This is a genomic window from Flavobacterium defluvii, from assembly GCF_900129555.1.
Lineage (GTDB): Bacteria > Bacteroidota > Bacteroidia > Flavobacteriales > Flavobacteriaceae > Flavobacterium > Flavobacterium defluvii.
In genome coordinates this window covers 288,357-346,027 of record NZ_FQWC01000005.1, presented here as the reverse complement: position 1 = coordinate 346,027, position 57,671 = coordinate 288,357, and the positions used below count along the sequence as shown (strand labels likewise).

General features: G+C 33.3%; 49 protein-coding genes and 1 other RNA gene (2 of these 50 cut by a window edge). 21 read left to right on the top strand and 29 right to left on the bottom strand.

The features are described 5' to 3' along the window. Together BUC29_RS13550 and BUC29_RS13545 are read left to right on the top strand one after the other, a co-directional pair. Nucleotides 1-2,379 carry the 3' portion of a PAS domain-containing sensor histidine kinase gene (locus BUC29_RS13550; RefSeq protein ID WP_073416700.1) on the top strand. Its footprint begins 312 nt before the window's first position, so 2,379 of the gene's 2,691 nt are visible here — the last part of the coding sequence; its start codon lies beyond the left edge, outside the window; the stop codon is at nt 2,377-2,379. Nucleotides 2,380-2,385: 6 nt separating this feature from the next. Next, complete coding sequence (locus tag BUC29_RS13545; protein WP_073416699.1) at nt 2,386-2,844, top strand: response regulator; 459 nt, start codon at nt 2,386-2,388, stop codon at nt 2,842-2,844. 93 nt (nt 2,845-2,937) lie between these two features. Here the strand turns inward: BUC29_RS13545 and pgl are convergent, their stop codons facing one another. The 3 genes from pgl to gndA are packed head-to-tail and all read right to left on the bottom strand — an operon-like array spanning nt 2,938 to nt 6,603. Next, on the bottom strand, nt 2,938-3,654 hold the full coding sequence (gene pgl / locus BUC29_RS13540) for a 6-phosphogluconolactonase (RefSeq protein WP_073416698.1): 717 nt from the start codon (nt 3,652-3,654) through the stop codon (nt 2,938-2,940). Beyond that, the gene (zwf, locus tag BUC29_RS13535) at nt 3,635-5,167 is read right to left on the bottom strand and encodes a glucose-6-phosphate dehydrogenase (RefSeq protein WP_073416697.1); all 1,533 of its coding nucleotides are present in this window, start codon (nt 5,165-5,167) and stop codon (nt 3,635-3,637) included. Before zwf ends, pgl begins: the two co-directional genes overlap by 20 nt. Before the next feature lie 26 nt (nt 5,168-5,193). Next, nucleotides 5,194-6,603 carry an NADP-dependent phosphogluconate dehydrogenase gene (gndA, locus tag BUC29_RS13530; protein WP_073416734.1) on the bottom strand — a complete coding sequence of 470 codons (1,410 nt, stop codon included), beginning with the start codon at nt 6,601-6,603 and terminating at the stop codon, nt 5,194-5,196. Nucleotides 6,604-6,923: 320 nt separating this feature from the next. On the opposite strand from gndA, the gene BUC29_RS13525 reads away from it, so the two are divergent. Further along, on the top strand, nt 6,924-7,370 hold the full coding sequence (locus BUC29_RS13525) for a YybH family protein (RefSeq protein ID WP_244160828.1): 447 nt from the start codon (nt 6,924-6,926) through the stop codon (nt 7,368-7,370). Here the strand turns inward: BUC29_RS13525 and BUC29_RS13520 are convergent, their stop codons facing one another. From BUC29_RS13520 to BUC29_RS13510, 3 genes are all read right to left on the bottom strand, one after another. Continuing rightward, nucleotides 7,371-8,186: a helix-turn-helix domain-containing protein gene (locus BUC29_RS13520; protein WP_073416696.1), complete on the bottom strand. Its 816-nt coding sequence runs from the start codon at nt 8,184-8,186 to the stop codon at nt 7,371-7,373. A 174-nt stretch (nt 8,187-8,360) separates the two neighbouring features. Continuing rightward, nucleotides 8,361-8,758: a transfer-messenger RNA gene (gene ssrA, locus BUC29_RS13515) on the bottom strand. 266 nt (nt 8,759-9,024) lie between these two features. Then, a complete protein-coding gene (locus BUC29_RS13510) occupies nt 9,025-10,227 on the bottom strand; it encodes a serine hydrolase domain-containing protein (RefSeq protein ID WP_073416695.1) in 1,203 nt (400 codons plus the stop codon). Nucleotides 10,228-10,468: 241 nt separating this feature from the next. Here BUC29_RS13510 and BUC29_RS13505 point away from each other — a divergent pair, with 241 nt between their 5' ends. Beyond that, nucleotides 10,469-11,671, top strand: a complete 1,203-nt coding sequence (locus tag BUC29_RS13505; RefSeq protein WP_073416694.1) for an NAD(P)-dependent oxidoreductase — start codon at nt 10,469-10,471, stop codon at nt 11,669-11,671. A 111-nt stretch (nt 11,672-11,782) separates the two neighbouring features. Here BUC29_RS13505 and fumC read toward each other — a convergent pair whose 3' ends face one another. The 3 genes from fumC to arsC all read right to left on the bottom strand — a co-directional run bounded on the left by fumC (nt 11,783) and on the right by arsC (nt 16,789). Continuing rightward, nucleotides 11,783-13,168, bottom strand: a complete 1,386-nt coding sequence (gene fumC, locus BUC29_RS13500; RefSeq protein WP_073416693.1) for a class II fumarate hydratase — start codon at nt 13,166-13,168, stop codon at nt 11,783-11,785. Nucleotides 13,169-13,884: 716 nt separating this feature from the next. After that, on the bottom strand, nt 13,885-16,353 hold the full coding sequence (locus BUC29_RS13490) for a TonB-dependent receptor (RefSeq protein WP_073416691.1): 2,469 nt from the start codon (nt 16,351-16,353) through the stop codon (nt 13,885-13,887). 91 nt (nt 16,354-16,444) lie between these two features. Further along, complete coding sequence (gene arsC, locus BUC29_RS13485) at nt 16,445-16,789, bottom strand: arsenate reductase (glutaredoxin) (protein ID WP_073416690.1); 345 nt, start codon at nt 16,787-16,789, stop codon at nt 16,445-16,447. A gap of 115 nt (nt 16,790-16,904) precedes the next feature. Between arsC and BUC29_RS13480 the strand changes: the two genes are divergently transcribed. Together BUC29_RS13480 and BUC29_RS13475 are read left to right on the top strand one after the other, a co-directional pair. Next, the gene (locus BUC29_RS13480) at nt 16,905-17,864 is read left to right on the top strand and encodes a CPBP family intramembrane glutamic endopeptidase (RefSeq protein ID WP_073416689.1); all 960 of its coding nucleotides are present in this window, start codon (nt 16,905-16,907) and stop codon (nt 17,862-17,864) included. An 8-nt stretch (nt 17,865-17,872) separates the two neighbouring features. After that, nucleotides 17,873-18,913 carry an AMP-binding protein gene (locus BUC29_RS13475; RefSeq protein WP_073416688.1) on the top strand — a complete coding sequence of 347 codons (1,041 nt, stop codon included), beginning with the start codon at nt 17,873-17,875 and terminating at the stop codon, nt 18,911-18,913. 353 nt (nt 18,914-19,266) lie between these two features. On the opposite strand, the gene BUC29_RS13470 is transcribed toward BUC29_RS13475, so the two are convergent. The 3 genes from BUC29_RS13470 to BUC29_RS13460 all read right to left on the bottom strand — a co-directional run bounded on the left by BUC29_RS13470 (nt 19,267) and on the right by BUC29_RS13460 (nt 24,060). Continuing rightward, entirely contained in the window at nt 19,267-20,487 is a 1,221-nt protein-coding gene (locus BUC29_RS13470; protein WP_073416687.1) for an RsmB/NOP family class I SAM-dependent RNA methyltransferase, read from the bottom strand. Between the two features lie 147 nt (nt 20,488-20,634). After that, nucleotides 20,635-22,611: a KUP/HAK/KT family potassium transporter gene (locus BUC29_RS13465; protein ID WP_073416686.1), complete on the bottom strand. Its 1,977-nt coding sequence runs from the start codon at nt 22,609-22,611 to the stop codon at nt 20,635-20,637. Nucleotides 22,612-22,743: 132 nt separating this feature from the next. Continuing rightward, nucleotides 22,744-24,060 (bottom strand): hypothetical protein, encoded by a 1,317-nt coding sequence (locus BUC29_RS13460; protein ID WP_073416685.1) that lies wholly within the window; start codon nt 24,058-24,060, stop codon nt 22,744-22,746. A gap of 237 nt (nt 24,061-24,297) precedes the next feature. Here BUC29_RS13460 and BUC29_RS13455 point away from each other — a divergent pair, with 237 nt between their 5' ends. Next, a complete protein-coding gene (locus BUC29_RS13455; protein ID WP_073416684.1) occupies nt 24,298-25,362 on the top strand; it encodes a WD40/YVTN/BNR-like repeat-containing protein in 1,065 nt (354 codons plus the stop codon). 72 nt (nt 25,363-25,434) lie between these two features. Here BUC29_RS13455 and BUC29_RS13450 read toward each other — a convergent pair whose 3' ends face one another. From BUC29_RS13450 to BUC29_RS13435, 4 genes are all read right to left on the bottom strand, one after another. Further along, entirely contained in the window at nt 25,435-25,890 is a 456-nt protein-coding gene (locus BUC29_RS13450) for a sensor of ECF-type sigma factor (protein ID WP_073416683.1), read from the bottom strand. Between the two features lie 18 nt (nt 25,891-25,908). Next, nucleotides 25,909-26,325, bottom strand: a complete 417-nt coding sequence (locus tag BUC29_RS13445) for a hypothetical protein (protein ID WP_073416682.1) — start codon at nt 26,323-26,325, stop codon at nt 25,909-25,911. Nucleotides 26,326-26,358: 33 nt separating this feature from the next. Next, nucleotides 26,359-26,901: an RNA polymerase sigma factor gene (locus tag BUC29_RS13440; protein ID WP_073416681.1), complete on the bottom strand. Its 543-nt coding sequence runs from the start codon at nt 26,899-26,901 to the stop codon at nt 26,359-26,361. A 72-nt stretch (nt 26,902-26,973) separates the two neighbouring features. Next, nucleotides 26,974-28,200 carry an SRPBCC family protein gene (locus tag BUC29_RS13435; RefSeq protein ID WP_073416680.1) on the bottom strand — a complete coding sequence of 409 codons (1,227 nt, stop codon included), beginning with the start codon at nt 28,198-28,200 and terminating at the stop codon, nt 26,974-26,976. Between the two features lie 342 nt (nt 28,201-28,542). Here BUC29_RS13435 and BUC29_RS13425 point away from each other — a divergent pair, with 342 nt between their 5' ends. After that, nucleotides 28,543-28,923 carry a pyrophosphohydrolase domain-containing protein gene (locus tag BUC29_RS13425; protein ID WP_012026738.1) on the top strand — a complete coding sequence of 127 codons (381 nt, stop codon included), beginning with the start codon at nt 28,543-28,545 and terminating at the stop codon, nt 28,921-28,923. 233 nt (nt 28,924-29,156) lie between these two features. On the opposite strand, the gene BUC29_RS13420 is transcribed toward BUC29_RS13425, so the two are convergent. Further along, a complete protein-coding gene (locus tag BUC29_RS13420; protein ID WP_073416678.1) occupies nt 29,157-30,227 on the bottom strand; it encodes a branched-chain amino acid aminotransferase in 1,071 nt (356 codons plus the stop codon). A gap of 310 nt (nt 30,228-30,537) precedes the next feature. On the opposite strand from BUC29_RS13420, the gene mnmD reads away from it, so the two are divergent. Both mnmD and BUC29_RS13410 read left to right on the top strand, forming a co-directional pair. Continuing rightward, nucleotides 30,538-31,203 carry a tRNA (5-methylaminomethyl-2-thiouridine)(34)-methyltransferase MnmC2 gene (gene mnmD / locus BUC29_RS13415; RefSeq protein ID WP_073416677.1) on the top strand — a complete coding sequence of 222 codons (666 nt, stop codon included), beginning with the start codon at nt 30,538-30,540 and terminating at the stop codon, nt 31,201-31,203. Between the two features lie 164 nt (nt 31,204-31,367). After that, nucleotides 31,368-31,565, top strand: coding sequence for a hypothetical protein (locus BUC29_RS13410; RefSeq protein WP_073416676.1), 198 nt, complete (start codon nt 31,368-31,370; stop codon nt 31,563-31,565). A gap of 29 nt (nt 31,566-31,594) precedes the next feature. Here BUC29_RS13410 and BUC29_RS13405 read toward each other — a convergent pair whose 3' ends face one another. Further along, on the bottom strand, nt 31,595-32,542 hold the full coding sequence (locus BUC29_RS13405) for a LysR substrate-binding domain-containing protein (protein WP_073416675.1): 948 nt from the start codon (nt 32,540-32,542) through the stop codon (nt 31,595-31,597). A gap of 110 nt (nt 32,543-32,652) precedes the next feature. Here BUC29_RS13405 and BUC29_RS13400 point away from each other — a divergent pair, with 110 nt between their 5' ends. The 4 genes from BUC29_RS13400 to can all read left to right on the top strand — a co-directional run bounded on the left by BUC29_RS13400 (nt 32,653) and on the right by can (nt 36,033). After that, the gene (locus tag BUC29_RS13400) at nt 32,653-33,132 is read left to right on the top strand and encodes a Dps family protein (protein WP_073416674.1); all 480 of its coding nucleotides are present in this window, start codon (nt 32,653-32,655) and stop codon (nt 33,130-33,132) included. A gap of 133 nt (nt 33,133-33,265) precedes the next feature. Beyond that, nucleotides 33,266-33,544, top strand: coding sequence for a hypothetical protein (locus BUC29_RS13395; protein ID WP_073416673.1), 279 nt, complete (start codon nt 33,266-33,268; stop codon nt 33,542-33,544). Between the two features lie 82 nt (nt 33,545-33,626). Further along, nucleotides 33,627-35,276 carry a SulP family inorganic anion transporter gene (locus BUC29_RS13390; RefSeq protein WP_073416672.1) on the top strand — a complete coding sequence of 550 codons (1,650 nt, stop codon included), beginning with the start codon at nt 33,627-33,629 and terminating at the stop codon, nt 35,274-35,276. A gap of 121 nt (nt 35,277-35,397) precedes the next feature. Further along, complete coding sequence (gene can, locus BUC29_RS13385) at nt 35,398-36,033, top strand: carbonate dehydratase (RefSeq protein WP_008468497.1); 636 nt, start codon at nt 35,398-35,400, stop codon at nt 36,031-36,033. 44 nt (nt 36,034-36,077) lie between these two features. Here the strand turns inward: can and BUC29_RS13380 are convergent, their stop codons facing one another. Together BUC29_RS13380 and BUC29_RS13375 are read right to left on the bottom strand one after the other, a co-directional pair. Continuing rightward, nucleotides 36,078-37,280 (bottom strand): LETM1-related biofilm-associated protein, encoded by a 1,203-nt coding sequence (locus BUC29_RS13380; protein ID WP_073416671.1) that lies wholly within the window; start codon nt 37,278-37,280, stop codon nt 36,078-36,080. 108 nt (nt 37,281-37,388) lie between these two features. Then, complete coding sequence (locus BUC29_RS13375; RefSeq protein WP_073416670.1) at nt 37,389-37,916, bottom strand: superoxide dismutase family protein; 528 nt, start codon at nt 37,914-37,916, stop codon at nt 37,389-37,391. 214 nt (nt 37,917-38,130) lie between these two features. On the opposite strand from BUC29_RS13375, the gene BUC29_RS13370 reads away from it, so the two are divergent. The 3 genes from BUC29_RS13370 to BUC29_RS13360 all read left to right on the top strand — a co-directional run bounded on the left by BUC29_RS13370 (nt 38,131) and on the right by BUC29_RS13360 (nt 39,671). After that, entirely contained in the window at nt 38,131-38,556 is a 426-nt protein-coding gene (locus BUC29_RS13370; RefSeq protein ID WP_084538649.1) for an META domain-containing protein, read from the top strand. Nucleotides 38,557-38,586: 30 nt separating this feature from the next. Then, the gene (locus BUC29_RS13365; protein WP_073416668.1) at nt 38,587-39,108 is read left to right on the top strand and encodes a DUF4251 domain-containing protein; all 522 of its coding nucleotides are present in this window, start codon (nt 38,587-38,589) and stop codon (nt 39,106-39,108) included. A gap of 80 nt (nt 39,109-39,188) precedes the next feature. Then, nucleotides 39,189-39,671 carry a hypothetical protein gene (locus tag BUC29_RS13360; protein WP_073416667.1) on the top strand — a complete coding sequence of 161 codons (483 nt, stop codon included), beginning with the start codon at nt 39,189-39,191 and terminating at the stop codon, nt 39,669-39,671. Nucleotides 39,672-39,746: 75 nt separating this feature from the next. Here BUC29_RS13360 and BUC29_RS13355 read toward each other — a convergent pair whose 3' ends face one another. The 8 genes from BUC29_RS13355 to BUC29_RS13320 form a co-directional block, all read right to left on the bottom strand. Continuing rightward, complete coding sequence (locus BUC29_RS13355; RefSeq protein ID WP_073416666.1) at nt 39,747-40,841, bottom strand: glycoside hydrolase family 18 protein; 1,095 nt, start codon at nt 40,839-40,841, stop codon at nt 39,747-39,749. A gap of 332 nt (nt 40,842-41,173) precedes the next feature. Next, complete coding sequence (locus BUC29_RS13350) at nt 41,174-42,979, bottom strand: acyl-CoA dehydrogenase family protein (RefSeq protein ID WP_073416732.1); 1,806 nt, start codon at nt 42,977-42,979, stop codon at nt 41,174-41,176. Nucleotides 42,980-43,161: 182 nt separating this feature from the next. Continuing rightward, nucleotides 43,162-44,343 (bottom strand): thiolase family protein, encoded by a 1,182-nt coding sequence (locus BUC29_RS13345; protein ID WP_073416665.1) that lies wholly within the window; start codon nt 44,341-44,343, stop codon nt 43,162-43,164. A 58-nt stretch (nt 44,344-44,401) separates the two neighbouring features. Beyond that, a complete protein-coding gene (locus BUC29_RS13340) occupies nt 44,402-44,755 on the bottom strand; it encodes a four helix bundle protein (protein WP_073416664.1) in 354 nt (117 codons plus the stop codon). Nucleotides 44,756-44,804: 49 nt separating this feature from the next. Continuing rightward, the gene (locus tag BUC29_RS13335) at nt 44,805-47,195 is read right to left on the bottom strand and encodes a 3-hydroxyacyl-CoA dehydrogenase/enoyl-CoA hydratase family protein (RefSeq protein ID WP_073416663.1); all 2,391 of its coding nucleotides are present in this window, start codon (nt 47,193-47,195) and stop codon (nt 44,805-44,807) included. Between the two features lie 119 nt (nt 47,196-47,314). After that, a complete protein-coding gene (locus tag BUC29_RS13330) occupies nt 47,315-47,773 on the bottom strand; it encodes a MarR family winged helix-turn-helix transcriptional regulator (protein WP_073416662.1) in 459 nt (152 codons plus the stop codon). Nucleotides 47,774-47,994: 221 nt separating this feature from the next. Continuing rightward, nucleotides 47,995-49,032 (bottom strand): helix-turn-helix transcriptional regulator, encoded by a 1,038-nt coding sequence (locus BUC29_RS13325; RefSeq protein WP_073416661.1) that lies wholly within the window; start codon nt 49,030-49,032, stop codon nt 47,995-47,997. A 110-nt stretch (nt 49,033-49,142) separates the two neighbouring features. Then, nucleotides 49,143-49,757, bottom strand: a complete 615-nt coding sequence (locus tag BUC29_RS13320; RefSeq protein ID WP_073416660.1) for an HD domain-containing protein — start codon at nt 49,755-49,757, stop codon at nt 49,143-49,145. Nucleotides 49,758-49,879: 122 nt separating this feature from the next. Here BUC29_RS13320 and BUC29_RS13315 point away from each other — a divergent pair, with 122 nt between their 5' ends. The 4 genes from BUC29_RS13315 (at nt 49,880) to BUC29_RS13295 (ending at nt 57,541) form a co-directional block, all read left to right on the top strand. Beyond that, nucleotides 49,880-51,397, top strand: a complete 1,518-nt coding sequence (locus tag BUC29_RS13315) for a TROVE domain-containing protein (protein ID WP_073416659.1) — start codon at nt 49,880-49,882, stop codon at nt 51,395-51,397. Between the two features lie 865 nt (nt 51,398-52,262). Then, nucleotides 52,263-53,684: an RtcB family protein gene (locus BUC29_RS13305; protein WP_073416731.1), complete on the top strand. Its 1,422-nt coding sequence runs from the start codon at nt 52,263-52,265 to the stop codon at nt 53,682-53,684. A gap of 252 nt (nt 53,685-53,936) precedes the next feature. Continuing rightward, nucleotides 53,937-54,737: a TatD family hydrolase gene (locus tag BUC29_RS13300; RefSeq protein ID WP_073416657.1), complete on the top strand. Its 801-nt coding sequence runs from the start codon at nt 53,937-53,939 to the stop codon at nt 54,735-54,737. Between the two features lie 314 nt (nt 54,738-55,051). Beyond that, nucleotides 55,052-57,541 carry a S8 family peptidase gene (locus tag BUC29_RS13295; RefSeq protein ID WP_073416656.1) on the top strand — a complete coding sequence of 830 codons (2,490 nt, stop codon included), beginning with the start codon at nt 55,052-55,054 and terminating at the stop codon, nt 57,539-57,541. On the opposite strand, the gene BUC29_RS13290 is transcribed toward BUC29_RS13295, so the two are convergent. After that, a protein-coding gene (locus BUC29_RS13290; RefSeq protein ID WP_073416655.1) for an AAA family ATPase crosses the window boundary here: on the bottom strand, nt 57,538-57,671 show its 3' portion. The gene runs 892 nt beyond the window's last position; 134 of the gene's 1,026 nt are visible here — the last part of the coding sequence; its start codon lies beyond the right edge, outside the window; its stop codon occupies nt 57,538-57,540. The genes BUC29_RS13295 and BUC29_RS13290 overlap by 4 nt on opposite strands.

Here is a 57,671-nt window from a genome sequence, read left to right as displayed (position 1 = left end):
GCCGTAAAACAAGACGAACTCCTTGTTGTAACCACAGAAGATATTACAGAAAGAAAAAAAACAGAAATTACGCTGAATAATGCCTTAATCGCGGCAGAAAAACAAAAAAGGCTTTACGACTCTATTACTGGTACAACACCAGATTTGGTATATGTTTTTGATTTATCTTATAAATTTACTTATGCTAATAAAGCCCTTCTTACCATGTGGGGAAAATCTGCCGAAGATGCTATCGGAAAACAATTAAGAGAAAATGGTTATGAAGACTGGCATGCAGAAATGCATGAAAGAGAAATTGATGAAGTAGTTGCTACAAAGAAACCTATAAGAGGGACAGTTTCTTTTCCGCATGCAGAATTAGGAAGGAGAATTTACGATTACATTTTTGCTCCGGTTTTAAATGAAGAAGGCGAAGTAGAAGCCATAGCAGGTACAACTCGTGATATTACCGAAATTAAACAAGCCGAAGAACAACAGTTTTTATCCAGAAAAAAAATTGAAGAAAGCGAAGCCAGATTAAAATCAATGATCGATCAAACACCATCGCCAACTTTGGTATTAATGGGCGACAATTTGGTAATAGAGCAGATTAATAAACACATGCTCGCTATGATTGGCCGCGGCGAAGAAATCATAGGTAGGCCATTGATCGAAGTTTTGCCTGAATTAAAAGGACAATATGTCTGGACGCAGGTTCAAAAAGTTTACAACGAAGGAATTCCTTTTGACCAAAGTGAAGTACTTGTTCCGCATAGTCGTACCGGAGTAATGCGAAACTATTATTATAATCTTGCCTATCGACCTTTGGTAGAAGAAGGAAAAATAACCGGAATGATTCAGGTAGCAGTTGATGTGACCCAGCAAGTAGAAGCAAGAAAAAGAATGGAAGAGAGCGAGAATCGATTCCGTGCTTTGGTTAATGCTTCTTCGGATGTTGTTTACCGAATGAATTCTGACTGGACCATAATGCGTAATCTCGAAGGAGCAGAAGTTTCCTCAGACACAAATGAACCACTGCTCAATTGGATAGATACTTATATTCATCCAGATGATCGAAAAAATGCAGTTAGTTTTATAGAAGAAGCCATAGCAAATAAAAAGATATTTGAGCTTGAACATAAAGTTTTAAAAGAAGACGGTACAGTTGGATGGGCATTTTCGAGAGTAATACCCATACTCGACGATCGAAACAATATAATTGAATGGTTTGGTGCTTCGAGTGATATTACCTCACAAAAAGAAGTACAGCAGATTGTTAAAGAAAGTGAAGAAAAATTCAGGCAGCTTGCCGATCTTGTGCCCCAAATAATCTGGACTGGCCAGCCAAACGGATTTATTGATTATTATAATAAACGCTGGTATGAATATACCGGTTTTCAGGAAAATCAGTTTGGTGATTCAAGCTGGGCTCCAACGATTCATCCTGATGAAGTATCAAAAGTAGTAGAAATCTGGTATCAATGTGTACAAAATGGACTTCCGTACCAGCTTGAGATTCGATTAAAAAACGCAAAAACAAACCAATACAGATGGTTTTTGAGTAAAGCAGTACCAGTTAAAGATGCGAGAGGAGTTATCATCAAATGGTTTGGTACCTGTACCGATATTCACGAACAAAAAACAATTACTGAAAAATTAGAAATTCTAGTCGCAGACCGCACTAAAGAATTAAAACGTTCGAATGAAGATTTGCAGCAATTTGCTCATGTTGCTTCTCATGATTTAAAAGAACCGGTGCGGAAAATTAAAACATTTACAAGCAGGCTGGAAGATCATCTTGATGGAAAAATTGACCAGTCTGCAGCTAAATTTATTGATAGAATCCATGTTGCAGCCGATCGTATGTACAACATGATTGATGGCGTTTTGGCATATTCTAAAATCAATGCAGATCTTCAAAAACCAACTTTGGTTGACCTTAATGAAGTTATAAAGAATATTGAAATTGATCTGGAAATCGCTTTACAAAAAACGAGAGGAAATATTCTTTATCATAATCTTCCAAAATTAGAAGGAGCTTCAGTACTTCTTTATCAGCTTTTTTATAACCTTATCAATAATTCTATCAAATTTGCTAAAAATGATACACCGCCTCAAATAAAAATATCTTCCAAAATAATTTCCGAAGAAGGCCAAAATTTTGCAGTAATTTTGTTAGAAGATAATGGAATTGGTTTTGAGCCTGAACAAGCTGAGAGAATCTTCGAAACCTTTACCCGTCTTAATTCTAAAGATAGTTACGAAGGAACAGGTTTAGGACTCTCGCTTTGTAAAAAAATTGCAGAACGGCACGGAGGAAATATTGTTGCAGAAAGCAATGCCGAAGGAGCCGTTTTCATGATAACACTTCCTTTAAAGCAAAATGAAAATGATATTTAAAAAAATATGGAAAAGAAAGTAATTTTATTGGCTGATGACGACATTGATGATACTGAAATGTTTTGTGAAGCATTAGAAGAAATAAATGAAGATATTATTTGTCATTGTGCAAGTAATGGCAAAGAAGTGTTTGAAATACTAAACTCAATCAATGAAAAACCGGAACTCATTTTCCTCGATCTTAATATGCCGATTATGAATGGATGGGACTGCCTGAAATTATTAAAAAAAGATGAAAAATATGAGGATATTCCCGTAATTATGATCTCAACGTCTTCACATAGAAAAGATATGGAAGCCGCTTCAGGTTTAGGATCTGTTTGTTATTTTGTTAAACCAAACAATTTTAATGATTTAAAAGAAGTTCTGCGAATAATTACTTCCAATTTAGGACCGGATTTAAAAGAAGCTATTTTAAATTTACTCAACAGTTCTAAACATATATTTACTTGCAGCGATGAGTAAATACTAATTTTGGTATTTGTTTCTTTTACATATTTTAGAAAAAAACGTTTATGCTTTTTAGCATAAACGTTTGTAATTTGTATAAATAGTTTTTTAATTCTCTCCCGCGGCAATTTTATCTACAAGAAACAACAACTCTCCAGAAATTGGTTTAATCAACTGCATCGGATAAAGTGTCGGATTATATTCTCCTGCAGTAACTTCTTTTAAAGCATGCGTTTTTTTCTCTCCAAACGCTACTACTACAATTTTTTCTGCTTTATTAATTAACGGCGCAGTAAGTGTAATACGATACATTTTTTGAGGAGCTAAATAATAAGCATCAACCCATTTGGTTTGTTCTTCTAAAACTGCTTCACCAGGGAAAAGAGAAGCCGTATGTCCGTCGTCTCCCATTCCTAAGAGAATAAGATCGAACTTTCCTTCCTCGCCTAAAACTTTTCTGATTGACTGTTCGTATGTAACCGCATATTCTTCTGGCGTAACGCCATCTTTATACATTTCAAAAATGTTTTCTGACGGAATAGGGACGTGGCTTAATAAAGTTGAATAAGACATTTTTGCATTGCTCAAATCATCGGTAAGCGGAACCCAGCGTTCGTCTCCCCAGAAAATGAACACTTTACTCCAGTCTATTTTGTTTTTATAATCATCAGAAGCTAATAATTTGTAAATCCCTGCCGGAGAAGAACCTCCTGTAAGAACGGCTGTAAATTTTCCTTTTTCAGCAATTGCTTTTTGAGCTGATGCCGTAAATAGATCTGCAGCTGTTTTATTAATTTCTTCTGTATTATTGTGTATCTGTATCATCTAAAAGTTCTTCTTTTGTTTGTGTGTTCGGAATCCATTTATGTCCCTGACGCGCCAATAATTCATCGGCTTCTTCTGGCCCCCAGCTTCCTGCTTTGTAATTAGGGAAATTGTTTGGGGCAGTTGTTTTCCAAACTTGCTGAATCGTATCAATTGCATCCCATGCTTCTTCCACCTGATCCCAGCGCATAAACAGAGTAGGATCTCCTAACAATGCATCTGCAATTAACGTTTCATAAGCTTCTGGTGACATTGTAGAGCAGGCAAAATAATCAAAAACCATTTCGGCAGGTCTTAAAGACATTGATAAACCTGGTTTTTTGGTCATAAACTGCAGTTTAATGTCCATTGAAGGCTGAATGTTGATAATCAATCGGTTTGGTGTCATACCTTCTTTTCCATAAGAAAATGAAGAATGCGGAACAGGTTTAAACTGAATGATAATAGAAGATTGTTTTTCTTCCATTCTTTTTCCGGAACGCAGGTAAAACGGAATTCCCTGCCATCTCCAGTTGTCCAGATAAATTTTCATTGCTACATACGTTTCTGTATTAGAATCTGGAGCAATTCCTTTATCCTGACGATATCCCGGAACCGGAGTTCCTTTTATTTCACCTGCAGCATATTGACCTCTTACAATATAATGATCTACTTCTTCCGGTTTAATACGACGTATTGATTTCAAAACATCAGCTTTACGATTACGAATGTCATCAGCATTTAATGAAGCAGGCGCTTCCATAGCTGTCATACATAAAATCTGAAGTAAATGGTTCTGAATCATATCTTTTAAAGCCCCGACACCTTCGTAAAATCCGCCACGTTCTTCAACGCCCACTTCTTCAGCAACGGTAATCTGAACAAAATCAATAAAATTTCGGCTCCATAAAGGTTCGAACATTGAGTTTCCAAAACGGAAAGCCAAAATATTCTGAACCGTTTCTTTTCCTAAATAGTGATCAATTCTGTAAATCTGCTCTTCTTTGAAAGTCTCAGAAAGCATTTCGTTCAATTCGATTGCAGAGGCTTTATCGTAACCAAAAGGTTTTTCAATAATAATACGATCTTGTTTCGGATTAGCCGCAAGTCCGATTTTCTTAATATTGCTTGAAATCGTTGAAATGAAAGAAGGCGTGATTGAAAGATAGAAAAGACGATTAGCGCGTTCGCCAAAAGCCTTGTCAAAATTGTTGATTTTTTCGTTTAATCCAATATACGATTCTTCTTTGTCAATATCAAGACTATGATAGGTTATATGCGAAAGAAATTTTTCTGTTTCAGGATCTGAAATTCCTTTTTTTCTTGAAAAAAGATTCAGGTTTTCTAAAACATAGCTGCGAAAATCTTCATTGGTTTTTTCTGCTCTTCCAAGAGCAATAATCTGAAATTTTTCAGACATACGTCCGTCAAGGTACAGATTTTGAAAAGCGGGAAAGAGCTTTCTCTTTGCCAAATCTCCGGTTCCTCCAAAAATAACAATGATTGTTGGATTCTTAAGTTTATTTTTAGTCATTGTGTGTAGTTGTGTTGCTTTAAGTTTTATTCAGACCATTGTGTGTGAAAAACACCTTCTTTGTCAATACGTTCGTATGTATGTGCCCCGAAGAAATCACGCTGTGCCTGAATTAAATTTGTTGGCAGATTTGCAGATCTGTAAGCATCAAAATACGCTAAGGAATTCATCAATCCTGCAACAGGTAATCCTTTTTCAACTGCAAACTGAATTACGGTTCTCATTCCCGCTTGGTTTTCTGTTAATTTTGAAGCAATTCCAGCATCTAAAAGTATATTTGGTAAATCTGATTTAGTAACAAATGCTTTTCTGAAATCTTCTAAAATTGTCGCACGAATAATACATCCTCCGCGCCAGATTTTAGCAACAGTTTCTAAGTTTAATCCGTAGTTATATTCTTTAGAAGCTGTGTGAAGCTGCGCTAATCCCTGTGCGTAAGTCACAACAATAGAAAGGTATAATGCAGATTTTAAGGCAGCAATTGCTTCACTTTGAGAAACATTTGTTTCGCCGGCATTCCAGACTAATTTTTTAGCAGCTTCAATTCTTTCAGGCTTAGTTTTCGACATATCACGCATGTTAACCGCTGCATCGATAGTTGGAACCGGAACCTGCAAATCCATCGCGTTTTGCGAAGTCCATTTTCCTGTACCTTTAGATCTTGCCCAATCTGAAATTTTATTGATTAAAAGACTTCCGTCTTCATCTTTTTGTTTTAGAATTTTTCCGGTAATTTCAATCAAATACGATCTAAGATCATCGGTTTGGTTCCATTCTTCAAAAGTTTTCTGAATCGTTTCGTCATCCAGATTATAACCTCTTTTCATAAGGTCATAAATTTCAGAGATTAACTGCATGATTCCGTATTCGATTCCGTTGTGAACCATTTTTACATAGTTTCCGGCAGAACCATTTCCTAAATATTCAACGCAAGGTTCACCGTCTACTTTTGCTGCAATTGCTTCAAAAATAGGACGAAGTCTTTCGTATGCTTTTTGATCACCTCCTGGCATCATAGCAGGACCGAAACGTGCGCCTTTTTCACCGCCTGAAATTCCCATTCCGAAGAAATGAATTCCTTTTTCAGATAATTCCAAAAATCTTCTGTCAGTATCGGTATAAAAAGTATTTCCGCCGTCGATAATAATATCTCCTTTATCTAAATGAGGTAATAAGCTAGCGATTGCGCTGTCAACAGGTTTTCCTGCAGGAACCAATAACATAATAGCTCTTGGTTGTTGAATAAGCTCAACGAAATGTTTTACATCTGTAGTAGCTTCGATAGTGTGATCAGAATCGGCTTCTTGCTGAAGAGAGTTTACTTTTTCGGTATCTAAGTCTAGACCAGCCGCCGCGAATTTATGGCTTGCAATATTTAAAAGCAGGTTACGGCCCATTACACCGAGTCCTACAATTCCAAAATCAAATTTGCTCATAGTTTTCAATTAACTAAATTATTAGAAGAATGTTTTTTGCAGCAAAAAGTAAGAGAAAGTATGGTAATTCTTTTTCAATCAATGTTTTGCGGAAAAACATAGTTTATTTTAATCTTACATTTTTAAATGTAGACTGCTAAGTTAGAGAAAAATGATGAAAAATTAGGAGTAAAATAGTCCACTTTTAGGGTTTATTGTGATAGTTTTTTTAAGTGTGAAAAGTAAACTTATTTATTCTTAAGGTTAAAAATTAAGTTGTTCGTTATTTTACAATTTCCTGTCCCGAAGAATAAATTACTTTGTTTAAAAATTATTAAACAATGAAAAAAACATTTATTTTAAACGGACTATTGATGCTTACTTTTTGGTGTAACGCTCAAACTTCAAACAATGATTTGAAAAACGTAAGAAAGGTTATAGAAGCCAGTAATGAAATTTATGCAGATCTTGCAAACAAAAATGATGGTTCTATTCTTACGAGATATACAGATGATGCTTGTTTATTTCCTCCAAATGCTTCGCCATTATGCGGAGGCGAACAAATAGCTTCATTTTTTAAAAACGGACCCAAAGTTCATGTTAAGTTTATTATTCAAAACCTTTATGGAGATCCTAGAACATCCGTAACTGAGGAAAGTTATTATGAAATGACTGATTTAGAAGGTAAAAAACTAGACGACGGAAAAGTAATTGTTATTTGGAAAAATACAAAAGAAGGCTGGAAAATGCATCGTGACATGTTTAGCAGCAATCACCTGGCGAAATAGCTAAAAACCGATATTGACAGCTTGTTGAAAATCGGTTCCATTTTTTATCAGCGAAGATCTCGATGCAAAAGGAGTAATGCCAGTAAATTTTTTAAACTCTTTTATAAAATGTGCCTGATCATAATATCCGCAATCATACGCTATGGTTGTCAATGATTCGGATGTATTAAGAACTAAATCCAGACTTTTGTTAAATCTCAATACAGAAGTAAAAGCTGATGGACTAATACCAATATTCGATAAGTAAAGTTTTTGAATATATCTTTCTGATAATCCTGAATATTGAGCTAAAGCAGGTAAATCTAATGATTGATTAAGAGAAACTATATTGCCGATGGCTTTAACTGTTGATACTTTTTTCAACCGGGTTTCATTTTTCTTCAATTGTTGAAGAAAGTAATTTTCTAAAATATTGATTTTGGAGGTGAGTTCTTTTGCCTCCATTATTTTTTCGTATAATTCTTTATTATCGTTTTTTGATACATCATACATATCTGTAGCGTAATTTGTAAATTCACATAATGGATCAGAAAAAAACAATGAACTTGCGTGTGGATAAATGCGAGCAATAAGTACCGAAGTTTCCTTTTTGACTGTAAGTCTGGTAGGCAAGGTTAAATGTCCAAGCAGTTCTATAGCAGGAGTGTCTTTTTTTCTTCCATTTATAATAGTAGCAGCAGCTCCTTGAGATATATTTATAATGAAATCAACATAACCGCTTGGATAAAATACTTCGTTGTTAAGATCATTTTCAATCGTAACAATAGTATAATTCTTTATATATGGTGCTAAACGGACGGAAGGTAAAATCTGCATTTGATTTTTATCATAATTAATTTGCTAATGACTGACTTTAAAATTAGAAATAAATTCGATAGATATTATATGCAAAATAGAATTCTTTAAGAAAAACAATTTTAGAACATTTGTTGGCTAAGATTAAAAATAAAAAATCGCAATTTCCACGTTAATTGGATATTGCGATTTTTTTTGTGGAGTCGCCGGGAATCGAACCCGGGTCCAAACAAGCAACTAAAGAGCTTTCTACACGCTTATTTCCTGATTAGATTTTCGGTGTCAAGCTAGGCCAGAAACAGCCACCGAACACTTATCTTCTTAATTTTCGAAATCCACCCGAAGCTCATGGATATCTAGGTTTATTTTTACGGTTCCCCTGAACGGAACGCCACAAACCAAGGCTTTCCAGGAGAATCCAGCTTCCCTACCTTGTAGAGACGTGGCGCAATCGTACTATGATTCGGATTATGCAGCTAAAGCGTAATTATTTTCGCCGTGTAAAAGTTTGAGATCTTATATTTACGAGCAAGGTCTCAATGCTCGACGTGCTTACTGTTCAATTCGACTTGCTGTCAAAACCAGTCGACCCCAAAAAATAAGTCTGCAAATTTAGACTATTTGAAATTACTTTCTATTAAAATTTTCAGAAAAATTTAAGAGTCATAAAGTCGAAAGTCGAAAGCCAAAAGTTGAAAATCAAAAAGTGAAAGTTGTAAAGTTTTTAAAGTCAAATACTTGTTAGCTATTGCTTCTTCTTATTTTCCTCAATTGGGTTGTTTGAAAAAGGACAAAGTCAATATTAACAACTATTTTAAGACTTTACGACTTTTGACTTTCGACTTTATGACTATTAGTTTTACTCTTCGTCTTTGAAATTGAAGGGATAATCGCCAAAAATTGGAGCTAGTTTTCGTACTGCATAAGTGTTTCTTGTCATTTTGTTAGACAAGGCAATAATTGTAACATGCTCTTTCATTAAAGTAATGTAAGATGAAGTATTACCATGCCACCAGCCGTTGTGGAAATAAAAATTCTGCCCCGTTTCCCAATTAATCATTCTAATTCCTAGCCCGTAATTTTTAGTTCCTTTGCGTTCATTACTATAAGCTGTGTACACTTGTTTTAGCAATTCAGGTTTTAAAAAGTCAGGCGATTGTCTTGCTCGGTCAAATTTTAAAAGATCTCTAACTGTTGAGAAAATATTTTTATCACCGTAAACATTATCAAGATAGTCAAAACCAATTTCGACACCATTTCCTTTATAAGACGGAACAATTTTTTTTCTGTCTTTGTCATCATCAAAAACATAGGTATGTGTCATTCCTAAAGGTTTAAAAATCATTTCAGACATAGCTTCTTTATAACTTAAACCGGTAATTTTTTCTATAATTAAAGCCAGCATCGCATAATTGGTATTGCAATATCCAAAACGTGTTCCGGTTAAAGATTCTAAACCAACGTTTTTAGTTGCCAGAATGTCTAAAATATCTTTATTAGTCAATTGATTATGTCTGTCCCAAACCGATTTGTCATGATCTGTAAAATAAGCATAATTACGCATTCCGCTGCGATGATTTAAAAGCATTCTGATAGTGCATTCTTCGTATGGAAACGTTTTTAAAATAGTATTTACTTTTTGGTCTAAATCTATTTTTCCTGCATTAACCAGTTTTAAAACTGCTGTAGCCGTTAAAACTTTGCTGACAGAAGCAATTTGTACAGGAGTATCTGCTGTAATTTTTGTGCCTTCATTTTTATTGGCAAAACCATTATATCTTTCAAAAATTATCTGACCATTTCGGGCTACTAAAAAGCTTCCGTTCATGCTGTTGTTAGGCCAGTTTTTATTGTAAAAGTGATTTATTCTGCCAACTACCGAGTTTTTATAAGCCTGCGAAATTTTTGGTTCAGGCCCTAATGGCTTCATTTTAGGTAAAGTATCTTCGACTATTGGAGTTGTAGCTGTTTTTGTTTTATTATCATTACCACAAGAGCTTAAAACCAATACTGTGAAAAGTATTTGTGGTATCTTTGTTTTTTTAAGGAAAATCATTTGCATCGTTCTTTAAAAACAAATATATCGAATTCAATTTTGTTGTATTCTCAAAATTTGATGATCTCAAAACGTTGTTTTAACATAATTTTAAGACTTGTTTTTCTTATTTCTTTGTTTTTCAGTATCTCACGGTTTTGAAACATTCTAAATAGTAAATTAGAAACAAAAATTTAACTAAATTTGTTATATTTGAAACAAATACGATGTAAAAAGTTATATTAATAAATGCTTTAATTTTATTTAAATGAAATTTGGAATAATAAAAGAAAGAAAAAACCCACCGGACAGAAGAGTTGTTTTTTCTCCAAATGAACTTGCCAGACTGAAACAACTTTATCATGAAGCTTCTGTAGAAGTTGAAAGTTCGGATATTAGAATTTTTTCGGATGCTGAATATAAAAACATGGGAATTACCGTTACTGAAGATGTCTCAGATTCTGATGTTTTATTTGGTGTAAAAGAAGTTCCTGTTGAAAATTTAATTCCAAATAAAGCGTATTTCTTTTTTTCGCATACCATTAAAAAACAGCCGCATAACAGAAAACTGCTTCAGGCAATTTTAGAAAAAAATATTGATTTGTATGATCACGAAACTATAGTTGATTCTCTTGACCGCAGATTAATTGGTTTTGGAAAATATGCCGGAATGGTTGGTGTTTATAACGGAATTCGTGCTTTCGGAATTAAATTTGAATTATTTAAACTTCCAAAAGCGGAAACACTTTCAGGAAAAGAAGACTTGATAAAGCATTTAAAACGCATTACAATGCCTGCTCTGAAATTTGTAGTTACCGGAACCGGAAAGGTTGGGAGTGGAGCCAAGGAAATTTTGGATGCTATTAAAATAAAAGAAATAACAGTTGATAATTATTTAAATAAGACTTATTCACAGGCAGTTTATGTTCAGTTAGATGTTTTAGAATATAATAAACGTATTGACGGTCAGGTTTTGGATTTTAAAGATTTTGTAGAACATCCGGAAGCTTATACTTCAGACTTTGAAAAGTTTACAAAAGTTTCAGATATTTATTTTGCGGGTCATTTTTATGCAAGTGATGCGCCAATGATTTTGACCAAAGAAATGCTAAATGCAAGTGACTGCAAATTGAAAGTTGTAGCCGATATTTCCTGCGATGTAAACGGACCAATTGCTTGTACAGTTCGTTCTTCGACAATTGCAGAGCCTTTGTACGGGTATTTTCCTTTAGAAGACAGGGAAGTAGATTTTTTCCATCCGGCTGCGGTTACTGTTATGGCGGTTGACAATCTTCCGTGCGAAATCCCGAAAGATGCGAGCGAAGGTTTTGGAGAACAGTTTATGGAACATGTAATTCCGGCTTTCTTCAACGGCGACAAAGACGGAATTTTAAAACGTGCTAAAATCACCGAAAACGGAAAATTAACCGAAAGATTTAGTTATCTGCAGGATTATGTAGACGGGAAATAATTATTAATTGTGAATGGTTAATTATTAATTGAAAAAGAGCTTTCTAAATTTTAGAAAGCTCTTTTTTTATAATGACTAGTTAATCAACCATCAATCATCAACAATTAACAATTAAACCATATCCTCCGGTTTTACCCAAGCATCAAAATCTTCGGCAGAAACGTAATCTAAACGAACGGCTTCTTCTTTAAGGGTAGTTCCGTTTTTGTGTGCAGTTTGAGCGATTTCGGCAGCTTTGTAATAACCAATTTTTGTGTTTAAAGCAGTTACAAGCATAAGAGAATTATCTACTAATTCTTTAATACGTTTGTGATTTGGTTCGATTCCCTGAGCACAGTGTTCTTCAAATGAAACGCAGGCATCGCCAAGCAAACGTGCTGATTGAAGGAAGTTTGCTGCCATAACAGGTTTAAAAACATTCAGCTCATAATGTCCCTGCATTCCGCCAAGTGCAATAGCCATATCGTTTCCAATAACCTGAGCACAAACCATTGTTAAAGCTTCGCATTGTGTCGGGTTTACTTTTCCTGGCATAATTGAAGATCCCGGTTCGTTTTCCGGAATATGGATTTCGCCAATTCCAGAACGAGGTCCAGAGGCTAACATTCTAACATCATTGGCAATTTTATTTAGCGAAACAGCCAATTGTTTTAATGCTCCGTGAGTTTCAACAATGGCGTCGTGAGCCGCCAGAGCTTCAAATTTATTTTCGGCAGTTATAAAAGGATGATTGGTGAATTTTGCAATATATTCGGCCACTTTTACGTCGTAACCTTTTGGAGTATTTAATCCGGTTCCAACTGCAGTTCCTCCAAGAGCGATTTCAGATAAATGGGCTAAAGTGTTTTTTAGAGCTTTTAATCCGAAAGCCAATTGTGCCGCGTATCCTGAAATTTCCTGTCCTAAAGTTAAAGGTGTTGCGTCCATTAAGTGCGTACGGCCAATTTTTACGACATCTTTAAATTCTGCTGCTTTTTTTGCTAAAGTAGCGTGTAGCTTTTCAACTCCAGGAATTGTGGTTTCTACAACCATCTTATAAGCGGCGATGTGCATTCCGGTTGGGAAAGTATCATTTGATGACTGAGATTTGTTTACGTCGTCGTTGGCTTTTATAAATTGTTCGCCTTCGCCAATTTCAAAACCTTTAAGAACCTGAGCACGGTTTGCAATTACTTCATTTACGTTCATGTTACTTTGTGTACCAGAACCTGTCTGCCAGATTACAAGCGGAAACTGATCGTCTAATTTCCCTTCCAGGATTTCATCGCAGACAGCTGCAATGGCATCTCTTTTTTCTATTGGTAAAACACCTAAATCATAATTGGCATAAGCGGCTGCTTTTTTTAGGTACGCAAATCCTTCAATAATTTCATGTGGCATCGAACCTGAATTTCCAATTTTAAAATTATTTCTGGAACGTTCTGTTTGTGCACCCCAATACTTATCGGCAGGGACCTGAACTTCGCCCATGGTGTCTTTTTCTATTCTATATTTCATTTTGTTGTAAATATGTTGTTTGTAAAAATGTATTTTGTTTGGGTAAATGGAACGCGGATAACACTGATTTACTTTGTAAAGACTCGGATTGAAACGGATTTTCTATTTAGCGGTTTAAATTTCTTTTAAAATGAATACTAGTCCCAGCTTCTCAAATACTCATGTTCTTCTGATTTAGATAGTTGAATAATTTATCAAAAAAAGCTTATTTAAAATGAGTATAAATATACGTATAAATGTTATTTAACGAAAATTGATTTAGATTTTATTGCTGAGGAAAAATATATACCCTACATTTGTCGTAACATTCAAAAATTCCGGAAAACATGTTTGAATTTTCACAGTACTTAGGCTTTTTACTTTTCTTAACCATACTAACTATAGGGTTTTGGTTAATGTTTTTCTTAGTTGGTTTCGTATCTTACTGGGTTACGGGTGCTAGCTGGGAAATGTTCAAAGAAAAGAGAGCTAAAAAAAGACAAGAAGAACAATCAATTTAATTTTAAGTTGATTTCACTAAAAAAGAACCCAATAGGGTTCTTTTTTTTGCTTTAAAAAAGAAATTTCAATACTAAAAATCCAGATTACAATTTTACTCGGAAATACTAAAAAAAGAAATTCCAAATCCCAATTATTAAGTTGGAATTTGGAATTTCTTTTATTCGAATTTATCTCAAACAGAATTTGGAATTTCAATATTGAGATTTAAAAGTTTTTTATCCCGGGAAATCGCCGCCGCCGTCTCCGCCGCCCTCGTTTCTTGGCTGTGCATTTTTGTCTCTTTCACCTTTTGGTTTGTTGAAACGGTAAGTGAACGATAAATTGAATTGACGTTTACGGAACTGCATTTCGCCGTATGATTTTTGACTTTCACCAGTTACATCATTTGTAAGATAAGTATAAGATCTCATGATTCTGGAATTGAAAATATCACTGATGTTAAAAGCAATTGTAGCTTTGTCTTTCATGATATCTTTACTTAAAGCAGTATTCATAGAAAACTGATCTAAATTTTTTCCCTGAGCTGTTTTTTGTTCACCGTTATAAGTACCGTTTAACTGCCAGTCAATTTTGTATGGTAATGTAATTTTTGAATTTGCTCTTGCAGACCAAGTGTTAGCTTGATTATCAAGATTTTGAACAACCGTATTTCCATTTGTATCAATGTAAGTGTTCTCTCCGGTTGTTTTTACATTGTAAAGATTAAAGTTGCTGTTTAATCTCCACCACTTGAACGGAGTATAATTAAATGTAAACTCAAAACCAAATTTTTGCTCGTGTCCTAAGTTAATAGGTCTGCTTAAAATAACCGGAATTCCGTTTACATATTGACCATTTGGAGTTCTTACAAAACTGAAAACATCTTTTGTATCTTCAAAATAAGCAGAAGTATTAAAAGTTACTTTGTCCCAGCGTTTGATATAACCAATATCATATTTGTCTGTTAAAGACGGATCTAAGTCTGGATTTCCCTGAAAAATATTAACGTTACTTGAGTAGTTAACAGCAGGGTTCATAAAACGTCCGCGAGGTCTTGTTAAACGTTTACTATAACTAGCCGAGAAATTACTTTGATCTGAAATTTCATAACTAATAAAAGCACTTGGAAATAAGTTGTTGTATTTTTTAGTGTTGAAATTGCTGTTGTCTAATAAATTTACATGAATATCAGTGTCTTCCCAGCGTAAACCAAATAAATAAGAGAATTTGTTTATTTTGAAACCGTATTGGGTATAAAGAGCATTAATGTTTTCTTTGTATTCTAATGTATTTGATAAATTAGGATCTTTTACATTATTTTCGTCAGTAACATAATATTCGTTACTTAAGTCGCCAAAACTCCCTTTATATCCTGCCTCAAACTGACTTCCTTTTCCTATTGGCAATACATAATCTGCTTGCACCTGTACTTGTTTTTGTACCTGATCGTTTAAGGTATTATTGAAGCTTGGAGAAGCTGTAATTTGGCTGTCACTGTCATCAGTATTTCTTGAAATCGATAAATCCGCTGTCAATTTGTGACCCTTATCATTGAAATTTTTGATGAAATTCGAAGTATATTCTACGTTTTGACTTCCTGTATCTCCGTTATTTAAACGTGCTGAAGCTCCTGTAAAATTATGAGCAGCGTCAAAATTATTATAATTAATTAAATCTGTCGTGTTGCCTGAATTGTTTTGATAATTGATGGCATTTGTCCAGTAGGTATTTGGTGCAATTGTCCATTCTATACCAGCTCTCCCGTTAAATCCGTCTGATTCTCTTTTAGTATCGCGATCTTCATCTAAGAAACCTTTTGGAGTTCCATCAGCATTAAGGTAAGCTGTATTAGTTAAACCGCCACCTTCATTAGTTCTGTGATTATACCCTAAAGTTGTAAAATAGTTTAATTTTTCTGTTTTATAATTTAGGTTTGCCGTCAATCCATACGTTTCCGGAATACCTGTTGAAGCAATAAAAGTTCCGTTAAGACCTTGGTTTTTACCTTTTTTAAGAATGATATTGATGATTCCAGATCCACCTTCGGCATCGTAACGTGCAGATGGATTTGTAATAACTTCAACTTTATCAATGGCATCTGCAGGAAGCTGACGCAAAGCCTCAGCAACATTTATTGCATTTGAAGGACGTCCGTCGATTAAAATACGAATATTATCACTCCCTCTTAAACTAACATTTCCTTCAGAGTCAACAGAAACAGAAGGAACGTTATCCAAAACGTCACTTACAGTTCCGCCTTTTACCATCATATCCTGACCAACATTGTAAACTTTCTTATCCAGTTTAATTTCAACTGTTGATTTATCGGCACGAACCACAACTTCACTCAATTGTGCAGCATCTTCAGATAAATTTATAACACCTAGACTTGTGTCTTCCTGAATGTTTTTTTGTTTGATTTCTGTAGATTTAAACGAAATGAATTCTACTTTTATATCGTAAGTTCCCGGCGCAACGGCTACTTCAAATTCTCCTTTTGGATTGGTTATTCCGCCCGCGATTACCTTTGTATCATTTGGAGACATGATCGAAATAGTCGCATATTCTAGAGGTTGTTTGCTTACTTTTTCGAAAACTTTTCCGGTAACCTTAACCTTATTTCTTGCAGGCGGTCCTTGTTGTGCATAGTTGTAAAACCCTGTGAAAAATAGCACAAGCAATACAGCAAAATTGATTTGTTTCATTTTTTTTGGTTCTTTTTCTTCTTAGACCGCAAATGTACCTTTTGGTTTAAAGAGAAAAATCACAAAAAAATGTTAATTGATTATTTTATAATCAGTCTAAAAAAGATGCTACTTTATCTAAATCTCTTCCAATAATTGCTTTTCCGTCTTTTATAACGATTGGTCTTTCGATTAAAATTGGATTATCAACCATTGCCTGAATTGTTTCATCTTCGCTTAATTTTTTTTCTTTGTAATTTTCGATCCAGATTTTTTCCTTGGTTCTAATCAATTCATTTGGCTGTAAATCTAATTTTTTAAGAAGTGCCTTTAGTTCTTCAAAACTAGGAGTTTCGGTTAAATAAGGAATTATTTGGTATTCCTTTTTTGTGTTTTCAATAAAAGCCAAACAATTTCTTGATTTTCCACAGCGTGGATTATGGTAGATTTGTATCATTTTGTTATATTTAGTGTCTGTTAAAATAAGATTTGCTAAAAAGAGTTCTTATTTAGTACAACAAAAATAGGATTTCCTATTTAAACCGAATTCTCATTTTAAAAATTTTAAGTATATGTTTTTAGAACAAGGAGTTAAACCTGAAAATCATTTTTGGAAATATCTTTTAGGATCAGTTTTTATTATCACAGCGTCATTTATAGGTCAAATTCCTTTTTCTATTGCGGTTCTTTACAAAAGTTATAAAGAGAAAGCTGTTTTTCCTACTGATAGTGATTTGGCTTTAAAAATGTTCGAACCCAATCTAACTTTGTTTTTAGTAATGCTTTCGTTTCTTTTTGCTTTTGCAGGAATATATTTTGTGATAAAATATATGCATAATCAAACGCTTTTGTCGGTTACTACAGCACGAAAAAAAGTCGACTGGAACCGTATTTTCTTTTCATTTATGTTGTGGACAATATTTTCTATAATTAGTTTTTTGGTGCTTTATTTTCAATCACCTGAAAAATTTGTGTGGAATTTTAAATTGATACCGTTTATTATTTTAGTTGTTGTAGGAACGATTTTTATTCCTGTTCAAACCAGTACTGAAGAATATGTTTTTAGAGGATATCTTATGCAGGGTTTTGCTAATCTTGCCAGAAACCGATGGTTTCCTTTAATGATGACTTCGCTTATATTTGGTTCTATGCATATTCTTAATCCAGAAGTAACCAAAATGGGCTATATTATTATGGTTTATTACATAGGCACAGGATTGTTTCTTGGCGTTATTACTTTAATGGATGACGGAATGGAACTTGCCTTGGGCTTTCATGCGGCAAATAATCTTGTAGGAGCTTTACTTGTAACATCTGACTGGACTGTTTTTCAAACGCATTCTATTTTTAAAGATATGTCTGAGCCTTCTGCCGGAGCCGATGTTATTCTGCCGGTTGTAATTGTATATCCTATTTTGCTTTTTATTTTTAGTAAAAAATACAATTGGACCAATTGGAAGGAAAAATTAACAGGTCGAATTGTTGATACAAAAGAAGAAAATGAGGTAACCGATTTTTTAAATTTAAATTAAATACCACCATGCCAAACTTAACTCATAAAAATGTACATAATTATTTTAAATTAAACGGCTATCATCTTAATGCAGCAGATTTATGCCGCATAGGATATAGTTTTATAAAAGAAGGTGATGTTTATGAACGTGCCATTGGAGAGTTTTTTCTGGATTGGTTCGATCATAAAGATTATATCGAAATGACAACTTCCGGAACAACGGGACTTCCTAAATTGGTTAGGTTAGAAAAGCAGGCGATGATTCAGTCGGCATTAGCAACTGGCGATTTCTTTGGTTTAGAGCCTGGTAATAAAGCTTTGTTGTGTCTCCCAACGCAGTTTATTGCCGGAAAAATGATGCTCGTTCGCAGTTTAATTTTAGGTTTAGAATTGGATGTTGTAGTGCCAACTACCGAGCCTTTAGCATACAATAATAAGCAGTATGATTTTGGTGCTATGGTTCCGCTTCAGGTTCAAAATTCTCTTGAAAAATTAACCAATATAAAGAAGTTAATTATTGGCGGAGCAAAAACAGACAGCGATCTTATAGAGAAACTTTTACCATTTAAAACAGAGATTTACGAGACGTACGGTATGACCGAAACAATAACGCATATCGCTGCTAAAAGAGTAAGTGAAAATGCTTTTACAATTCTGCCAAATGTAAAAATTGAAAAAGACGATCGCGGCTGCCTTGTAATTTATGTTGCAGCAATTTCAGAAGAACCAATTGTTACTAATGATCTGGTTGATTTGATAAATGAAAATCAGTTTGTTTTTTTAGGAAGAATTGATAATGTAATCAATAGTGGAGGAGTGAAGCTTATTCCGGAACAGATTGAAGCGAAATTAACAGGTAAAATTAATAACCGATTTTTTGTAACCGGAGTTCCGGATACGGTTTTGGGTGAAAAACTTATTTTGGTAATTGAAGGAGAGAAATATGATTTTTCGGAAGACTTTTTTGATTTTTTAGGAAAATTCGAAAAGCCGAAAGAAATTGTTTTTGTTCCTAAATTTAAAGAAAACGAAAACGGAAAGTTATTGCGTAAGTCGAGTTTGGTTTAGAAAAATTCCAAATATTTTAAATTCCAAATTCCAATTTATAGTTGGGATTTGGAATTTTTTGTTTTGGGGATATAATTCATTTAGTCCCTATGGGACATCTGATGAGATGGAACATTTTTTTCTACCGATATGTAACTCCTAACGGAGTTTTTCCAGATTATCTCGAAGAGTTTTCTAACGACATGTAATTCCTAAAGAAGTTTTTTCCAAACTATCTCGTAGAGATTACATATCGGTAGAAAAATACATGCAATAAAAAAATGTCCCGTAGGGACTAAACTTTTTAAAAAAAATCCCAAAATCCCAACTATAAATTGGAATTTGGGATTTAAAATATTTGTAATTTATTTAATTTATTTGGAAACTTTTCTTTCTAAAAGTGCCATATAAAAACCATCAAAACCAGATTCTGAAGCCAATAATTTACGATCTTCTACAAAAGTAAACTGCTGTCCGATTTCTGTTTTTAAGAATTTTTGAACTTGTTCCTGATTTTCAGATGGTAAAACAGAACAAGTTGCATAAACTAATTTTCCTCCAGGTTTTACAATTTTAGAATAACTTTCTAAAACCTCACTCTGAACTTTACGAATGTTATCAATAAATTCAGGTTGTAATTTCCACTTAGAATCAGGATTTCTTTTTAAAACTCCCAACCCGCTGCAAGGTGCGTCAATTAAAACACGGTCAGCTTTTTCGTGTAATTTTTTGATCACTTTTGTGGTGTCAATAATACGGTATTCTATGTTAAAAGCTCCATTTCTTTTGGCTCTTAATTTCAATTGTTTCAATTTGCTTTCGTACAAATCCATTGCAATCAATTGTCCTTTATTTTCCATTAAAGAAGCAATGTGTAATGTTTTTCCTCCGGCTCCTGCACAAGTATCTACAACTCGCATTCCAGGCTTTACATCAAGGAAACCTGCAACTAGTTGTGAGTTTGCATCCTGAACTTCAAAAAGTCCTTGTTTAAAAGCATCTGTTAAAAATACATTTGCTCTTTCTTTTAAAACCAAAGCTTCCGGCTGATCTTTTAAATACTCTGTTTCAATATTTAAATCCATTAAAGTATTTCTCAGGCTTTCTTTAGTTCCTTTTAGTGTATTAGTTCGTAAAATAACTTTAGCTGGCTGATTTTGAGCAGCAATTTCTTTTGCCCAAACTTTTTCGCCTAGTTCTTTTACGCCTAATTCATCCATCCAGTCTGGAATGGATTCTTTTATGGCTCTGGTTTTTGAAAGCTCGTCAAAACGTCCTTTTATTTTTCTTTCAGGAGTTCCTTCTAATTGTCTCCAATCCGGAATTGGATAACCTCTTAAAACTGCCCAAACCGCAAACATTCTCCATAAATTGTCTCTGTCGTAAGGTTCTTTTACTTCTGCAATTTCTGCATATAAACGTTTCCAACGAACAATTTCATATATTGTTTCAGCAACAAACTTCCTGTCAGAACTTCCCCAACGTTTGTCTTTTTTTAATGCTCTTGCTACCACTTTATCTGCATATTCGCCTTCATTGAAAATTGCATTCAAAGAATCGATGGTAGTATAAACTAAATTTCTGTGTAATCTCATTTCTAATATTTGAGGTGCAAAGGTACTATTAATTGATTGAAAGTTAAATTTTTAATTAGGATTGTTGTTTAAGCTTTCTTTTAAAAAGAAAAACACTCTGATAAATTTTTAAAAGAGTGTTTTCTAAATAAGATTTCTGCAGGCAGATTATTCTTTTGTAATTCTTGTTAGTCCAATATTTTCAGGAGCATGAAGCACCATCGGGAATTTCTCTATTTTTACAGAGCTGCTGTCAAGTCCAAATGCTCTTTCTTCAGATAAACTCAGTTTTTTAATGAAGAAATACGAGTTCATGATGATATTTTCGTGCCATCTTAAATCATTATCGTTTGATAAGAATTTTTCAGACAATACAAATTTAAAGTCTCCAATAATATTGTTTTTATTTAATGATTCGTAACGGCTTGTGATATCAACTTCACCACGTTTTACCATGTCACGAATTACTTCTCTAAACATCAAATTGATTTTAGTAGGTTCTCTAAAACCTAAATTAAAGTCGATTCTGTAAATATCGTCTTTTGCAATTTCTGTAACTTTATATTGCGTTTTATAAGGCTCGGTTAGAATATTTACATGTACAAACCAATAGATGTCAGCTCTTTTTGGTCGTTTTTGTAAAATCGAATAGATTACTTTTTCTTCTAGTTCGTCAACACGGTTTGCATTTGTCATATAAACTAAATGCGTTGCGTATTTAGGAATAGATAAGTCCTGGCTTAATTCTACTAATACTTTTTTATAATCGTCAATTTTGATGATTTTAGTATAGCTTTTATTGATTTTCTTAGCAAGATACCAAATTGTCATTATCGAAATAAGAAGTATTGCAATAATTAATGTTACATAACCTCCTTCGGCAAATTTTGTAATGTTGGCGATTAAGAAACTAAATTCGATTAATAAATAAATCGTAATAAGCGGAACCATGAAGTATAGTTTTACACGCTTCATGATTAAATAATAGTTCAGCAAAATAGTTGTCATAATCATACATAAAATGATTGCTAAACCATATGCATGTTCCATATTGCCTGATTTTTCGAAGTGTAATACGATTCCAACACAACCAAAAAACAATAACCAGTTAATTGACGGAATGTATAATTGTCCTTTAACTTCTGTAGGATATTTGATTTTTACCTTTGGCCAGAAATTCAAACGCATTGCCTCATTTATCAGTGTAAATGATCCGCTGATAAGTGCCTGAGATGCTATAACCGCTGCTAAAGTTGCGACAACAATTCCGAATGGTAAAAACCAATGCGGCATGATAAGGTAAAACGGATTTCCATTTTCTCCACCTAATTGTTGTAATGTACTTCCTTCGTGGTGAATTAAGTAAGCAGCCTGACCAAAGTAGTTTAATACCAAAGTAGCTTTTACAAAAATCCAGCTGATTCTAATGTTTTTTCTACCACAGTGCCCCATATCTGAATACAATGCCTCAGCTCCGGTTGTACATAAAAACACAAAACCTAAAACAAAGAATCCGTCAGGGTGAACTGAAAGTAAGTGATAAGCGTAATAAGGATTTATCGCTTTAATTACTTCAGGAAAGTGTATAATTTGTATAAAACCTAAAGTCCCCAGCATGGCAAACCAAATAAGCATCATTGGAGCAAAGAATTTTCCAACTAGTTTAGTACCAAATTGCTGTATTGTAAATAAGATAAATAAAATGGTAAGTACAATAGAAATTATTGTTCTGGTTTCCATTGTTGGATAAAATGCCCTGATTCCTTCAACGGCAGATGAAATAGATATGGGCGGGGTAATAATTCCATCAGCAAGCAGTGCACTTCCCCCAATAATGGCGGGCACAATGAGCCACTGAATTTTAGTTTTTTTAACTAACGCGTAAAGTGCAAAAATACCACCTTCACCATGATTGTCAGCACTTAAGGTAATAAGAACATATTTTATTGTTGTTTGTAGAGTTAATGTCCAGAAAACGCAGGAAATACCTCCTAAAACAATATCGGCATTTATGGTATGATCGCCAAGTATAGCTTTCATTACATACAAAGGAGAAGTACCGATGTCTCCGTAAATAATCCCTAATGTTATCAACAAACCCCCAATAGACAACTTACTATGTAAGTTTTTATGCGATGCGCTCATGTATATTTTTAATAAAAGACGGTTGCAAATTTACTGTTTTAAAATAAATTAGCGACAATTATAATTAAAAAGATAAAAAAAAGCACAATCCCCAAATTGTGCTTTTAAATTTAAATATAAATTGAAGTATTCTTAACCTCTTCTTTCACCGCCTCTGGAACCTGAGCCGTTTTCTCTTTGAGGCTGGCTGCCTCTTGATTCCTGACTCATTCGTGGCGACTCAGAACGCTGTGGAGCACTTTGAGGTCTTGATGCTGCAGATCTGTTTTCGTAGTTTCCTCTGTTTTCAGAATAACTTCTTGGAGATTCTGATCTTTGAACAGGTGCTGATTGAGGTGTACTCATTCTGTTTACTGCTCTATTTTCAGAATAACTTCTCTGAGGCTGATTTGGCTGACTTTCCTGTGAAGATGATCTGTTAGAATAATTTCTGTTTTCAGAATTTCCTCTTGGAGCTGATGGAGTAGGATTGTTTCTTCCATAATCTCCTCTTTGCGTATTTTCAGTTCTTACAGGTCTGTCAGAAGCAGAAGAGTTTTCTCTGTTATTATAAGTTACACGATTTGTGTTGTTGTAATTTCTATCAGAGTTATTTCTACCGCTATTATAATCTCTGGTTGTGTTTCTATTTTCTGTAGAAGCTGGACGACCAGTATTGGATCTGTTATAGTTGTAATTGTTTGAAGCTCTGTTTGCATCTCTGCTGGCAATTCTTCTTTGATCTAAATCATATCTGTTGCTTACATTTGAATGTCTTTGAGCAAAACCGTAATTAGGTCTCATTCTTTCGTAACCATAAGCACGTCTTGTTTCATAGATAGCCGGAGCTCTGTAGCTTCTTCGTGTATTTACGTAGTTGTAACTGTTATGTACATTGATGCATACATTTATGTTGTTTCTATATCTGTAAACAGGATAAGGTCTCCATGCTGTATAATAAGTTGGATAATAACCCCAATACCAGGTTGAGTAATAAGGTCTGTAATTGGTTACCCAAAATGAAGTATAAATTACCGGTACAACACTGTAAACAGGCTCATAGATGTAATTGTCTCCGTATAAATAAGTATTACCTACAACCTGAACACTTACTTTATTGTAATTATCTCTTTCAACATCGATTGTAGCAACGTCCTGGTAAACATCTCTGTCAAGAACAGCCTGAATAATAACTACGTGGGTTCTGTCTTCTACAGATTCGATTACACGTAAATAATCAACTTCGTCGTCGCCGTTTAAGTCAAGGTTTGATATTTGATATTTAGGATCATTTAATCTTCTTTCAAAATCCTGAAGATTGGCAGACTCACCAAACATCGAAGCAACTGCTCTAAGATCTAAATTATCGCTTATATCTGAGTTTTTTGCGTAAACAGTAGTTTGGCTTTGTGCTCCACAAGAACCAAAAACTAATGCTACAAGCGCTATTAAAAGTAATTTCGTTTTCATGATAAAATCATATTAAATTATTTGTACTTCAGGATATTCAATTACTGTGCCACAATTTTGTTTGTTTAGTTCTGTGGTTGTAACTTTCAGTTAATTAGCGTTTTATGTTTTTGTTCAATTGTTTTTTATTTTGATTAAACAGTTAAATTTTGCAAATTATTATTTTCTGAAAAAAGACAAAACCTATTTGATATGTTATAAATAATTGTATTTTAGCATTAACAAATTTTAATTTATATGAAAAAACTAATTTTATTTTGTGGTATTTTTATTTTATTGATGTCTTCTTTTAGTACATTTAATGATAAAACTAAAGTAGCATCAAACAGTGGTTTTACATCAATGAAAATTGATACATTGTTTAAGGATAAAATTAGTATAAGAGCAATTTTAATTGACAAAAATAAAGTTTGGTACGGTGGAGATAATTCTCGCTTTGGGTATTATGATCTTGATAAAAAAGAAAAATTTGAAGAACATATTTACCGTGACACCCTCAAATTAGAATTTAGAAGTATTGCTCAAACTTCGAACAATATTTTTTTACTAAGTGTAGCAAATCCTGCGCTGCTTTATTCGGTTTCAAAAAAAGACCGAAAAGTAAAATTAGTTTACAAAGAAGTTAATCCAAAGGTTTTTTACGACAGTATGCAATTCTGGAACGATAAAGAAGGAATCGCAATTGGTGATCCCACTGAAGATACTTTTTCTATAATTGTAACTCGCGATGGAGGAGAAACATGGACTAAAATATTATCAGATAAACTGCCTACAAATGCTGTTGGAGAAGCTGCATTTGCTGCCAGTAATACCAATATTGTTGTAAATGGTGATGATACATGGTTAGTTTCAGGTGGAAAAAAAGCACGTGTTTTTTACTCGCCAGATAAAGCAAAAACCTGGAAAGTTGTTGAAACCCCAATTGTTCAGGGCAAAGCAATGACAGGAATCTACACGGCAGATTTTTACGATTCTAAACACGGATTTATTGCCGGTGGTGATTACGATCTTCCAAACAAAAAAACAGATAATAAGGCTTTTACAAAAGATGGTGGAAAGACCTGGGAATTAATCGGACAGAATATGGGCTTTGGTTATGCATCATGTGTGCAATACGTTCCGGGTGGAAATGGAAGAGAAATTGTTTGTGTGGGATCTGAAGGAATTCAATATTCGCAAAATGGCGGAGAAAATTGGACACAGATGTCTACCGATACAAAATTCTTTACCATTCGTTTTGTAAACAGAAATACTGCAATTGCTGCAGGATACAATAAAGTAGTTCGACTGAATTTTAAATAAAATAATAAGAACCCTAAATAATAAAGCAAGTATTATTATATAGGGTTCTTATCGCTGTTGTTTCTTAAGGAATTATTTTCCTGCCTTATCCCGATATTGTTTTAATAATTTTCGGTTAAAATCATCTTCAGATTTTTTAAGCTTTAATATCTTTTTTGCCGGTAAAACTTTTTTGACATTGGTCATAAATTTTTCACGCAAAAGGTATAGTTCTTTATCTGTACTTTCAATTTGTGATAACAACACGGCTGCTTCTTTTTCTGAAAGAGAATTTAAATTGTCATCATCTAATTTTTTCAGATAAGTTTTCATTTTTTCATGACGTAATTCAAATTGCTTATCATCATAAGCATTATAAATTGGCCAAAACTTCTCCGCTTCTGTTGTCGTAAGTTCTAGTTCTGTTGTTAAGAAAGAAACTTTAAATGCTTTAATTTTTTCACGTTTTTCATCTAGTTTGTCATTTTGAGCGTAAAATGAAAAAGTAACTAAAAACAGAAGTAATGCTAATATATTTTTGAGTTTCATATTGGTATAATTTTGTTTTTATTCAGAAATTAAATTTTCAATGTTTGGATTGGTAGCCAGAATATCTTCTAAGGTTTCCTCCTCAAGGGCTACATTTTTATTTAGTTTATCAATATCTTTTGCGTCCAGTTCCTTAATTAAATCGTATTGATTTAAATTTGACTCATAAGCAAGATAAGTTTCTAATGTTGCCTCGTCAAGTTCTTTTGATGCTTTATAATAATGATTGGCTGTTGGAATTATAAAAGCAATAAAAATGGCAGCCGCAGCAGCTATCGAAATAACTTTTTTACGTTTGTACAGCGGAATTACTTTTGCTTCTTTTTCTTGTTCAATCTGCTCTAAAACTTTTGCTGAAAGAGAATCAAAGTAATTATCCGGAGTTTTAAATCCTGATGCTATTTTTTGCCCGTTTTCTAATTTAAATTCTTTCATAATGTCTATAAGATAAGATTTTCTATAAAAGGTTTAATTTGATGTAACATATAATTCAATTTTTTTTACCGCATGATGATAGGATGCTTTTAAAGCACCAACAGATGTTCCCAGTATTTCTGCGATTTCTTCGTATTTTAATTCTTCAAAATATTTCATCTTAAAAACCAATTGCTGTTTTTCCGGCAGGGTAACAATTGCTTTTTGAAGCTTGATCTGGATTTCGTCTCCATCAAAATAAACATCTGATTTTAAATTATCTATTGTTTTATTTTGTAAATCTTCTGAAGTTATACCTTTTAATTTTGCTTTTTGGTTTAAAAAAGTCAATGCTTCGTTTGTTGCGATTCGATACATCCAGGAAAAAAGTTTGCTTTCTCCTTTAAAGTTTTTTAAGTATTGATACACCTTAACAAAAGTGTTCTGCAAAACATCATCTGCATCGTCATGATTCAAAACAATGTTTCGAATATGAGAATACAGCGGTTTTTGATAATCAGATATAAGTTTTTGAAACGCTGTGTTTTGCGTTTTAGGATCTAATAATTGTTGTATAAATTCCTTTTCGTCGATCAAACTTTCTTATTTATCAAACTTATAATGAGTTAGAATGAATTTTACAAAAAAGGTTTAATCAACCTTTAAAAATTAAAACTCTGAGTCCTCTTCTGTTTTTTGTGCCGGAGCCGGAGCTGGTGCAGCAGGTTTTGGGGTTACAGGTTTTTTTACAACTGGTTTTGGAGTTGTAGGATTTGGATTTGTTGTCTCAGCAGCTTGTTGTGTGCCGGTTTCTGCATCAGTTTCAGTTTGAGATTGATAAACAGGTGTTGTTGTTAAAGCTGCAGCAGGAACAACTTTTGGTTTAATTGGAAAATAGATTTCTGTAATTAATTTAGACGGACTTTTTACATCTAATTTGCTTGCTGTTAAAATCTCAAGATGCGACCAGCCTAATTCAGGTATAATTTTTTCATTATTGATATAAGCAGTCGTCTTTGCAATTGCTTCGCTTGTGTGTGAATAATCACCTTTTAAAGTAGTTTTAACGGCATCAAAGGCATTTAGTTTTCCTGATAAAATATCACTTCCGGAACTAATTGAGATTTCTTTATTGATTGGTAAACAAATAGAAATTTTGGCAAGTCCTTTTGCAGTATCATATGTATGATAAATAATAAAAGGTTTTCCGTTTGCGCTTAAACCATTGGTTTCGCTAAAATGAATTAATTTCGGAATTACTATTCTTGCATTCTTATTCACTTTAGAAATTTCGCTTGTAAAGGTTTGTTTAATATATGGAGTTTCGGTTTTTTTAACCAAACCATTTACTTGTACGGCATAAGTTCTGGTTTCGTAATCAAGGTTTTTATCAATATTTACAAGACTTTTTTCATAAATAGTTCCAATAACTTTATCCGACCCTCCGTTTAGAGCTGCATAAATTTTAAACAAAAAGCTCATTGTTCCTTTTGCTTTCCAGGTAACTTTTGTTTTTCCTGCAAGTGTGTCTTTAAAAGTCCAGATTACATCGGCTTCTGTGCCATCGTATTTCATTTTCTGTTCAATGCTTTCTCCGTCTTTTGTTTTTAAGGTAATAGCATTTCCTTCTCCTTCTTCGCCAGACCAATAAAATGAACCGCCGTTTCCGCTGGTTTTATTAGGGAAAGTAAATTGTAAAGTTGGATCTTCAACTGCCCATGATTCAAAATCTTCGTAATTTCTAAAATCATTTACGTAATTATAAACGGTTGCTTTTGGTGAATTAATTACTTTACTTCTTTCAACAGAAAAAATCCCTTTTTGGGTAGCAACAAAAACGGTAAGAGCAACTAAACTTAATAATAGTAAAAGAAATAAATATTTTAGAATCTTCATTGGTGCAGGTTTTTCGTAAAGTTATAAATTTTATTGGGAGTCTAAACTAATAACTAAAAATAATAGATTGTATTATCTTTTTAAAAAGATTTTGATAACAAATAAAAGGGCAATAAAAAGCAAAAAAGCAAGCAATACTTTATAATTTCCTTTGTAAAATACTTTATGTAGGTTAAGATCTTTACGGTAAGCGAAAATCATTACGATTACAAATGCAATAAAAAAACAGAGCCCGAATATTAATTGTCCTTGACTAAACATACTTTAAAATTATTTTTGACAAATTTAGAGAATTGTATACGATTTGTTGCTAATTTGCCGTCTCATTTAATAGAATAAAACATGAAAAAACAACTTGATGCAGTTACTGAATTTCATACTGCTTTTAAAATAGGTCACAGCCAGACTCCAATTGCTGATTTAGGAGAAACTAAAAAACTGCTTCGTTATAATTTAATGAAAGAAGAAAATGAAGAATATCTTGAAGCGGTTAAAAATAATGATTTAGTCGAAATTGCTGATGCTCTTGGAGATATGATGTATATTTTGTGCGGAACTATTATTGAGCACGGATTACAGGATAAAATTGAAGCTGTTTTTGATGAAATCCAGCGTAGTAATATGAGTAAACTTGGCGAAGACGGACAGCCAATTTATCGTGAAGACGGTAAAGTAATGAAAGGCCCAAATTATTTTAAACCAGATTTCTCTAAATTATTATAAATTCAAATTCTGTATGCAAATGTTTTAAACACATAGAGACATAGTTTTTTACTCTTAAAAAAAGGTGTTTCACTTGCATTAATACATAGCTATGTGTGAGAAACATGTTTCTTTTTATGTTATTTATTAAACACATTAAATCTATGTTTCCATGTGTTTAATAAATAAGTTACAGATAATAAAAAACCCGACAACGAAATGCTGTCGGGTTTTGTTTTTATTCTGATTTTGGATTATTGAACTTTAACTGTCCATCCGTAAGTATCTTCAGAAAGTTTATTTTGAAGACTTGTTAGTTTTTCTTTTAAGAATGAAGCGTATGAATTTTCAATTGGAGCCATTTCAAAATATTCACCTTTATATGAGAATCCTTTGATTACGCTGATAACAGCAGCAGTTCCAGCTCCGAAGATTTCTTTTAATGATCCGTTTTTAGCAGCTTCAACCAATTCTGAAACAATTACCGGACGAACTTCAACATTCAATCCTTCTTTTTCTGCCATTGCAATTAAACTTTTTCTGGTAACACCATCTAAAATCCTTTCACTTGTTGGAGCTGTTAATAAAGTATCATTGATTCTGAAGAAAACGTTCATTGTTCCCGCCTCTTCCAGTTTTGTATGTGTAGCGTCGTCAGTCCAGATAACTTGCTGGAAACCATCTTTGTTTGCTAAGTTTGTTGGGTAAAACTGAGCAGCATAGTTTCCGGCAGCTTTTGCAGCACCAATTCCTCCATTTGCAGCTCTACTGTAATGTTCGGCAATAATAACTTTTACTTCACCTCCGTAATATGCTTTTGCAGGAGAAAGTAAAATCATAAATTTATATTCGTCAGAAGGATTTGCAATAACTCCAGGTCCCGTAGCAATCATAAAAGGACGGATATACATACTTGCTCCGTTACCTCTTTGAATCCATTCCTGATCAATTTTTAATAATTCATTTAACCCTTCCATGAAAATATCTTCCGGAACTTCCGGCATTGCCATGCGTATAGCAGAATTGTTGAAACGTTTGTAGTTTTCATCAGGTCTAAACAACCAAACATCATTATTTTCATCTTTGTAAGCTTTCATTCCTTCAAAAATCGCTTGTCCGTAATGAAAGACTTTAGAAGAAGGATCCATCAAAATCGGCGCATAAGGTTTAATGACCGGAGTCTGCCATTGTCCGTTTTTGTAATCACATTCAAATAAATGGTCTGTAAATACAGCACCAAAACTTAAGTTTTCAAAGTCTACAGAGCTTATCTTAGAAGAAGTAGCTTTTCTGATTTCAATTTTGCTAGTTTGAGTTGTACTCATAATTATGTAAAGTTTTTATCTAATTTGTATTCTTTCAGATGAAAATCTAATGTAATGATCTGATGAAGAATAGGTTTTCCTGAATGCAAAATTACGGAAAAATATATAAATTACTTGGTAAAACTGCATTAATTCCTGTGTTTGACTGAGATTTATTTATCTTATAATAAACCTAAAATTTTAGCGAAGTTTTATAAAGAATTTGTGAAAAAACTGTCGTTTTTTAAGGCTTTACGCATTTGTTTTGATTACATTTGATTGTTAAAATGGATTGAAAATCAAGAATTCGCCATTGTAAAATTTGAAAATTGTGAAAAGAGAAATAATTAAAACGTTAGATGGTTCAACTACAATTCATTTAGAAGAATGGAATGAAAGTTACCACTCAAAACACGGTGCAATTCAGGAAGCAAAGCATGTCTTTATAAAGAACGGACTTTCATTATTTGAAAATAATCCTGTTAGCATAATGGAAATTGGTTTTGGAACTGGTTTAAATGCTTTTATAACTTTTTTAGAATCAGAAAATAAACAGCAGGAAATCGATTACGTTGGAGTAGAGGCGTATCCTGTCAATGCAGAAGAAGTTGTTGCGATGAATTATGTTGCGGAACTCAATGCATTGGAATTTGATAACATTTTCGAAAAAATGCATAAAACAGAATGGGATAAGAAAATAGAAATTAGCAGCCGTTTCTCGTTAACCAAAAGGAAACAATTTTTTGATGAAATAGACGATTTTGAAATTTTTGATTTGATTTACTTTGATGCCTTCGGATATCGCGTGCAGCCGGAGCTTTGGAGTACCGAAATTTTTCAGAAAATGTACAATAGTCTAAAACCAAATGGAGTTCTGGTTACTTATGCGGCTCGCGGAGTGGTTAAAAGAAGCATGATTGCTGTTGGGTTTACAGTCGAAAAATTGGCAGGCCCGCCGGGAAAACGAGAAATGTTTAGAGCCTTTAAAAAGGTATGATTAAATTATTTAGAATGGTTCTATATTGATTTATATGTACTAAGAAAACGTATTCGTTGATAAAGTTTTTAAAAAAATAAGTTAAAAAGAAACTTTATATGTGATTAATGTTTACATTTGGTGCGAGTTTAAAAATATAGATAACCCCAAAATCTTATTTTATTATGTCAAAAATGATGTTTGATTACACGAAATCAATACTTGAAAGAGTTAGTTTCGATCCGGTACTTTTCTGCAAAGAATTAGAAAAAGCTATCAAAACACTGTTACCATACGAAATGGAACAATTGCAAGAATGGTTATTAAATTTCATTATTGAAAAACCAGAATTAAAACCAAGTCTACAGCTAATTAAAGTATAAAAGAAAAGGAGCCAAACTGGCTCCTTTTTTTATGCTGGCTTTTTTTGCAGCGGACTAATGATTTGAACATTCTGAAAAACAATTGCGCCTTTTACAACCCCTGCAATTGTAGATCGTATTGCGTCGATGATTTGCATTTTTAATTCGCTTTTTGGATAAATCAAACTTACCTCACGGGCAGGTTTTGGTTCCTTAAAGTTTCGGAGCTTTAGTTTATCGGATTCTTTTAAGTCTAAGGTGTGCAAGTACGGAAGTAACGTTGTGCCCAAACCTTCGTCGGCTAATTTTATAAGGGTTTCAAAACTTCCGCTTTGAATCTGGAAATTGTTTTGGTCGATGTCAGATCCATTTTTACATAAATTTAAAATTCCGTCTCTAAAACAATGTCCGTCTTGTAAAAGCAGGATTTCATTAATATTTAAATCGGCAACTTCAATTTCTTCTTTTTGAAAACTGTGATGATGTTCCGGAATATAAGCGACAAAAGGCTCGAAATACAAAACGATCTCTTTTATCTTTTCGTCTTCAAGCGGAGTGGCAGCAATGGCCGCATCAAGGTGTCCGTTTTTTAGTTTTATGATAATTTCATCTGTATTAAGCTCTTCAATTAAAAGCTTAACTTTTGGATATTTCTTAATGAAATTGTTTAAAAACATTGGTAAAAGTGTTGGCATAATAGTCGGAATAATTCCTAGACGAAATTCTCCGCCAATAAAGCCTTTTTGCTGCTCGACAATATCTTTGATTCTGTCGGCCTCGTTTACAATATTTTTTGCCTGGCTCACAATCTTTTGTCCAATGTCTGTAAGCTGTATTGGTTTTTTACTTCTGTCGAAAATTAAAATATTAAGTTCTTCTTCAATTTTCTGAATCTGCATACTTAATGTTGGCTGCGTAACAAAACACTTTTCGGCAGCAAGTGTAAAGTTTTTATGCTCTGCAACAGCTAATACATATTGTAATTGAGTTATAGTCATCTTGATAGTAATTTTTGATGCAAAAATAGGTAAATATAATTTTTTTTTATAATTTTTTTAAAGAAGTTCCTTTAAATTTGTAGTAAACTTAGTTATAAAAAATGATGATTATGAAAACAAATATTTTAGGATTACCTGTAAAAGAATCAGAATTGTTAGTGAAAGAATTGAATGTGTTATTGTCTAATTTTCAAGTTTACTATCAAAATTTGAGAGGAATTCATTGGAATATTCGTGGAAAACGTTTCTTTGATCTACATGTAAAATTTGAAGAACTATATACAGATTCTCAATTAAAAATAGATATGATAGCCGAGCGAGTTTTAACAATTGGCGGAACTCCATTACATACTTTTGAAGATTATATTGCCAACAATAAATTAACTGTTGGAAAAAACATTTCAAATGATGAAAAAGCGGTTCAGTTAATCGTAAATTCATTGTCTGATTTATTAAAAATCGAAAGAGACATTTTAAATAAATCGGCAGAAATTAACGATGAAGGTACAAATTCAATGATGAGCGACTTTATTTCAGAGCAGGAAAAAACCATTTGGATGATGAATGCATGGCTTGATGAAACTTTGTAATAAGTTGTTTATGAATATTTTAAAAAGCAGAATCGTCTTGTTTGATTGTTCTGCTTTTATATTTTTGTTAAAATTGTATAAAATTTTTGGCTGCTAGCTTTGATTTAATTTGTTTAACGCTATTTTTGTTTCGATGAAAATACTGGCACGCATATTATTATTCATATTTATTGCTTTCTTATCGACCCCGACAATTGTTCAGGCGATTAAGAAAGGAAGCTCTTGTGTGTCTTTTAATTTTTCTGAAGAAGAAGTTCATAAAGAACTTAAATCTGTAGTTCATCCAATAATTTTAGAACATGAAGTGCCGCTTCCTGTTTATATTGAAAAGAAAACGATTGTTTCTGAAAACATCGTAAAACTAGATAATATTTCTCCGAGCATATTTGCTCCACCTCCCAACTTGGCATAATACTTCCGATTATTTAAAAAACAACTGTATTTAAAAATTTAAATGCAGAAAGTTTTAATGTATCCATTTTTAGTATTGTATTATGACAAAAAAAATCAATCTTTTTGCCAACCTTAAGTCTGATTTTGCATCAGGTTTAGTGGTTTTTTTGGTGGCTCTTCCATTGTGTTTAGGTATTGCAATGGCCTCTGGAGCGCCGTTATTTTCTGGAATTATTGCAGGTGTTGTTGGTGGTATTGTGGTAGGTTATTTAAGCCAGTCACATATTAGCGTTTCGGGGCCTGCGGCTGGTTTAACAGCTATTGTACTAACCGCTATTACTGATTTTGGTGCCTTTGATGTATTTTTACTGTCTGTTTTTATTGCAGGACTAATTCAATTGGCATTAGGATTTTTAAAAGCCGGAAGTATATCAAATTATTTTCCAACTAACGTAATCGAAGGAATGCTTGCCGGTATCGGAATTATTATTATTCTGAAACAAATTCCACACGCCTTTGGTTACGATGCTGATTTTGAAGGTGATCAGGCTTTTATTCAAAATGATGGAAGCAATTCATTTTCATTTCTTTTCGATGTGTTGAATCATATTCAATTAGGTGCAGTTGTAATTTCGATAATTTCACTTGTAATCTTAATTTCATGGGATAAAGTTCCTTTTTTAAAGCGATTAAAATTAGTTCCGGGTGCACTTATAGCTGTTATTTTAGGAGTTTTACTAAACGAATTTTTTATATCTACAGGAAGCTCATTGGCGATTGCAAAAGAGCATTTGGTTTCTTTGCCAGTTCCAAAATCTTTTGATGATTTTAAATCAATTCTAATTTTACCAAACTTTTCTGCAGTATCAAATCCGCAGGTTTGGGTTGTAGGGGTTACAATTGCCATTGTTGCTTCTATAGAAACGCTTTTGTGTATTGAAGCTTCAGACAGAATGGACGTTCAAAAACGCTATACAGATACAAATGTTGAACTTAGAGCGCAGGGTATTGGTAATGTTGTGAGTTCACTTTTGGGAGGTTTACCTATGACTTCTGTGGTTGTGAGAACATCTGCAAATAATAATGCCGGGGCGAAATCCAAAATGTCAACCATAATTCACGGTGTGCTTTTACTGATAAGTGTTTTGACTATTCCTATGATTTTAAATAAAATTCCATTAGCAACACTGGCTACGGTTTTAATTTTGGTTGGTTATAAACTAGCAAAGCCAGCTACCTTTATGCATTTCTGGAAAAAGGGAAAATACCAGTTTGTCCCTTTTATTGCAACTTTGGTCTTTGTTGTTGCTACAGATTTGCTTAAAGGAGTTGCTCTGGGAATTATTATTAGTATAATTTTTGTTTTAAGAGGTAATTTGAAAAGAGCATATATCTTCAAAAAAGAAGAATATGAGGATGGCGATATCATTCATATCGATTTAGCTCAGGAAGTCTCTTTTTTAAACAAAGCTGCTATAAAGCAGACATTAAATGAAATTCCGGAAAATTCTAAAGTAATTATAAATGCTCATGATACCGAGTATATTGCACATGATGTTCTGGATTTAATTCGCGAGTTTAAAGAAACACGTGCTATTGACGAGAATATCAAAGTAAAACTGAAAGGTTTTAAAGAAGCATACGAATTAGAAAATACTCCTGAAAACAACAATCACGTTACAATTGAACATTATTATGACGTTGCTAAACGTGCATTAGTAAAAAAAGAAGAAGTAAAAGAAAAGTTTTAAAACAAATTATCTAAATAAAGATATTTATCGGGTTTGAGAAATATCAAAATTTAAATAACTTTACACAAAAGTCTTTTTGATATGCTTGAGCATTGATAATTCCAAAAAAAAACAAAAAAAGATGAGAAAATTTTATGAGCAGTTATTAGAAAACAATAAAAAGTGGGTTGAAACTTCATTAGCAAAAGATCCTAACTATTTTGCTGATCTGGCAAAAGGACAACAGCCGCCATTGTTATGGATTGGATGTTCGGACAGCCGTGTTCCGGCAAACGAAATTGTTGGTGCTAAACCTGGCGAAGTTTTTGTACACAGAAATATTGCTAACATGGTGGTTCACTCTGATATGAATATGTTAAGTGTACTGGATTATGCTGTAAATGTTTTGAAAATAAAGCACATTATCGTATGTGGACACTACGGATGCGGTGGTGTTAAAGCTGCAATGGGACATCAATCAGTTGGAATTATTGATAACTGGTTACGCCACATTAAAGATGAATATCGTCTGCATGATAAATATTTAAATTCAATTGAGAATGAAGAAGAGCGTTTTAATGCTTTTGTTGAAATCAATACTAAAGAACAAGTTTACAACTTAGCAAAGACTTCAATTGTTCAGAACGCTTGGAAAAACGGGCAAGACTTAATGCTTCACGGATGGGTTTACGGTTTAAATTCTGGTTTTGTAACTGATTTAAATGTAAATATTGCTTCGAATGATGAGTTAGATGAAGTTTACCAATTGGATCTTTAATAATTAAAATAAAAAAAATCGCCCTTGAGAAAGGGCGATTTTTTTTATTCGTTTTCATCCAGATTTTCATTAAAAGCTGATGGAAGCATTGTCGGGATAAATTTAATCAATATTGGCAGTAATAAACTTCCGCCCGGAAGTAAAAATATCGTTAAGGACGGAATCGTTTTACAAATGTCTAAAAGTTGTTTTTTTACCTTTTTCTTTTCCTTTGCATCCAAATCTCTGGTTGTAGAATATGCCAGTAAAACCATTAACTCCTTACTCTGAACAATTTCTTTAATTAATCTGTTTTTGTTTCTTATAATCAGTTTTACAACGCTGTGCGTCATTTGATCGTAAAAATGTTTTACAGGATTTGAGTAATTAAAATACGGAATTTTCTTTTTATGGGTCGTTATAAAATTATGAGTCGTATCGATGGTTGTTTTTACAAAATCATCAGAAACGCCCATCATTGAGCCTAAAGAATACAAGAAATACGCTTCTTCATTTTCTACAACACCGTCACTCCACAAAGCCATTCCGGCCATGTCGATTAAATAATAATGTTCTAATGTATTTTTAAAATAATCAAGTTGTAAAGTCTCTAAAGTATCAACGGTAACTTTTGAAAATTTAGAATATCGAATAGAAGCTTCAAAAAGTTTAATCAATAAATCGTCGTGCTGCGATTTGATGGTTTTGGTTTTTAGTGCCAGACCAACAATTCCCAGAACGGTTTCTTCAATTCGTTTTAAGTATTTTTCAGGAATTACTCCGTGTTCTAAATATTGCCTAAAAGCCAGAACATCAATAAACAAAAGCGCATTGGTTACCAAATGCGAAAAGTTTTTGCTAATGATACTGTCATTGGTTTGCACTCTTTCGTCGATAATACTTTCTAACGAATGTGAAGGAGTATCTTTTGGCAGTAGAATTTTAAACAAATTAAAGCCTTCAGGATTCATTTGTTTGTAGAATTTTACAACCTCGGCAATAAAGTTATTGGGTTCAGAATTTCTTTTTTCTAAACAAAAAACATGATAAAGGGTATTAAGTAACGCAACTTTAGAAATTTCGGTTTTAAACCAGCCTTTTATCGGAATTGGAATTTGAGAATCAATAGCAATAATATGACCGTAGATAAAACCAGTTTCTCTAACTTTATAGTAAAAGGAATCAGTAGTTTCAAAAGGAATAGCTTCTGAAAACTTCTGCTCACTAAAAAATTTGTCTATCCAGCCGTGTGCTGATGGATTAATCATTGCTTTAAATTTATAGCTGCAAAGCTATATCTTTTTCTTGTTTTAGCATGAATTAAAAATAAAATAACCACTAGATTTTTGTGAAATATAGTGGTTATCAATGTTTTCTTATTTTATAATTCCTGCGCAGGCAACTCTTCCTCCGGCATTTCCGGTTGGCTGAGTAGTAAAATCATCTGTTCCCTGATGCACAATTAAACCTTTTCCAAGAACATCTTTAGTCGCATCTCCACAGCCAATGCACCATTCATCAGTAGTTAGAGTAATTGTTCCGTTACCTTTATCGTCGGCAGTAAAATTTCCGATATCACCTTTATGATATTCTCCCACTCCCCATTTTCCGTGTTTTTTAAAAGTAGGATTCCAGTGTCCGCCAGCTGAACTTCCATCAGCTGCAGTACAATCTGCTTTTTCATGAATATGTATGGCGTGAACTCCCGGCTGTAAACCAGAAACTTTTGCCGTAAAGGTTACTTTTCCATTTTTTTCAGTAAAAGTAGCAGTTCCGGCTACTGTACTATTGCTTTTTGGTTCTAATGCTACAGTCAAAGTTTTAGCATCACTTGATTTTGTATTAGTCTTACAACCAATAATTAAAGCTGTAATTATAGCGAATGATACGATCAGTTTTTTCATATATAAGGGCATTTTAAATTAAAGATTAAGTAAATTTAACATAAAATAACGGAATACATTAACTCTAAAAGTTAAAAAAAAGTCAAACTATACTTGGTAAATTAATATCGATTGAGCACAAAACCGAAAAATATTGCGTAAATTCGTAAGGGTTTTAACGAATAATTTCTGAAACCAGACTTCTGTAATTCTTTCATATTTAATACCTAATGTTATGATGAAAAAGATTTCTATCCTCGTTTTAATTACTTCGATTTTATTTTCCTGTAAGTGTAAAAAGGTTGATTCGGCTGCAAAACTTGACGGAACCTGGGAACTCAATTATATAACCGGACCAAGAATTACCTTTGATGGTTTATATCCAAATAAAAAACCAACGATAAGTTTTAATACAAAAGATAATCAGGTTTCTGGTAATAGCAGTTGTAATAACTATACCGGAAAACTAGTCATAGATGGAAATAAAATTGATTTTACCCAGCCAATGGCCATGACAAAAATGATGTGTCTGGACGGGCAAGGAGAACAAACGTATATGAGTACACTTCAAAAAATAACATCATACGATATTACGGATGATGGTAAAACGCTGAATTTAATTTCCGGAGATATTGCCATGATGCGATTTACGAAAAAATAAATTTCTTTAATAATCTAAAATAGGATACACATGAAAACGAAATTATCCATTTTACTACTATTATTGTGCTTTTTGAATATTTCTGTTTCAGCACAGCAAAAAAGCAAAAAAGAACTTAAAGCTGAAAGAGAATTGCAAAAACAAAAAGAAATTGAAGCTTTGATCGATTCTAAAAATTTTGTTTTTGAAGCCCAAAAAGTCACTCCACAAGGCGGACGTCTTATTATTCTGGATTATAATACCTATTTCTTAAAGTTTAATGCTGAGAAAACAACATGTGATCTTCCTTTTTTCGGACGTGGTTATAATGTGGGATACGGTAGCGACGGCGGAATTAAATTTGAAGGAACTCCAGAAAATATCAAGATAGAGAAGAAGTCAAAAAACTATAGAGTGAGGGCTACTGTTAAAGGCAAAGACGATGTTTATGATTTGTTTTTTACCATATTTTTTGATGGAGGCGCGACACTTTCTGTAAATAGTAATAATCGTGCTCCAATTTCTTATGATGGACAAATAAGTGCTCCAAAAGCTGAGGAAGATAAAAAATAGAATAAATTGTTTTGAATCCCATTTTAAACAAGAATATTTAGAATGCATAATTATTTAGAAACACATTAAAAATCAAAACTATGAAAAAATTAAGTCTTATTTTTATTATGGCAATTGCCACGTTTTCATCTTATGCACAATCTACATTTAAAGAAGATGTAGAAGTTTTACAAAGTCTTTACGGAAAAACTAAGAGTGATTTAGTAAAACAGTATATGAATTTGTCTGATACTCAAGCTGCGGCTTTTAATAAAGTTTACGATGATTATGAAACAAAACGTAAAGCGCTCGGACAAACCAAATTTCAATTAATTAATGATTATGCGGCCAATTACGGTACACTTACTGATGCAAAAGCAGATGAACTGGCCAAAGGAACTTTTAAAAATCATATGGCTTACGAAAAGTTGTTTTGCAAAACATACAGTAAAGCTAAAAAAGCTATTGGTGCAATAAATGCGGCTAAATTTATTCAGTTAGAAGTGTATTTGCAAACTATAATTAGAGCAGAAATTTTAGAAATTATTCCTTTTATAGGAGAATTAGATAAGTCAAAAATCTAAAGAAAGATTTTTATAAAATAAAACGGCAGTTATTTTTAAGTAACTGCCGTTTTTTTTTATTTGTTTTTGATGAATTTATTTAGCTGTTTTAACTTCATAAATAGCATTTACCATTCCATCACGGAAACTATCCAAAGTTAATTCCCAGAACATGATTCCGCCCAGTTTTTTAGACTTTACATATTCTGTTTTTGCTTTAATAGATTTAATATCGTCAGAAGTTGCAAATGTTTTTGTTCCTTCATTATACCAATAAGGTGCTTGAGCTTTTTCATCATAAAAATATTTCCAGCCGTTTGCTTCTGTATAAGTTGTAGCATAGTTTTTAAAATCAGCACCTTGAAAATGTTCACCTGCCTGATACAAACCGTTATTGATGTTTTCTACATTTTTCCATTGTCTGGTATAAAATGCGCCTCCAATTACCAATTTTTCAGCAGGAACTCCAGCTTTCAATAAAAATTCAACAGCTCTGTCTGTAGATTCTTCTTTTGGATTTGTGCTATACAATGGTGTGTGATGTCCAGTTACTTTAGAATATCCGTTTACTAAATCATAACTCATAATATTGATACGATTAACTAATGGTGCAACGGCTTTCCAGTCGATAGATTCATCAAGATATTTTTGAAAACCTCCGGCAGCAAAACTTAACTCGTATTTTTTACCTAAAGTTGAACGTAAAATTTTAATTAATTCTGTAAAATTAGGTTTATCAGCAGGTTGGAATAAATGTCCAGGAAGACCTTCAATTGCTGGATATTCCCAATCCAAATCTAAACCATCAACTTTAAAATAATCGCTTACTTCTTTTACCGATTTAGCAAATTTCAAACGTCCATCAGCAGTCGAAAAAGCATTTGAACAAGGTTCGCATCCGCCCCATCCGCCAAGAGATAAAACGATTTTTAATTGTGGATTTTTAGTTTTTAGTGAAACCAAATGTTTTATAGTAAGAGAATCTTTAGTAGAATCTACGCTTAGTTTTCCGTCTTTTAAATGACAGAAACTAAAAATAATCTGATTTAATTTATTGACTTCATACTCGTCAATTAGTTTAGAATCACCAGTGTAATAAGCGATGATGTCAAATTTTTTATTCTTCTGCGCAAAAATGTTTGTGGAAAAAAGGCAGATAGATAAAAAGGCAATTAGGCTAATTTGTTTCATTTTATGTTTTTTGAAGATTTAAAACGCTAAATATAAAACATTAGAATTTAAATTTTGCTATTAATCTTGTAACATAACCTCAATTTTAATAAAGATTTGTGAAATTGGGTTTAGCTATATAAGTGATATAAGTTCATTTAGACCAAGCTCAATAACACCAGAGAAACTTTGTCAAAGTTTTAAACTTTGACAAAGTTGGTTAAAAGAGAGAATACATACTTTTTAAATGAACTTATATCACTTATATGGTTTTAAATTAAAAAAAATAAACCCGCACAGTTTCGGACTTGTGCGGGTTTATAACAAATTAAAAGCTAAAAACTATTTTGAAATTAGAAGCAGTATGCATTTTCTGCTACTAATTTTTCTGCAATTTTTTCTCTTAACGCTACCACGTTTGGCAGGTTAGTATATTTAGTGAAACGTTTAAGTCCCATTAACATCATACGTTGTTCGTCGCCTTCAGAGAAAGAAGCAATTCCTTCTTTTCCTCTTAAGTTTACGATATCTACTGCTTTGTACAAGTATAATTTTGCCATTGCAATTTGCTCCTGAACTTTATCTTCGCCTTCTTTTTTAGCTAATTTCTCCGTTCTAAGAATTGTACTTTCAGCCATATAGATTTCGATTAAGATATCAGCAGCAGCCATTAATAACTGTTGGTGAGAATCTAATTCTGGTCCGTATTTTTGAACTGCGCTTCCGGCAACCATCAAGAAAACTTTTTTCAAGTTAGCCACAATTACTTTTTCTTCTGAGAATAATTCAGAGAAATCCGGAGTATCAAAAGATGGAATTCCCATTAATTCTTCCTGAACTTTCATTGCTGGTCCAAGTAAATCAACGTGTCCTTTCATTGCTTTTTTGATCAGCATACCTACAGAAAGCATTCTGTTGATTTCGTTTGTTCCTTCATAAATACGAGCGATACGAGCATCTCTCCAGGCACTTTCCATTGGAGTGTCTTCAGAGAATCCCATTCCACCGAAAACTTGAATTCCTTCGTCAGAACAGTTTTGAACGTCTTCAGAAACCGCTACTTTCAAGATAGAACACTCGATAGCATATTCTTCAACACCTTTCAATTCTGCTTCTTGATGAGAAGTTCCTTCTGCTTCACGAGCAGCGATTCTGTCTTCGATGTCTTTTGCAGCACGGTAAGAAGCACTTTCTCCAGCGTAAGCGTTAGTTGCCATTTCAGCTAATTTAGAACGGATAGCTCCAAAAGATGAAATAGAAGTATTGAACTGAATTCTTTCGTTAGCATATTTTACAGCGCCAGAAGTAACTCTTCTTTGAGCATCTAAACAAGCTGCAGCCAATTTAATACGACCAACATTTAAAGCATTCATTGCAATTTTGAAACCGTTTCCTCTTTCAGATAACATGTTTTCAACCGGAACTTTTGTTTCGTTGAAGAAAACCTGACGAGTAGAAGAAGCACGGATTCCTAATTTATGTTCTTCTTCATTCATAGAAATTCCGTTTGAAGGATCGTTTTCTACAATGAAACCTGTAATATTTTTATCATCTCCAATACGAGCAAAAACGATGAATAAGCTGCAGAAACCTGCATTCGAAATCCACATTTTTTGTCCTGTAATTAGATAATGAGTTCCGTCTTCAGATAAAACCGCTTTTGTTTTTCCTGAGTTAGCGTCAGATCCTGCACCTGGCTCAGTTAAGCAATAAGCTCCAAACCATTCTCCAGAAGCCAATTTCGGAACGTATTTTTTCTTTTGTTCTTCAGTACCATAAAGTGTAATTGGCATAGTTCCAATTCCAGTATGAGCACCAAAAGCAGTTGAGAAAGAACCTGTTGCTCCAGAAATGTAGTCGCAAACCAACATTGTAGAAACAAATCCCATTCCTAATCCGCCATATTCTTCTGGAACTGCAACTCCAAGAAGTCCAAGTTCACCTGCTTTACGCATAGAAGCTTCTGTATACGCATAATCTTTTTTCTCAAAACGATCTTTATGCGCCCATAATTCTTTATCAACGAACTCTTTTACAGAGTCACGCATCATTAACTGCTCTTCAGAGAAATCTTCTGGTGTGAAGATGTCCTCGCATTTTGTTTCTTTAACTAAAAACTGACCACCACGAGTCACGTTTTTTTCGATTGTATCTGCCATTGCTAATGTTTTTGTATGTTTTTTATTTATGGTTTTTGTACACAATCTTGTCATTTCGACGAAGGAGAAATCTTCGTAACGATTTTCCACATAGTTGATAATCTTTGCAGAGCTACTTGCGAAGATTTCTCCTTCGTCGAAATGACAAACTGAACGTATACCTTACTCTTAATAATACTTTCTTATAATACTTCGTAAATCCCAGCGCTTCCTTGCCCAGTCCCCACACACATCGAAACGATTCCGTACTTATTACCTCTGCGTTTCATTTCATCGAATAACTGAACAGAAAGTTTAGCTCCAGTACATCCCAGAGGGTGTCCTAAAGAAATTGCTCCACCGTTTACGTTTACGATTTCTGGATTAATGTTTAATTCACGAGTAACTGCTAATGCTTGTGAAGCAAAAGCCTCGTTTAATTCAATTAACTCGATATCGTTCAATGTTAAACCAGCTTGTTTTAAGGCTTTCGGAATTGCTTTTACAGGTCCGATACCCATAATTCTTGGCTCAACACCAGAAGAAGCAAAGTTTACTAATCTAGCAATTGGTTCAAGATTTAATTCTTTTACCATTTCTTCATTCATGATTAAAACGAAAGCGGCACCGTCGCTCATTTGAGAAGAGTTACCAGCAGTTACACTTCCGTCAGCAGCAAAAACCGGTCTTAAACCTGCTAAAGCCTCTTTAGAAGTTCCAGCTCTTGGACCTTCGTCTTTATTTACAACGTATGATTTAGTTTCTTTTTTACCATTTTCGTTGATGAAAGTCTGCTCAACAGTAATCGGAACGATTTGTTTATCAAATTTCCCTTCTGCCTGTGCTTTCAACGCTTTCATATGAGAGTTGTAAGCAAACTCATCCTGATCTTCTCTAGAGATTTTGTATTGGTTAGCCACCGCTTCAGCAGTTAAACCCATTCCCCAGTAGTAATCTTCGTGACCAGCAGCAGCAACTTTATAATCCGGAGTTGGTTTGTAACCTCCCATCGGAATATAACTCATACTTTCTGCACCACCTGCAATGATACAATCTGCCATTCCTGATTGGATTTTAGCAGTCGCCATTCCGATAGTTTCTAATCCAGATGCACAGTAACGGTTTACTGTAACTCCAGGAACATCTTCCACTTTTAATCCCATCAAGGAGATCAAACGTCCAACGTTCAAACCTTGTTCAGCTTCCGGCATGGCATTTCCTACCATAACGTCGTCGATACGTTTTTTGTCGAAATTAGGCAGCTCGTCCATCATAAACTGAATGGTTTCTGCAGCTAATTCATCAGGTCTTTTAAATCTAAAAACACCTTTTGGAGCTTTTCCAACTGCTGTTCTATATGCTTTTACTATATATGCTGTTTTCATTTATAAAATGTATTAAGATTGGTGTATTAAGTATTAAGACTGCCAATCGATATAGTTATTATTTTTTTAGAGATCTTTGAAGCGCAAAATTCATGTTGCTGACTTCTACTAATTCATTTATTATAGTTGATATTTTTTCTTCAGCTATTAATTTCAAACGTTTTGAAATCATTAATTGAGTGATTAATTCATAAGTTGAGCCATTTGCAATTCCTAAAAAATGAACAAACTCATTATTAGAATTTCTACCAGAACCTTCAGCTATATTTGAAGGGATAGATACTGCACATCTTTTTATTTGACTTATTAAGTTAAATTTCTCTTCTGAGGGTAATTCTGAACAAACTTTATATACATTTTCAGTTATATCCATAGCTTTCTGCCAGATTTTCAACTTTTCAAATTGATGCATAATTCTTTTTAATCTTAATACTTAATACTCAAATCTTAATACTCAAGTACTAATTACGAAGCGGTTTTCCTTTAGTCAACATGTATTGGATTCTCTCTAAAGTCTTACGTTCTGTACATAAACTCAAGAAAGCTTCACGTTCGATATCTAATAAATATTGTTCAGATACTAAAGTCGCTTCAGATAAATCACCACCAGCCATTACATAAGCCAGTTTGTTAGCGATTTTCTTATCGTGCTCAGAAATGTATTTTCCAGCCTGCATTTGATCCGTTCCAACTAAGAACATTCCAAGAGCCTGTTTTCCTAGAACTTTAATATCATTTCTTCTTATCGGTTGTGTATAACCCGCTTCTGCCATTAACAATGCATGTTTCTTAGCTTCAGCAATCTGACGATCTTTGTTTACTACGATAATATCTTTTCCATGTTGAAGAAGTCCAGTATCAAAAGCTTCGTAACCAGAAGTCGAAACTTTAGCCATTGCGATTGTTAAAAAATACTCTTGAAGAACGTTTAATTCCACGTCATTTTTGCGGAATAAGTCTGAGGCTCTTAAAGTCATTTCTTTAGAACCACCACCACCAGGGATAACTCCAACACCGAATTCAACTAATCCCATGTAAGTTTCGGCAGCAGCAACTACTTTATCAGCGTGTAAGCTCATTTCGCATCCACCTCCAAAAGTCATTCCGTGAGGCGCAACCACAACTGGAATTGAAGAATAACGAACACGCATCATAGTATCTTGGAACAATTTAATTGCCATGTTCAATTCGTCGTATTCCTGCTCAACCGCCATCATGAAAATCATTCCGATATTAGCTCCAACAGAGAAATTCGCTGCTTGGTTTCCAATAACAAGACCTTGGTGTTCTTTTTCTGCTAATTCAATTGCTTTATTGATTGCCGAAAGAACGTCACCACCAATTGTATTCATTTTAGATTGGAATTCTAAGTTTAAGATTCCGTCTCCTAAATCTTGGATAATTGCTCCGCTGTTGCTCCAAACTTTTTTGCTTTCGCGAATGTTGTTTAGAATAATGAATGAATCTTGTCCTGGAACTTTTACTTGAGATTTTGTTGGAATGTTATAGAAATAAGTTGCTCCTTCTTTTACAGAATAGAAACTTTTGCTTCCAGAAGCCAACATTTCGTTTACCCATGCAGCAGGCTCTAAACCTTCTGCTTTCATGATTTCAATTCCTTTTTCAACACCAATAGCATCCCAGATTTCGAATGGACCATTTTCCCACCCAAAACCAGCTTTCATAGCGTCGTCAATTTTGTAGAATTCGTCTGTGATTTCAGGAACTCTGTTTGAAACGTAAGCAAACATTCCAGCGAAACTTTTGCGGTAGAATTCTCCCGCTTTGTCTGTTCCTTTTACTAAAACTTTAAAACGATTGATTGGTTTATCTATAGTTTTAGTTAATTCTAAAGTTGCAAAATTTGCTTTTTTTGCAGCTCTATATTCTAATGTATCTAAGTCTAAAGAAAGAATATCTTTATCCACTTTTTTGTAGAAACCTTGTCCAGTTTTGCTTCCTAACCAGTTATTTTCCATCATTTTGTTGATGAAATCCGGAAGTTTGAACAATTCGTGTTGTTCGTCGTTCGGGCAGTTTTCGTAAATACCATTGGCAACGTGTACCAAAGTATCCAAACCAACAACGTCAACTGTACGGAAAGTAGCCGATTTTGGACGACCAATTACTGGTCCTGTCAATTTATCAACTTCTTCAATCGTTAATCCCATTTCTTTCACTAAATGGAATAAACTCTGGATTCCGTAAATCCCAATTCTGTTTCCAATAAACGCCGGAGTATCTTTAGCAACAACCGAAGTTTTTCCTAAGAATTTAGATCCGTAATCGTTTAAGAAATCCAATACTTCTTTTGAAGTTTTTGGACCAGGAATAATTTCAAATAATTTTAAGTAACGCGCAGGGTTAAAAAAGTGTGTTCCGCAGAAGTGCTGTTGGAAATCTTCGCTTCTTCCTTCACTCATAAAATGAATCGGAATACCAGAAGTGTTTGAAGTAACCAAAGTTCCCGGTTTACGGAATTTGTCGATTTGTTCAAAAACTAATTTCTTAATGTCTAAACGCTCAACAACAACCTCGATAATCCAGTCAACATTGGCAATTTTTGCCATATCATCTGTTGTATTTCCAGTCGTAATTCGGTTTGCGAATTTCTGACTGTAAATAGGAGACGGTTTTGATTTTAATGAATTCGCCAAATGTTCGTTTACCACACGGTTGCGAACGGCTTTACTTTCAAGTGTTAATCCTTTTTTAGCTTCAGCTTCGGTCAGTTCACGCGGTACAATGTCCAGAAGTAAAACTTCGACACCAATGTTAGCAAAATGACAAGCTATACCTGAACCCATAATTCCGGATCCAATTACAGCAACTTTTTTAATAGTGCGTTTCATATTTGTTAATTTTGTTTTCTATTTGTCAAATATGTTATCGCCTTTTTATTAATTGGAAAAAACTTTATTGTGGGCGATTTCATAATTTGTTACTATTTGTTTGTAGGAGGAAAAGAATGTTATTCTTTTTCTGTGTTTTCTGTTTGATTAAATATGTTTTTATCGTGAATCAGTTCATTGATGATTTCAGAAACTTCGATAAAATGATTCAGCTTTTCTTCTGAGACATGTTTTCTAACCGTTTCATTAAACTTTAGAACTGTATTTTTAGATAAATCTCTTTTTTCTTTTCCAAATTCGGTCAGATAGATTAGAACACCTCTGCCGTCACTTGGATTTTTCTTGCGAACGATCAAACCTTTTTCTTCCATAGATTTTAAGGTTCTTGTTAAGCTGGTGGCTTCCATTCCCATTCTTGGGCCAAGAGCCGTTGACGGAGTTCCTTCTTCCTTGTCCATACTTAAAAGAGCAAATCCTGTTGCCATTGTTGCATCGTATTTAGCAGCTTCTTCATTATACATTCTTGAAACAGCTTGCCATGTTGCTCTCAAAATATAATCTATCGTTTTGTCTTTCATAGGTAACTATATCGATTTCAAATATAATTAAAAAATACTATGCATGCATATAATTTTTTAATAATTTTTTGGTTAGTTATAAAATATCCCTGATTTAGAGGGTTTTGGTTGTTTATTTTAAGTGTAATATACTATTCTTTTTTTAGATTTTAACATTTTTAATACTGTAAAAATCCTTTTTTAGTTTTTAAAGCGCATTTAATTCTGTATTCTGTAAAAAATTATGCATTTTTTTCAATTGCTTTTTCTGAATCGTAGCGAGAAATAGCGTCCTGAAGTATCTTTTTCATGCGATTTCTCAGACCTTCTGGCCTCAAAATCTCTAAACAACTTCCAAAACCTAACAGAAGACGCTCCATTTCATAATTTGGTATTACATATATATGTATAATAATACTGCCGTCTTCATTTTCTTTAATTAGGCGCTGAGAAGTATGCAAAGGTTTAGTAAGCACGTAAGGCGCATTCGAAGCATCGACCCATAATTCAATTCGTCTTGCATTCAATCCGGAATTAACTGTTACACCAATTACATCCTTATAGTATACGTCAGCATCAAAATCTTCTTCTAAATATGGATGATTAAAGTCATAATCAATAGAAATGATTCTGTCCAAAGCCAAATTGGTAATCGGTTGTGAGACTTTTTTCTTTCCGATTAAAAACCAACGATTATTAAATTCCTTCAATACAAAGGGATGAAAATGAAATTTTGTTTCTTCTCTGGATTTAAAAGATTTATAAGTAATAATGAGAACCATCTTTTTGATAATTACCTGATATATTTCGTCTAAATAATGCAGTCCTTTTAATTTTTCGTTTTTATCCAGATAAATAACGGGTTTAGTATGCGATTTTTCGGCGTAGATTTTATCTTCCAATCGCTGTAAAATATCTGAAACATCATTAAAAAGAGAGAAATCTTTAAATTGCTTCAACATCGAAACGGTTTCAGTCAAAACATTCATATCGGTTTCCGTCAGCGGAATATCGGTTATCGAAAAATCTTCGTCTTCATATTTATAATACTTTTTATCGTACACTACGATTGGCGCATTATATCCCAGTTTTTCACTTCGCATGAGCTGGATATCCATTTGAATCGTCCGTTTGCTGATTGGGTTTTGTCGGCCTTCATATTCAAATAAAGCTTCAGAACAGCATTCGATTAAATCTTCTAGTGTCCATTGCCTGTATTTATTCTGAAGGCATTTGTCAATGGTTTTGTATCGAATTAAGGCATTTTTGTTTTGTGACATAAGAATGTTTGTTTTTTCAGTTTGTATTGTAGAGACGTACTGCAGTGTGTCTAACGTATTGTGGATATTCGTTGCGTAGACGCACTGCAGTGCGTCTCTACAGATATACTTTATGTTAATATTGAAATCTCTTTTTCAATATTAATTCTCGCTTTCTCCTCATACAAATTCTGAAAGTCCTCGGTTTGAAAAATAAATTCATTTTCCAGAAAATGTTTCAACGCTTTTGCACGTCCGGGTTTGTACAGAAAATCAGGATAAATTCGGTATTCTTTTCTAATTTGTTCAAAATAGATTTTGTAATCGTTCCAATCTTTAGCAAGGATTTTCAAATCAAAATCGATTAACCAATTAATGTCTTCTATCGAATTATGTAAATGTTGCTGAGTGGCATAAATCGCATCAAAAACCAATTGCTTATTTAAGTTGACATTTTCAGTTAAAACAGACAAAGCATATTCGGCACTTTTGAGTTCGTTATCTTTTTTGGAAGCCGAATACACAAAATCATGATAGAAAATCGAAAATAATATTTCATTTGGGTTTTGAAGTTTATCACGATACGTTTCAAAACAGGCAATAATTTCTTTTAAATGTGTGAGATTGTGATAATGCCTTGATTTTTTGGAATATGCCTTTTCTAAATCCAACCAGTTTTGCTGAATTTCATTTGCTGGAAAGCCAATATTCGAAAGTAATTCAGAATAAATTTCTTTTAAATTCATCTTGTTTTTTACTCAAATTTAAAATTCTTTTTTTACTGCGCAAAATAATTGCGTAGTGGTTTTGAAATCTTTGCTCAAGAAATAAAACAATAACCATTGTCTCATTTTAAAAACCAGAAATTATGAAATTCAATTTTTTAGCAAAAGAGAAAAACAATATAGTTAATCACGAAAATGCACCAGCTTTTTCATTAACATCAGAATACGAATTATATGCAGCAATTGTAACAACAAGTTTAAGCGCATCATTTTATGAAAAAGATACGACTCGTTTAGAGCGAATCAAAAACTTGATTGAAAAATGCAATCCGGTATTTGTGGCAAAATTAGCAGTTTATGCACGTAACGAAATGCACATGCGTTCTGTGCCATTAGTTTTGGTTGTAGAATTAGCCAAAATATATTCTGGCGATTCATTAATCAGTAAAATGATCACACACGTTATACAGCGTGCAGATGAAATAACAGAATTATTGGCTTACTATCAAATGGCAAACGAACGAAATGGTGTTAAGAAATTAAACCGTTTATCAAAACAAATACAAAAAGGTTTAGCCGTTTCGTTCAATAAATTTGACGAATACCAATTCGCAAAATACAATCGTGATGGTGCAGTAAAATTAAAAGACGCTTTGTTCTTGGTTCACCCAAAAGCAAAAGATGAACCACAGCAAGCAATATTTGATAAATTGGTAAACAATACTTTGCAAACACCATATACTTGGGAAACTGAATTGTCGCAATTAGGTCAAATCAAATTTTACAACGAAACTGAAAAGCAAAGAGCATTCAAACAAAAATGGGAAGAATTAATTGATAGCGGTAAAATAGGTTACATGGCCTTGTTACGTAACTTACGAAATATCTTAAGCGCCAATGTTTCAGGTTCTCATATGAAAAAAGTATGCGATTACGTTTCTAACGAAAAGGCAGTCGCCAACTCAAAACAATTGCCATTCCGATTTTTAGCGGCTTATCGTGAAGTGAAAGATTTGAATTTCAAATTCACTTCTATGGTTTTAGATGCTTTAGAAGATGCTGTTATGGCAAGTTCACAAAATATAAAAGGTTTTGATGTAAACACATCAGTTGTAATTGCCTGCGACGTTTCGGGTTCAATGCAGCAGCCAATTTCACCAAAAAGTAAAGTATTGCTTTACGATATAGGTTTGATGTTGGGTATGTTAATGCAAAGTCGCTGTGAGAATGTTGTGAGTGGTATGTTTGGTGACCGTTGGAAAATAATCAACATGCCAAAACGAAGCATATTAGCCAACGTTAACGAATATTACAAACGTGAAGGTGAAGTAGGTTATGCTACAAACGGTCATTTGGTTTTAGAAGACTTAATAAGCCGAAAAGAAATTGTAGATAAAGTAATGTTGTTTACCGATGTTCAAATGTGGAATAATGCTTACACAAAAGACTCATTTGCAAACTCTTGGAACCGATACAAAAGTATCGCACCAAACGCAAAATTGTATTTGTTTGATTTGGCTGGTTACGGTCAGTCGCCAATAAACATCGAAAAAAACGATGTATATTTAATAGCTGGCTGGTCAGATAAAGTATTTGATGTTTTGAATGCTTTAGAAGATAAAAAGAGCGCGTTGAATTACATCAACCGAATAGAATTGTAAATTTTAAATATACTGCGCAAAATAATTGCGCAGTATCATTTGAATATTTGTAAAGAAATAAGTTCATTGAAAATAAAGAAAAAAACAAGTGTCGTAGATAAGTGTTACTTCGTTAAATACGTTGTCGCAGGTTCGAACCCTGTCACTTCCGCAAAAAAAAATAAAAATGGAAGTGTAGCTCAGATGGCAGAGCCCGTAATGTCATTTATTGCATATTGCCTTGTTTTAAAAAACATTGGTGTCGTAGATAAGAATTACTTCGAGGGAACTGTATTACAGGTTCGAATCCTGTTCAGATAATCTGATAGTGTAAGTGGTAACACGCATAAATAGTCTCTTGTCGCTCATAACCCGATAAAATAAAAAGAATGTCGTAAATAAGAGATACTTCGTCTCCAATTTTAGGGGAGGAATAACGAAGTTGTAAAATCAGCAAGGTTATCCAGTTCGACTCTGGCAAAGACAAAGCCCCGCCAAATTCTCTTGTTGCTTGTAACTTCTTTAAAAAAATGAAAAATGTCGTGCGTAAAGAGCTACTTCGTTCAAAAATAACTCTTGCCAATTATTACTTTTTCAAAAAATAAGATGCCGTGTATAAAGTGTTACTTCGTTGGTTGATTTATTAGGTTCGAGTCCTAAATTATCACTTATACAATATTGCTCTTAAAAAAAGAGTGTCGTCAGGAAATGGTTCCTTCGTTCCAAAGAAAATTAAACCATTCCTAAATGTTACCTCTTTAAAATTATTTAATTAAAAAAAGAAATTAGAAAATAGAATAAAGAGAATAGAGTATAGATTTTGAGGCTTTTGAAAAGTCTATTTTCTATGATCTTTTTTCTATACTCTTTTAAAAAAAACAAAAACATGAAAACCCAAATAAACGGTACAGATATATTAGAATTAGGATTCCCTGAAGGAAAAATAATCGGAATTGCCTTAAAAATAAACAGCAAAAGAAACGGATTCACAAGAGACGAAATGACAACAAATTTCAAAAACGTTTTAGAAACTCCGGAAAACTATATAGACGATAAAATCTTCAGCAAACTAGCTGTAGCTTTAATTGAAAAATCGAATGAAAAACCAGAAGATTTCATTGCTTTAAATCAGAATCCGAATGCATATTCGGCTTACGGATTGGATCATATCGAAGACGGAGCCAGAAAACAAATGGAAGTTGCCATGAAACTGCCTGTTACGGTTGCCGGAGCTTTAATGCCAGACGCGCACCAAGGTTACGGATTACCGATTGGCGGAGTTTTAGCCACAAAAAATGCCATTATTCCGTATGGTGTTGGCGTTGATATTGGATGCAGAATGGCGTTATCGGTTTATGATATTCCGGAAGATTTTTACTTTGAAAACGAAGCCAAATTCAAAAGAGAATTAATTGCTAATTCTATTTTTGGAGCAGGTCACGGATTTCACGGTCAGTACAAATCAGATCATGCGGTTTTGGAGAACGATACATTTAATATGAATCCGTTTGTGAAGAATTTAAAAGATAAAGCTTGGTCGCAATTAGGATCTTCGGGTGGTGGAAATCACTTTGTGGAATTCGGAATCATGGAATTTGCGAAAGACGATGCGGTTTTGAATATCCCAAAAGGAAAATATGTCGCTTTGTTAACGCATTCCGGTTCACGCGGAATGGGAGCCACAATTGCCGGACATTATACTAAAATTGCCAAAGACGAATGCAGACTTCCAGAAGTAGCCAAAAACTTAGCGTATTTGGATATGAATTCACAATTAGGTCAGGAATATTGGATGGCAATGAATTTGGCGGGAGATTACGCATCGGCTTGTCACGAGATTATCCATAACAAAATGGAACGCGCTTTGGGTGCGACGATTTTAGCCAAAGTCGAAAACCACCATAATTTTGCGTGGAAAGAAACTTGGAACGGCGAAGAAGTGATCGTACATAGAAAAGGAGCAACTCCAGCCGGAAAAGACGTTATGGGAATCATTCCGGGAAGTATGACCGCACCGGGATTTTTGGTGAGAGGAAAAGGCGAGGAGAACGCCATTAATTCGGCTTCGCATGGAGCAGGAAGACAAATGAGCAGAACCCAAGCCATAAAAAACATTACACAAACCGAAATGAAATCGATCCTGAGAGATCATGGCGTGACGCTTATCGGAGCAGGTCTTGACGAAGCCCCAATGGCGTATAAAGATATCAATCAGGTGATGGAAGCGCAGAAAGATTTGGTAGATGTTGTGGCGAAGTTTACACCGAAACTGGTTAGAATGGCGGATGATGGAAGTAGGGAAGACTAGTTCTTCTTTTAGGTTCAAAGTGACAAAGTAACAAAGGGGCAAAGGTTTTTTCACGCAGATTTTGCAGATTTCGGCAGATTAAATTAGATTTTTTTTTAAATAATCGGCGAGCATCTGCTTAAATCTGTTTAAAATCTGCGTGAAACAAAAAACTTAGCGACTCTGCGTCTTTGCGAGATTAATAAAATAATAACCAACACAAAGAATAAAAAAAACTTTGTGTCTTAGGGCCTTCGTGGCAAAAACAAAAAGATGAAAACATATATAGATATCGGAATTAATTTGACCAACAAACAATTCCAAAACGACATAGACGATGTTGTACAAGACGCGCTCGACGCCGACGTATCGCAAATGATCCTAACGGGAACGAGCGTACGAAACAGCGAAGCATCATTAGAAATTGCAAAACAATATCCGGGAATATTATATTCAACAGCTGGAATTCATCCGCATGATGCGAAGAGTTTTGACGAAAAAAGCATTTCAAAACTGCGGAATTTGTTAAAGCAAAGACAAGTCATTTCTGTTGGCGAATGCGGACTCGATTTTGATCGTGACTTTTCGCCCCGAAACAAACAGGAAGAATGTTATAAAGCCCAATTAGAATTGGCGATTGAAGTACAGAAACCTTTGTTTTTGCACGAAAGAGCCGCTTTCAATAGTTTTATGAATATTACCAAAGACTATTTACCGCAATTGCCAAAAGCCGTTGTACATTGTTTTACAGGAACACTGCAAGAAGCCAAAACCTATCTCGATAACGGATTTTATCTGGGCTTTACGGGAGCGATTTCAGATGCCAAACGTTTCAATCATTTAAAAGAAGTCATTCAGTACGTACCGCTCGACCGAATGATGATCGAAACCGATGCGCCATTTATGCTTCCAAAAAATGTCCCGAACAGTCTCTTAAAAAAATACCACGAACGTCGTTGCGAACCTGCTTTTCTGCCGTATGTTGCCGGAACAATTGCACAGTTTAAAGGGATTACTTTAGATAAAGTAGCGGAGGAAACGACGAGGAATACTAAAGGCTTTTTTGGGGTTTAGAATATTTTATTAAAGATTATTTGTTGGCTTTTAAATCAGGTGTTTGTACTTGGTTTGAAGGCTTTTTGTTTGTATATATTTGAGGGTTAGTAATAGTTTAATAATTATTATGATTATGGAAAACCGTAAAATATCTTGTCAAATTTTAGGCATTTTTGAAAATTAATGTTATTTAAACGAAATTAATGTGAAAGAGTTTTGTAAATAAAAAAATATATTGGTAAAAATATTATTTAGTCAGAAAAATTCTAGTTATTTGTTAGGTGAAAAGCGGATGAATTTGCTGAATTTGTTTTCCGATTTAAAAAGTACTTATGAAAAAAGAGCATCTTTATTTTAAAAACCCTCAAGAGGGCGTAGTCATTTTCAAACAAAAATCTCGCTATAATCCAAATTCTACTGAAATTGAAGAAGAAAATCTCGAGATAGAAAAAGATTATACGCCAAAAACAGAAGATTTTATAAGATCGTTAAAGAGTTTTAATAAGAAAAGAAAAGATAGAGCAATAAGAAAAACAATTGCTGTGCCTGAGGTAATTGAATTAATTACAATCACCTTCCATGATATTTTTGATTCATCTAAATTTGAAAATATTTATAGGTCAGTTTTCGGACTTGATATAATTGCTTATTTTGATTGGAATACAAAAGCTATTTTTGCTATTTCTAATTATGAGAGATTTGACAATTTTGTAAAGCAATTAGAAATTTTCATAAACACAGAAGACCATAATAATCCTGAATACGATCTAAATGTAAAATTCATTAAGAACTTTGACTTTTTATCTAGAGATTTAATAATTGATTGCAAAACTTTTAAAAATCATTTGATAATAAGTTTGATTGATTCATTGGAGCTTGACTCAATTAAAAATAAGATAGAAAATAGGCTGATTAATTATCTTGAGAAAAAACGTATTGAGTTCAAGAACAATGTGGAATTAAATGTTATTGAGATAATTAACGTTGATGAAAATACCGTTATAGAAATAGTTGATAATTTTGATGTTATACAATCTGTTAATTCCTATAGCTCAGGTTTTGTTAGGCCTAATATTTATAATTTAGCGGAAAAATCGTATGGTTTTGAAATCATAAATAGTGATGCTAATTTGCCTATTATTGGCATTATAGATACAGGAATTGAAAACAAATCTCCATTAAATTCTATAATCATTAATGATGCTTCATTTAACCTTACAAGTACATCGTCATTTATTGATAATGTTGATCATGGTACGGCTGTTGCAACAATTGCTGCATTGGGAGATAAATTATATCCAAATCATGTTGGGAATTTTGAAGCTGATGCAAAGCTTTTAAGCATTAAAACATTAGATAATAACTCCGGTGAAATATTTGAAAGTGAAGTTGTAGAATTAATCAGAAGAGCAAAATTAGAATATAATGTTCAAATTTTTACTCTTACAATTGGATATGATGCTTGTAAAAAGCATAATGAATGCATGTCTAGCTATGCATTTGCATTAGATAAATTATCACATGAGTTAAATATACTCATTTTTATTTCAATTTCAAACGTTAGAGATTCTCAACATTTTTTAGATGCAAATACTAATAAATCTCTATTTCCCTTACATTTTATGTCTGAGCATACCAATCTCTGTAGTCCGGCAGAAAGTATGAATAATTTGACAGTTGGAGCTTATGCATCAAATTTAGAAGAAAATGAATATGAGAGAATAACTCCATTAGGTTTAGTTCCTGCTATTTATAGTAGAACGTTTCATATAAATTGGGATTTGAAAATTTTTAAAGATATAAAAGGGAACTTAAATCATAAAAGAACAAATAAACTATTATTTAAACCCGATGTAATTTCTCATGGAGATGATTATGATAATTGGTTAGATATTAATAAAACTGGTTTAAAAGTTTTAACGATAGAAAGAGGGACTTTTTTCAGTAAAGAAATAGGCACAAGTTATTCATCTCCATTTGTAGCCAATTTAGCAGCTAGAATACTTAAAAAATATCCTGAGCTATCAAAGAATATGCAAACAATAAAAGCATTGATAATTAATTCTTCGGAAACTGATGAAATAAATTCTGAAATAGAAACTATAAAAAACTCAATTATTGGAAATGGTTTCCCTAATGAAGAATTTGCAATAAATTCTTCAAGAGATAGAATAACATTTATTTTAGAAGATGAGATCGTACCAGAAACAATTAAAAGTTTTTCTCTAAAATTACCTGCTTACTTATTGGATTTGATGAATCCTCAATCAATATTAGAATTTACTTCAACTTTATGTTTTAGCTTTTTGCCTTTAAATAAAAGCCAATTTACCTATTGTCCAATACATATTGCATTTGGTTTCTTTGATAATATACCATTGGAAGATTATAAAAAAGATATAAATGGTAGGATATTAACAAAACCAAACGGATTTCCTGCTCAATCTTTAGGTATTAACTATAACAAGATGGAAAACATCAAATTAAAGAATTCTTGGTCACAGGATTATTATTATAAACCTAAAGTATTAAGTAATTCACAAAAGGTTAAATTTAAACTAACTCTTAAATTTCTTAAAAAGAATATTGACAAGGATGGAAATATAAAGGTTAAAATTGCAATAAACTCTAAGTTACATAAACTTTTAGATTCAATTGACAAAGAAAAATTGCTTAAGGCACCAGTGAAATTTTCATTGGTTACAACAATTGAAGAGCTTCCATACAAAAATAAAACTTCAAATAGATTATATGAAGAAATACAACTTATTAATTCTTTAAATGTAATTAATGATTTAGATCTTGAAGCAGAAAATTATTAAATATTCATAGATTTCTTTTCTGTCTCAATTAAATTTTCCCAAATAGAAGTATTAATTTTTGCATTCAATGTTAGTTCTGGGTTTTCTATTGCAAATAGGCTTCTTTTAATTGCAGTAACTAAAGTTTTTT

Bases quoted from the DNA above. Each gene is read 5' to 3' on its own strand.
- BUC29_RS13380 (WP_073416671.1), bottom strand. From the start codon at position 37,280: ATGATTAATCCATCAGCACACGGCTGGATAGACAAATTTTTTAGTGAG.
- BUC29_RS13360 (WP_073416667.1), top strand. From the start codon at position 39,189: ATGAAAAAATTAAGTCTTATTTTTATTATGGCAATTGCCACGTTTTCA.
- BUC29_RS13460 (WP_073416685.1), bottom strand. From the start codon at position 24,060: ATGAAAACGAAATTACTTTTAATAGCGCTTGTAGCATTAGTTTTTGGT.
- BUC29_RS13375 (WP_073416670.1), bottom strand. From the start codon at position 37,916: ATGAAAAAACTGATCGTATCATTCGCTATAATTACAGCTTTAATTATT.
- fumC (WP_073416693.1), bottom strand. From the start codon at position 13,168: ATGAAATATAGAATAGAAAAAGACACCATGGGCGAAGTTCAGGTCCCT.
- BUC29_RS13365 (WP_073416668.1), top strand. From the start codon at position 38,587: ATGAAAACGAAATTATCCATTTTACTACTATTATTGTGCTTTTTGAAT.
- BUC29_RS13340 (WP_073416664.1), bottom strand. From the start codon at position 44,755: ATGCATCAATTTGAAAAGTTGAAAATCTGGCAGAAAGCTATGGATATA.
- BUC29_RS13510 (WP_073416695.1), bottom strand. From the start codon at position 10,227: ATGCAAATGATTTTCCTTAAAAAAACAAAGATACCACAAATACTTTTC.
- BUC29_RS13445 (WP_073416682.1), bottom strand. From the start codon at position 26,325: ATGAAAGAATTTAAATTAGAAAACGGGCAAAAAATAGCATCAGGATTT.
- gndA (WP_073416734.1), bottom strand. From the start codon at position 6,603: ATGAGCAAATTTGATTTTGGAATTGTAGGACTCGGTGTAATGGGCCGT.
- BUC29_RS13435 (WP_073416680.1), bottom strand. From the start codon at position 28,200: ATGAAGATTCTAAAATATTTATTTCTTTTACTATTATTAAGTTTAGTT.
- BUC29_RS13395 (WP_073416673.1), top strand. From the start codon at position 33,266: ATGAAAATACTGGCACGCATATTATTATTCATATTTATTGCTTTCTTA.
- BUC29_RS13490 (WP_073416691.1), bottom strand. From the start codon at position 16,353: ATGAAACAAATCAATTTTGCTGTATTGCTTGTGCTATTTTTCACAGGG.
- BUC29_RS13425 (WP_012026738.1), top strand. From the start codon at position 28,543: ATGAAAAAACAACTTGATGCAGTTACTGAATTTCATACTGCTTTTAAA.
- BUC29_RS13335 (WP_073416663.1), bottom strand. From the start codon at position 47,195: ATGAAACGCACTATTAAAAAAGTTGCTGTAATTGGATCCGGAATTATG.
- BUC29_RS13320 (WP_073416660.1), bottom strand. From the start codon at position 49,757: ATGAATTTAAAAGAAATTTATTCTGAATTACTTTCGAATATTGGCTTT.
- BUC29_RS13475 (WP_073416688.1), top strand. From the start codon at position 17,873: ATGCCAAACTTAACTCATAAAAATGTACATAATTATTTTAAATTAAAC.
- BUC29_RS13480 (WP_073416689.1), top strand. From the start codon at position 16,905: ATGTTTTTAGAACAAGGAGTTAAACCTGAAAATCATTTTTGGAAATAT.
- BUC29_RS13450 (WP_073416683.1), bottom strand. From the start codon at position 25,890: ATGAAACTCAAAAATATATTAGCATTACTTCTGTTTTTAGTTACTTTT.
- BUC29_RS13465 (WP_073416686.1), bottom strand. From the start codon at position 22,611: ATGAGCGCATCGCATAAAAACTTACATAGTAAGTTGTCTATTGGGGGT.
- BUC29_RS13355 (WP_073416666.1), bottom strand. From the start codon at position 40,841: ATGAAACAAATTAGCCTAATTGCCTTTTTATCTATCTGCCTTTTTTCC.
- BUC29_RS13525 (WP_244160828.1), top strand. From the start codon at position 6,924: ATGAAAAAAACATTTATTTTAAACGGACTATTGATGCTTACTTTTTGG.
- BUC29_RS13405 (WP_073416675.1), bottom strand. From the start codon at position 32,542: ATGACTATAACTCAATTACAATATGTATTAGCTGTTGCAGAGCATAAA.
- BUC29_RS13420 (WP_073416678.1), bottom strand. From the start codon at position 30,227: ATGAGTACAACTCAAACTAGCAAAATTGAAATCAGAAAAGCTACTTCT.
- BUC29_RS13400 (WP_073416674.1), top strand. From the start codon at position 32,653: ATGAAAACAAATATTTTAGGATTACCTGTAAAAGAATCAGAATTGTTA.
- BUC29_RS13345 (WP_073416665.1), bottom strand. From the start codon at position 44,343: ATGAAAACAGCATATATAGTAAAAGCATATAGAACAGCAGTTGGAAAA.
- BUC29_RS13350 (WP_073416732.1), bottom strand. From the start codon at position 42,979: ATGGCAGATACAATCGAAAAAAACGTGACTCGTGGTGGTCAGTTTTTA.
- BUC29_RS13545 (WP_073416699.1), top strand. From the start codon at position 2,386: ATGGAAAAGAAAGTAATTTTATTGGCTGATGACGACATTGATGATACT.
- zwf (WP_073416697.1), bottom strand. From the start codon at position 5,167: ATGACTAAAAATAAACTTAAGAATCCAACAATCATTGTTATTTTTGGA.
- BUC29_RS13330 (WP_073416662.1), bottom strand. From the start codon at position 47,773: ATGAAAGACAAAACGATAGATTATATTTTGAGAGCAACATGGCAAGCT.
- BUC29_RS13305 (WP_073416731.1), top strand. From the start codon at position 52,263: ATGAAAACCCAAATAAACGGTACAGATATATTAGAATTAGGATTCCCT.
- BUC29_RS13505 (WP_073416694.1), top strand. From the start codon at position 10,469: ATGAAATTTGGAATAATAAAAGAAAGAAAAAACCCACCGGACAGAAGA.
- BUC29_RS13300 (WP_073416657.1), top strand. From the start codon at position 53,937: ATGAAAACATATATAGATATCGGAATTAATTTGACCAACAAACAATTC.
- BUC29_RS13390 (WP_073416672.1), top strand. From the start codon at position 33,627: ATGACAAAAAAAATCAATCTTTTTGCCAACCTTAAGTCTGATTTTGCA.
- BUC29_RS13470 (WP_073416687.1), bottom strand. From the start codon at position 20,487: ATGAGATTACACAGAAATTTAGTTTATACTACCATCGATTCTTTGAAT.
- pgl (WP_073416698.1), bottom strand. From the start codon at position 3,654: ATGATACAGATACACAATAATACAGAAGAAATTAATAAAACAGCTGCA.
- BUC29_RS13325 (WP_073416661.1), bottom strand. From the start codon at position 49,032: ATGTCACAAAACAAAAATGCCTTAATTCGATACAAAACCATTGACAAA.
- BUC29_RS13295 (WP_073416656.1), top strand. From the start codon at position 55,052: ATGAAAAAAGAGCATCTTTATTTTAAAAACCCTCAAGAGGGCGTAGTC.
- BUC29_RS13455 (WP_073416684.1), top strand. From the start codon at position 24,298: ATGAAAAAACTAATTTTATTTTGTGGTATTTTTATTTTATTGATGTCT.
- BUC29_RS13520 (WP_073416696.1), bottom strand. From the start codon at position 8,186: ATGCAGATTTTACCTTCCGTCCGTTTAGCACCATATATAAAGAATTAT.
- BUC29_RS13370 (WP_084538649.1), top strand. From the start codon at position 38,131: ATGATGAAAAAGATTTCTATCCTCGTTTTAATTACTTCGATTTTATTT.
- can (WP_008468497.1), top strand. From the start codon at position 35,398: ATGAGAAAATTTTATGAGCAGTTATTAGAAAACAATAAAAAGTGGGTT.
- BUC29_RS13315 (WP_073416659.1), top strand. From the start codon at position 49,880: ATGAAATTCAATTTTTTAGCAAAAGAGAAAAACAATATAGTTAATCAC.
- BUC29_RS13410 (WP_073416676.1), top strand. From the start codon at position 31,368: ATGTCAAAAATGATGTTTGATTACACGAAATCAATACTTGAAAGAGTT.
- arsC (WP_073416690.1), bottom strand. From the start codon at position 16,789: ATGATACAAATCTACCATAATCCACGCTGTGGAAAATCAAGAAATTGT.